Origin of the sequence: Acinetobacter sp. IK40, assembly GCF_035615075.1 — a bacterium.
Classification (GTDB): domain Bacteria; phylum Pseudomonadota; class Gammaproteobacteria; order Pseudomonadales; family Moraxellaceae; genus Acinetobacter; species Acinetobacter courvalinii.
On record NZ_JANBOE010000003.1, the window covers coordinates 115343 to 173013 of the forward strand.

47 protein-coding genes, 4 tRNA genes and 1 pseudogene (2 of these 52 running past the window's edge) are annotated in these 57671 nt (G+C 44.8%); 19 read left to right on the top strand and 33 right to left on the bottom strand.

All coding sequences use genetic code 11. The features are described from left to right. The 5 genes from MSG93_RS06895 to MSG93_RS06915 form a co-directional block, all read right to left on the bottom strand. Positions 1–1455 carry the 5' portion of a type IV pilus secretin PilQ family protein gene (locus MSG93_RS06895; RefSeq protein WP_324621330.1) on the bottom strand. 678 nt of this gene lie to the left of the window's left edge, so the window shows 1455 of its 2133 coding nt (coding positions 1–1455); the start codon lies at positions 1453–1455; its stop codon lies beyond the left edge, outside the window. Between the two features lie 61 nt (positions 1456–1516). Continuing rightward, positions 1517–2044 carry a pilus assembly protein PilP gene (locus tag MSG93_RS06900; RefSeq protein WP_005227658.1) on the bottom strand — a complete coding sequence of 176 codons (528 nt, stop codon included), beginning with the start codon at positions 2042–2044 and terminating at the stop codon, positions 1517–1519. A gap of 3 nt (positions 2045–2047) precedes the next feature. Beyond that, a complete protein-coding gene (locus MSG93_RS06905) occupies positions 2048–2767 on the bottom strand; it encodes a type 4a pilus biogenesis protein PilO (RefSeq protein ID WP_005282679.1) in 720 nt (239 codons plus the stop codon). Continuing rightward, a complete protein-coding gene (locus MSG93_RS06910; RefSeq protein WP_005282678.1) occupies positions 2764–3420 on the bottom strand; it encodes a PilN domain-containing protein in 657 nt (218 codons plus the stop codon). Before MSG93_RS06910 ends, MSG93_RS06905 begins: the two co-directional genes overlap by 4 nt. Beyond that, positions 3420–4478: a pilus assembly protein PilM gene (locus MSG93_RS06915; protein WP_005227665.1), complete on the bottom strand. Its 1059-nt coding sequence runs from the start codon at positions 4476–4478 to the stop codon at positions 3420–3422. Before MSG93_RS06915 ends, MSG93_RS06910 begins: the two co-directional genes overlap by 1 nt. A 163-nt stretch (positions 4479–4641) precedes the next feature. Here MSG93_RS06915 and ponA point away from each other — a divergent pair, with 163 nt between their 5' ends. Further along, complete coding sequence (gene ponA / locus MSG93_RS06920; RefSeq protein ID WP_324621120.1) at positions 4642–7236, top strand: penicillin-binding protein PBP1a; 2595 nt, start codon at positions 4642–4644, stop codon at positions 7234–7236. 15 nt (positions 7237–7251) lie between these two features. On the opposite strand, the gene MSG93_RS06925 is transcribed toward ponA, so the two are convergent. The 8 genes and pseudogenes from MSG93_RS06925 to MSG93_RS06960 all read right to left on the bottom strand — a co-directional run bounded on the left by MSG93_RS06925 (position 7252) and on the right by MSG93_RS06960 (position 16473). Beyond that, positions 7252–8070 carry a putative RNA methyltransferase gene (locus MSG93_RS06925; protein ID WP_324621122.1) on the bottom strand — a complete coding sequence of 273 codons (819 nt, stop codon included), beginning with the start codon at positions 8068–8070 and terminating at the stop codon, positions 7252–7254. A gap of 59 nt (positions 8071–8129) precedes the next feature. Continuing rightward, positions 8130–9248: a phospho-N-acetylmuramoyl-pentapeptide-transferase gene (gene mraY, locus MSG93_RS06930; RefSeq protein WP_005227668.1), complete on the bottom strand. Its 1119-nt coding sequence runs from the start codon at positions 9246–9248 to the stop codon at positions 8130–8132. After that, entirely contained in the window at positions 9249–10646 is a 1398-nt protein-coding gene (locus MSG93_RS06935) for a UDP-N-acetylmuramoyl-tripeptide--D-alanyl-D-alanine ligase (RefSeq protein WP_324621123.1), read from the bottom strand. A 25-nt stretch (positions 10647–10671) separates the two neighbouring features. Continuing rightward, the gene (locus MSG93_RS06940; protein WP_324621124.1) at positions 10672–12171 is read right to left on the bottom strand and encodes a UDP-N-acetylmuramoyl-L-alanyl-D-glutamate--2,6-diaminopimelate ligase; all 1500 of its coding nucleotides are present in this window, start codon (positions 12169–12171) and stop codon (positions 10672–10674) included. 3 nt (positions 12172–12174) lie between these two features. Next, positions 12175–14008 (bottom strand): annotated as a pseudogene (gene ftsI, locus MSG93_RS06945) (penicillin-binding protein PBP3). A 10-nt stretch (positions 14009–14018) separates the two neighbouring features. Then, positions 14019–14357 carry a cell division protein FtsL gene (gene ftsL / locus MSG93_RS06950; RefSeq protein ID WP_005227681.1) on the bottom strand — a complete coding sequence of 113 codons (339 nt, stop codon included), beginning with the start codon at positions 14355–14357 and terminating at the stop codon, positions 14019–14021. A 2-nt stretch (positions 14358–14359) separates the two neighbouring features. Further along, positions 14360–15280: a 16S rRNA (cytosine(1402)-N(4))-methyltransferase RsmH gene (gene rsmH / locus MSG93_RS06955; protein WP_324621126.1), complete on the bottom strand. Its 921-nt coding sequence runs from the start codon at positions 15278–15280 to the stop codon at positions 14360–14362. Positions 15281–15477: 197 nt separating this feature from the next. Beyond that, the gene (locus MSG93_RS06960) at positions 15478–16473 is read right to left on the bottom strand and encodes a sulfate ABC transporter substrate-binding protein (protein WP_324621127.1); all 996 of its coding nucleotides are present in this window, start codon (positions 16471–16473) and stop codon (positions 15478–15480) included. Between the two features lie 404 nt (positions 16474–16877). Between MSG93_RS06960 and MSG93_RS06965 the strand changes: the two genes are divergently transcribed. The 7 genes from MSG93_RS06965 (at position 16878) to MSG93_RS06995 (ending at position 21045) form a co-directional block, all read left to right on the top strand. Beyond that, on the top strand, positions 16878–17183 hold the full coding sequence (locus MSG93_RS06965; RefSeq protein WP_005227687.1) for a hypothetical protein: 306 nt from the start codon (positions 16878–16880) through the stop codon (positions 17181–17183). A gap of 104 nt (positions 17184–17287) precedes the next feature. After that, entirely contained in the window at positions 17288–18796 is a 1509-nt protein-coding gene (gene gltX, locus MSG93_RS06970; RefSeq protein WP_324621128.1) for a glutamate--tRNA ligase, read from the top strand. A 58-nt stretch (positions 18797–18854) separates the two neighbouring features. After that, positions 18855–18930: transfer RNA gene (locus MSG93_RS06975), tRNA-Ala, on the top strand. 62 nt (positions 18931–18992) lie between these two features. Beyond that, positions 18993–19068: transfer RNA gene (locus MSG93_RS06980), tRNA-Glu, on the top strand. A 111-nt stretch (positions 19069–19179) separates the two neighbouring features. After that, the gene (locus tag MSG93_RS06985; protein ID WP_005227689.1) at positions 19180–20586 is read left to right on the top strand and encodes an amino acid permease; all 1407 of its coding nucleotides are present in this window, start codon (positions 19180–19182) and stop codon (positions 20584–20586) included. A gap of 210 nt (positions 20587–20796) precedes the next feature. Continuing rightward, positions 20797–20872 (top strand) — tRNA-Glu (locus MSG93_RS06990). 97 nt (positions 20873–20969) lie between these two features. Then, positions 20970–21045 (top strand) — tRNA-Glu (locus tag MSG93_RS06995). Between the two features lie 38 nt (positions 21046–21083). Here MSG93_RS06995 and MSG93_RS07000 read toward each other — a convergent pair. Together MSG93_RS07000 and MSG93_RS07005 are read right to left on the bottom strand one after the other, a co-directional pair. After that, positions 21084–22037 (bottom strand): hypothetical protein, encoded by a 954-nt coding sequence (locus MSG93_RS07000; RefSeq protein ID WP_420714303.1) that lies wholly within the window; start codon positions 22035–22037, stop codon positions 21084–21086. 172 nt (positions 22038–22209) lie between these two features. Next, the gene (locus MSG93_RS07005) at positions 22210–23829 is read right to left on the bottom strand and encodes a hypothetical protein (RefSeq protein WP_324621129.1); all 1620 of its coding nucleotides are present in this window, start codon (positions 23827–23829) and stop codon (positions 22210–22212) included. A 230-nt stretch (positions 23830–24059) separates the two neighbouring features. On the opposite strand from MSG93_RS07005, the gene MSG93_RS07010 reads away from it, so the two are divergent. Beyond that, positions 24060–24398 (top strand): hypothetical protein, encoded by a 339-nt coding sequence (locus MSG93_RS07010; RefSeq protein ID WP_005227693.1) that lies wholly within the window; start codon positions 24060–24062, stop codon positions 24396–24398. A 347-nt stretch (positions 24399–24745) separates the two neighbouring features. Here the strand turns inward: MSG93_RS07010 and MSG93_RS07015 are convergent, their stop codons facing one another. The 7 genes from MSG93_RS07015 to MSG93_RS07045 all read right to left on the bottom strand — a co-directional run bounded on the left by MSG93_RS07015 (position 24746) and on the right by MSG93_RS07045 (position 33186). Further along, positions 24746–25690 carry a cation diffusion facilitator family transporter gene (locus MSG93_RS07015; protein ID WP_324621130.1) on the bottom strand — a complete coding sequence of 315 codons (945 nt, stop codon included), beginning with the start codon at positions 25688–25690 and terminating at the stop codon, positions 24746–24748. Between the two features lie 266 nt (positions 25691–25956). Continuing rightward, positions 25957–29106, bottom strand: coding sequence for a CusA/CzcA family heavy metal efflux RND transporter (locus tag MSG93_RS07020; RefSeq protein WP_324621131.1), 3150 nt, complete (start codon positions 29104–29106; stop codon positions 25957–25959). Then, positions 29096–30322, bottom strand: coding sequence for an efflux RND transporter periplasmic adaptor subunit (locus MSG93_RS07025; RefSeq protein WP_324621132.1), 1227 nt, complete (start codon positions 30320–30322; stop codon positions 29096–29098). Before MSG93_RS07025 ends, MSG93_RS07020 begins: the two co-directional genes overlap by 11 nt. Then, the gene (locus MSG93_RS07030; protein ID WP_324621133.1) at positions 30322–31743 is read right to left on the bottom strand and encodes a TolC family protein; all 1422 of its coding nucleotides are present in this window, start codon (positions 31741–31743) and stop codon (positions 30322–30324) included. The genes MSG93_RS07025 and MSG93_RS07030 overlap by 1 nt, the downstream gene beginning before the upstream one ends. A 53-nt stretch (positions 31744–31796) precedes the next feature. Beyond that, a complete protein-coding gene (locus MSG93_RS07035) occupies positions 31797–32195 on the bottom strand; it encodes a cation efflux protein, CzcI-like (RefSeq protein WP_324621134.1) in 399 nt (132 codons plus the stop codon). Positions 32196–32375: 180 nt separating this feature from the next. Further along, positions 32376–32549 carry a hypothetical protein gene (locus MSG93_RS07040; protein ID WP_324621136.1) on the bottom strand — a complete coding sequence of 58 codons (174 nt, stop codon included), beginning with the start codon at positions 32547–32549 and terminating at the stop codon, positions 32376–32378. A gap of 238 nt (positions 32550–32787) precedes the next feature. After that, positions 32788–33186 carry a cation efflux protein, CzcI-like gene (locus MSG93_RS07045; protein WP_324621137.1) on the bottom strand — a complete coding sequence of 133 codons (399 nt, stop codon included), beginning with the start codon at positions 33184–33186 and terminating at the stop codon, positions 32788–32790. A 147-nt stretch (positions 33187–33333) separates the two neighbouring features. Here MSG93_RS07045 and MSG93_RS07050 point away from each other — a divergent pair, with 147 nt between their 5' ends. Then, complete coding sequence (locus MSG93_RS07050; protein WP_324621138.1) at positions 33334–34026, top strand: hypothetical protein; 693 nt, start codon at positions 33334–33336, stop codon at positions 34024–34026. A gap of 143 nt (positions 34027–34169) precedes the next feature. Here the strand turns inward: MSG93_RS07050 and MSG93_RS07055 are convergent, their stop codons facing one another. Both MSG93_RS07055 and ettA read right to left on the bottom strand, forming a co-directional pair. Continuing rightward, complete coding sequence (locus tag MSG93_RS07055; protein ID WP_324621140.1) at positions 34170–34763, bottom strand: hypothetical protein; 594 nt, start codon at positions 34761–34763, stop codon at positions 34170–34172. Between the two features lie 183 nt (positions 34764–34946). Continuing rightward, on the bottom strand, positions 34947–36608 hold the full coding sequence (gene ettA, locus MSG93_RS07060) for an energy-dependent translational throttle protein EttA (protein WP_004776096.1): 1662 nt from the start codon (positions 36606–36608) through the stop codon (positions 34947–34949). Positions 36609–36907: 299 nt separating this feature from the next. Between ettA and MSG93_RS07065 the strand changes: the two genes are divergently transcribed. Together MSG93_RS07065 and MSG93_RS07070 are read left to right on the top strand one after the other, a co-directional pair. Continuing rightward, positions 36908–38185, top strand: coding sequence for an O-acetylhomoserine aminocarboxypropyltransferase/cysteine synthase family protein (locus MSG93_RS07065; RefSeq protein ID WP_324621141.1), 1278 nt, complete (start codon positions 36908–36910; stop codon positions 38183–38185). 255 nt (positions 38186–38440) lie between these two features. Next, positions 38441–39328: an SDR family NAD(P)-dependent oxidoreductase gene (locus MSG93_RS07070; protein WP_005282632.1), complete on the top strand. Its 888-nt coding sequence runs from the start codon at positions 38441–38443 to the stop codon at positions 39326–39328. A gap of 71 nt (positions 39329–39399) precedes the next feature. Here MSG93_RS07070 and MSG93_RS07075 read toward each other — a convergent pair whose 3' ends face one another. Beyond that, positions 39400–40497: an SDR family oxidoreductase gene (locus MSG93_RS07075; protein ID WP_324621142.1), complete on the bottom strand. Its 1098-nt coding sequence runs from the start codon at positions 40495–40497 to the stop codon at positions 39400–39402. A gap of 107 nt (positions 40498–40604) precedes the next feature. Between MSG93_RS07075 and MSG93_RS07080 the strand changes: the two genes are divergently transcribed. Continuing rightward, a complete protein-coding gene (locus MSG93_RS07080; protein ID WP_032868533.1) occupies positions 40605–40982 on the top strand; it encodes a MerR family DNA-binding protein in 378 nt (125 codons plus the stop codon). A gap of 3 nt (positions 40983–40985) precedes the next feature. Here the strand turns inward: MSG93_RS07080 and MSG93_RS07085 are convergent, their stop codons facing one another. Continuing rightward, the gene (locus tag MSG93_RS07085; protein WP_324621145.1) at positions 40986–41174 is read right to left on the bottom strand and encodes a hypothetical protein; all 189 of its coding nucleotides are present in this window, start codon (positions 41172–41174) and stop codon (positions 40986–40988) included. Between the two features lie 368 nt (positions 41175–41542). On the opposite strand from MSG93_RS07085, the gene MSG93_RS07090 reads away from it, so the two are divergent. Further along, entirely contained in the window at positions 41543–42835 is a 1293-nt protein-coding gene (locus MSG93_RS07090; RefSeq protein WP_005227716.1) for an MFS transporter, read from the top strand. A gap of 64 nt (positions 42836–42899) precedes the next feature. On the opposite strand, the gene MSG93_RS07095 is transcribed toward MSG93_RS07090, so the two are convergent. Beyond that, positions 42900–43640 carry an HD domain-containing protein gene (locus MSG93_RS07095; protein ID WP_324621146.1) on the bottom strand — a complete coding sequence of 247 codons (741 nt, stop codon included), beginning with the start codon at positions 43638–43640 and terminating at the stop codon, positions 42900–42902. 434 nt (positions 43641–44074) lie between these two features. Between MSG93_RS07095 and MSG93_RS07100 the strand changes: the two genes are divergently transcribed. Next, entirely contained in the window at positions 44075–45382 is a 1308-nt protein-coding gene (locus MSG93_RS07100) for a CitMHS family transporter (RefSeq protein ID WP_005227720.1), read from the top strand. A 79-nt stretch (positions 45383–45461) separates the two neighbouring features. Here MSG93_RS07100 and MSG93_RS07105 read toward each other — a convergent pair whose 3' ends face one another. Beyond that, complete coding sequence (locus MSG93_RS07105; protein ID WP_324621147.1) at positions 45462–46346, bottom strand: LysR family transcriptional regulator; 885 nt, start codon at positions 46344–46346, stop codon at positions 45462–45464. Positions 46347–46450: 104 nt separating this feature from the next. Here MSG93_RS07105 and MSG93_RS07110 point away from each other — a divergent pair, with 104 nt between their 5' ends. Next, a complete protein-coding gene (locus MSG93_RS07110; RefSeq protein WP_324621148.1) occupies positions 46451–47206 on the top strand; it encodes an SDR family oxidoreductase in 756 nt (251 codons plus the stop codon). Positions 47207–47252: 46 nt separating this feature from the next. Here the strand turns inward: MSG93_RS07110 and MSG93_RS07115 are convergent, their stop codons facing one another. The 5 genes from MSG93_RS07115 to MSG93_RS07135 all read right to left on the bottom strand — a co-directional run bounded on the left by MSG93_RS07115 (position 47253) and on the right by MSG93_RS07135 (position 53305). Beyond that, positions 47253–47570 (bottom strand): AzlD domain-containing protein, encoded by a 318-nt coding sequence (locus MSG93_RS07115; RefSeq protein WP_324621149.1) that lies wholly within the window; start codon positions 47568–47570, stop codon positions 47253–47255. Next, positions 47567–48280, bottom strand: coding sequence for an AzlC family ABC transporter permease (locus MSG93_RS07120; RefSeq protein ID WP_324621150.1), 714 nt, complete (start codon positions 48278–48280; stop codon positions 47567–47569). Before MSG93_RS07120 ends, MSG93_RS07115 begins: the two co-directional genes overlap by 4 nt. Before the next feature lie 77 nt (positions 48281–48357). Next, positions 48358–49188 carry an AraC family transcriptional regulator gene (locus tag MSG93_RS07125; protein ID WP_324621152.1) on the bottom strand — a complete coding sequence of 277 codons (831 nt, stop codon included), beginning with the start codon at positions 49186–49188 and terminating at the stop codon, positions 48358–48360. A gap of 259 nt (positions 49189–49447) precedes the next feature. Next, positions 49448–50680: a hypothetical protein gene (locus MSG93_RS07130; protein WP_324621153.1), complete on the bottom strand. Its 1233-nt coding sequence runs from the start codon at positions 50678–50680 to the stop codon at positions 49448–49450. Positions 50681–50950: 270 nt separating this feature from the next. Further along, positions 50951–53305 carry a Tex family protein gene (locus MSG93_RS07135; RefSeq protein ID WP_324621155.1) on the bottom strand — a complete coding sequence of 785 codons (2355 nt, stop codon included), beginning with the start codon at positions 53303–53305 and terminating at the stop codon, positions 50951–50953. Between the two features lie 417 nt (positions 53306–53722). Here MSG93_RS07135 and ompR point away from each other — a divergent pair, with 417 nt between their 5' ends. The 3 genes from ompR to MSG93_RS07150 all read left to right on the top strand — a co-directional run. After that, positions 53723–54487 carry a two-component system response regulator OmpR gene (gene ompR, locus MSG93_RS07140; protein ID WP_004657337.1) on the top strand — a complete coding sequence of 255 codons (765 nt, stop codon included), beginning with the start codon at positions 53723–53725 and terminating at the stop codon, positions 54485–54487. Positions 54488–54504: 17 nt separating this feature from the next. Next, a complete protein-coding gene (locus MSG93_RS07145) occupies positions 54505–55959 on the top strand; it encodes an ATP-binding protein (protein ID WP_324621160.1) in 1455 nt (484 codons plus the stop codon). Positions 55960–56260: 301 nt separating this feature from the next. Beyond that, positions 56261–57671: the 5' portion of an acetyl-CoA hydrolase/transferase family protein gene (locus MSG93_RS07150; RefSeq protein ID WP_005227735.1), read on the top strand. Its footprint extends 104 nt past the window's final position; only the first 1411 of its 1515 coding nucleotides appear in the window; its start codon is at positions 56261–56263; the stop codon falls past the right edge of the window.

The window sequence follows — 57671 nt, forward strand, 5'->3', positions numbered from 1 at the left end:
CTTATCGCTACCACCGACTAACAGATCATTATTATTGGTAATCCCCTGCGACAGGATGCCCCATTTCACCCCCATCTCTTTGGTAAAATCGGTACTGGCGCTGACAATACGTGCTTCAATCATCACCTGTTTCACCGATACATCCAGCAGATCAACCATCTTACGGATCTGGTCAATCTTTTGTGAAGTATCATTCACAATTAGGGTATTGGTCCGCGGATCAATCGAGATGGTTCCCCGTGGACTTAACAGGCCACCCGCCAAGGTGTCATTACTGATAGAATTAGAAGAATTACCGTTGTTGGTATTGGCATTTTTGCCTTGAGTAATCAGCTTTTCAATATCGGCTGCTTTTGCATAGCTTAAGGTAATATATTCGGTTTGCAGCGGCGCCAGTTTCACGCTTTGCGCCTGCGCTTTGGCTTCTTCTTCCTCTGCCTTAATCAATTCTGAAACTGGTGCAATCCAGATCACATTGCCATTACGACGTTTGTCCAGATTCTTGGTTTTCAGAACAATATCCAAAGCCTGATCCCATGGCACATCTTTAAGACGTAAGGTGATATTCCCCTGTACGGTATCTGCGGCGACCATATTGATACCGGTAAAGTCAGCCAGTAACTGCAAGACACGCCGTACTTCAATATCCTGGAAATCTAAAGAAATCTTATTGCCGGTATAGGTTTGGGTCTTGGCCTTGGTTGGTGACTTGTCTTCAGGACGCTTTAAACTGATGGTCAGTTTATTCTCTGCCTGATAGGCCATATATTCATAGCTGCCAGCAGACTGAATCGTCACCACGCCATTGCCTTTATCGTTATAGGCATCGATACTGGCAACAGGTGTTGCAAAGTCATTGGTATTTAAACGACGCGCCAAATGAGTCGGGATTTTATTGCCCATGGTCCGCACAACAATCTTACTGCCTTGCTGTTGCACATCGACCGGCGTGTTATTGCCAAGCAAATCAATTACTACCAGACCTTCACCCTGATTGCCACGCTGGAAACCAATATTGGAAATCCCTTGTTGAACCTGACGAACAGCAGCGACCGGCGTTGCCATAGCAGGTTTGGCTGAATTGATTTTCAGTACAAAAGTATTGCCTTCAACACGGGTGGTAAAGGCTCCTGCATCTTTTAAATTTACAATCACACGGGAACGCTGATCATCAGCCGCGACTTCCACAGAGCTTGCTTCATTGGTAGATACAGGAATAGAGGTCTGTTTTAAACTCTGTTGCGCCTTATCAAAATCCAGAATCAAGCGGGCAGGCTGTTCCAGCTGATAGGCTTGTGGCTGCGGCGGTAACCCGTTAAACATGACACGGATCTCGGTCCCTTGTTCAGCCAAATTCATCGGCACAATGTTGGTCATGCTGACTTGTGCCGAAGCCACCTGCATCACTGCAAGTGTAATCGCAGCCATAGAAAATTGACGGAATGCATGATTCATGGTCTTCGCTTCCCCAAATAAAGAATCTTTAAACTGTTTTTTCATTGTTATTCCTTTAATCTTATGGTGCTGGTCCGATCAGAACGAGTGTTCGTGGTCTTTCCACATAACCTTCTCGTCCATCCGGTACGATTTCCACCAAATCTATCTGCGTCGGGCTAATTTTAATGATGCGCCCCTGATTCATCCCCAAATAACTCCCCACTTGTACGCGCTCGATTTGACCATCCGGCGTTTGAATCAAAGCAATAGTGGCATTGGTTCTACCACGCATACTGCCCTTCATATTTAAGGATTCGAGGGCATAACTTTCCAGTGGTTGCGGCTGACGGTTGAAGTTCGGATATACACGTTTACCGGCCATAATCTTTAACTCGGCCGCCAAGGAGCTTGGCATAAACGGGCTTTTCAGCTGATGTGCCGAATAGTTAAATAAAGGTACAGGCGTAAATACCGGTGCAGGCTCAATCGGTAAAGGCGGCTGATTGCGAATTTCAGCCATCTTTTGGTTGACTGCATCAATACGCGAATCACATCCAACCAGCCCCAATCCAAGCAACAAGCTCAGCAGTAATTTATAATTATTCATGGCTTATTTTCCTCCTGCAGCAGGTGGATTATTTGTCGCTGCCGCAGCGGCATTGGCCTGATCATCCGCACCTACATAGCGGTAGGTTTTGGCTTTCACGGTATAATTCACCACCGGAATATCTGACTTTTTCTGGGTATCTTCTTTTGCTTCTACGGTAAAGTCATGCAAGGTAACAATACGAGGCAAAGCCGCAATACCGGTAACGAATGCACCAAAGGCATGGTAGTCACCAGTTGCATCAATACTGATCGGCTGCTCAATAAAGAACTCTTGCTTGACTTCATTTTCCAGACGGATATTTTTAAATTTCAGGCCCGAATTCACTCCGGTCAGGTTAATGTCTTCAACCAGACTTGGAATTTCTGTTTCTTTTGGCAGTTGCTCTAATTGTTGATTAAAGTTCGCTTCCATTTCTTGCAGCTGCGCTTGATATTGCTGCAAATTACGCAGCTTGGAATCTTTTTCTTTAAACTCGTTGAGTAGACTCTGCTCTTTCGCCTGTTCATTTTCAATAGATTCAAGCTGAGATTTAATCACCACAAAATAACCCAGCGCCAGCACAGCTAAAAATACAAATATCCAGCAGGTAATTTTGACGGATAAAGGCCAACTACCGTAATTGTTCATATCCAGTGTATTAAATTGCTGGAAGAACTGCTCGACCGTCATTTTCTTTTTCTTCACCGCAACGCTGTCTTGATTCAATTCATCTTGGTTCATTTCGCGGCCCCCACTGCTACTGCCCCTGATGCTGCCTGTTCTGATGCGGGTGCAGCTTCAGCCGTTGTACCAATCTCACCCAAATCGACAGTGACAATAAAACTGCCATAATTTTCCTCAACCCGAGGAATCAGCGAACTTGCTGCTTTATCTTTGTTTTTATTTTCATCCACTGCCAGGAATGAATTCATGAAAGCATTGCGATACCATGGCGAAGCTTCCAGATTACGCAACAGCTCAGCCACGGTATTCGGGCTTTCTGCTTTCCCTTCAATCGTAAATTTATCACCGGTGCGTGTGAACTTGGTTAAGTACATGGTCGGTGGTGTGACCCGGACCAGCTCATCCACCAGACGCACGGTAACCGGACGCTGTCCTTGTAAACCCTGAATCAGCTTCATACGCTCGATAATCGCGTTACGGCGTTCTTGCAAGCCATCCAGTGCTTTCAGTTGAGTATCCAGATTCTGGTTGGTACTCACAATCAGCTGATTAGCTTGTTCCTGATCACTGAGTTTATGATCAAAATACATCCAGCCTGAAAAGACCGAAGCAACCCCTAATGCAGCAACCCCAACACAAAAAGCGACAAACTGTTTCTTTCGTTGTTCTCTTAGCTCATCACGCCAAGGGAGTAAGTTAATCTTTGCCATTAATCAAAACTCCTCATTGCCAAACCGCATGCCACCATTAATGAAGAGGCATCATTTTCAATTTTTTTAATATCAATTTGGGGAGAAAAACCCATTTGTAAAAATGGATTGGCAATGGTCACCCGGTAACCGAGCTTTTGTTGTAACAGCTTGGCCAGACCAGGAATATTGGCATTCCCGCCAGCAAGCAGAATATGATCAATCTCATTGAACTGAGAAGATGAAAAAAAGAACTGCAGTGAACGTGCCGCTTGCTGAACAACGGCATCAAGGAAAGGCTCAAGCACCTCGGTATCATAATCGTCTGGCAGGGTTCTTTCTTTTTTGGCACGACCGGCTTCTTCAAAAGACAAGCCATAGCGACTTTGGACATCTTGAGTCAGTTGACGGCCGCCAAACACTTGCTCACGGGTATAGATAATTTTGCCTTTCTGCATTACAGACAACGTGGTCATGGTATGCCCGATATCCAGAATACCCACGGTATTGGCACCCATCGGCAAGGTATCGGCAAAGACACTGAAAGCACGCTCCATGGCGTAACTTTCCACTTCTGCAATTTTCGCGGTGAGGCCAGCCAGCTCCAGCACTTCGACGCGGGTGTCTACATTTTCTGTCCGTGTTGCCACGAGCAGGACGTTTACCCGGTTTGGATTGGCCAAACGATCCGGTAAAACTTCAAAATCCAGACTCACTTCATCTAATGGGAACGGAATGTATTGCTCAGCGTCCATACGGATCTGAACTTCACGTTCTTCATCCGACATGTCAGCATCCATTTCTATGATCTTGTTAATGACCATAGACGTAGGCACTGCAATTGCAACATTGGTGGTGTGAGGATTGGCAAGGTTCACCACTCTCTCTAACGCATCCCCCACCGCCTCTGGGTTCAGAATGCTTTTTTCCACTACACTGTTTTCAGGTAATGGCATCACCGCATAACTTTCAACCCAATATCTACCGTTCTTTACAGAGAGCTCCAATAACTTAACAGTTGTCGAACTAATATCGACACCCACTAACCCCTTATTTGGTTTACGATATAACCTGAGCACAGTACTTTCCTATTTATTTTTTTATCCCCAAAAATACAACATACTAATTTTGTTTTGGTCTTTAATTGATACGGATACAATAACTCATCTAACAATCCGCATGTCTAAAGGATATACTGACCACAATTAGTTTGCCATTCGCTCTTATTAAAACTTACTTATTATGAAAAAGCTATCCAGTTCTGGTATTGTTCGCCCATTTTTTTTGATCATTATTATTATCTTAGTCTCACTTCCAATGGGATTTTATGGCATGTATCTCTATCTCGCGCCATCATTGCCAGATATGAGTTCATTAAAAAAAGCGCCTTTATTAAAACCATTGCAGGTCTATACGGCTGATAATAAGTTGATTGCGGAATACGGCGGAAAACTCTCCATTCCTGTTAAGTATGAACAGATTCCTCCAACCTTCATTCATGGTTTCCTTGCAGCAGAAGACTCTTCATTTTTTGAGCATAACGGCATCAGTTTTAAAGGCTTGGGGCGAGCTTTAACTGAATCTGTTACGGGCTCGGATGTGCAGACTGGCGGCTCAACCATTACCATGCAGGTTGCGAAAAACTATTATTTAAGTCCGGACCGTACGCTTAGACGTAAACTGACGGAAGTGTTTCTGGCACGAAAAATCGAACAGAACTTGACCAAGCAGGAAATCTTGACGGCCTATGTCAATAAAATTTTCCTGGGTAAAAATGCCTATGGTATCGCTGCGGCGGCTCGTATCTATTACAACAAAAACCTGAATGAGCTGACCACCGCACAAATGGCCATGATTGCAGGCTTACCAAAAGCGCCGTCAAAATATAATCCGGTGGTGAATCCAGACCGTGCGCTCGAGCGCCGTAACTGGATTTTGGGCCGTATGCTACAACTGGGTTATCTCAACCAGAACCAATATCAGCAAGCTGTTGCCGAGCCGATCAATCTCAACATGGTAGATCGCTCTGTCAGTAACGTTTTTCCCTATGTCGGGGAAATGGTCCGTTCCGAATTAGTTGAGCATTTTGGCGAACAGGCGATTGATTCGGGCTATAAGGTTTATACCACCATTGACAGCAACCGCCAGCGCTATGCAGAACAGGCGATTCAAAACGGACTGGAAGCCTATGACCGTCGTCATGGCTGGCGCGGTCCAGAAGCACATGACAAACCGTTAAAACAGTTCATGGCCTATGCCAACACCTACCCTGCGCAAGTCACCAAAGTGAATAATAATTCCTTTGAAGCCTTGATGCAGGATGGTTCAACCGTAACCGTGAACTGGTCAGGCATGTCTTGGGTACGTCCATATCGCAATGCCAATAGCGTCGGTGGTGCGCCATCCAATGCTTCGCAGATTGTTAAAGTTAAAGATATTGTGCGTCTACGTCCAAATGAAGGCAAAACGGTATGGGCTTTGACTCAAGTACCTAAAGTACAGGGCCAGCTCATTGCCATTAATCCGAATGACGGTGCAATTGAAGCGGTTGTAGGTGGCTATAACTTCTATCAATCAAAATTTAACCGTGCCTTACAGGGTTGGAGACAACCTGGTTCGACCATTAAGCCTTTCGTGTATGCATTGGCTTTAGAACGTGGTATGACGCCATACAGCATGGTCAACGACAGTCCGATCACCATTGGTAAATGGTCACCAAGAAACGCCGATGGTCGTTATCTTGGTATGATTCCGTTACGCCGTGCACTGTATTTGTCACGAAATTCGGTTTCTGTGCGTTTATTACAAAATGTCGGCATCGAGCGTGCCCGCCAACTGTTTATGGATTTTGGTTTACAAGATGACCAGATTCCACGTAACTACACCATTGCCTTAGGTACGCCACAGGTATTACCGATCCAGATGGCAACCGGTTATGCGACCTTTGCCAATGGCGGTTACCGTATCCAGCCACACTTTATCACCCGTATTGAAGATGCGTATGGCAAAGTGATTTATGAAGCCAAGCCTGAATATGCATGTATTCCATGTATTGCCACGGCAAATAACAGTGCGAAGCAAGCAACGGCGGATGCAAGCAAAAAAGATGACGTCAAAGAAATTACCAATGAGACACTGGATGATGTCAATGCGGCATCTGATGTTGAACGGACTGCTGCCGATACTGCACAGACCAGCAAACCAAATGGTGACTACCGTCAGGCGCAACGCATCCTGAAATCAAGCTCGGCCTATGATATGGCCAACATTCTTCGTGATGTAATCCAGCACGGTACTGGACGTGCAGCGATGAAAATCGGCCGTGATGATCTGGGCGGTAAAACAGGGACCACCAATGATGCCAAAGATGCCTGGTTTGCAGGCTTTAACGGCAAGTTAGTTGCTGTGGCCTGGGTGGGCTTTGACCAGCCGCGCACTCTGGGTCGTCGTGAGTATGGTGGGGTTGCTGCGCTTCCGATCTGGACCAACTTCATGGGTCAGTCTTTAAAAGACACACCATCAGCCTGGGTACGTCTGGATAAAGACGCCAAAGATCCGATTTCGCGCGATAAGTTACAGATCCAGCAAAGCGAAGACAAAAAAGAATATCGTGCTTCGCCACCGCTGGCTCGTCCAATGTATCGCCCGGCACCACCAGCGCCAACGCGTTCAACCGAAAATGACTTTTCTGACTTGCCTGGCACCACAGCACCAAGCGTCGGTGAGGAACGTCCAATCACGCCTGCGAAGAAGCAGCCACCAGCAATGGGCTCAAACAATCCGGCACCTCAAAAAGAGCGTGACGGAATTGAGAATCTGATTAATCAGATTCAATAAGAAAAAAATAAGCCATCAAATTGATGGCTTGTTTTTTTTCTGGAACAGATAAATCTGGAAGGCTGCCGTTGCTGCGAATTGTGGCGACTGCTCCAGCAGTTTGCGTCGTTCAGGATTGGCCTTATAAGCATAGGGTGTCATGGCGATCAGGTTTTTTAAAGCCTGCTGATCCAGCGACATGACACTCTCCACCACCTGTTCCTGTTTGAGCTCAAACTGCGCCTCAAGCTGCTCCACAAACTTCTGTGGTTCATGCAGGTTCACCTGCTCAAACAAGGCAGCACGCAAATCATATAAATGACGTGGCGCAGGCGTGACTACAATCAGATATCCATCCTGTTGTAGCACCCGCATGATTTCATCTTGAGGAATTGGACTAAACAGACTGGTGCATAGATCAATGCAATGGTCCTGAACAGGCAAGGTAGCCCCCGTTCCCACCACCCAAGTCACTTTTGCATTCAGCTTGGCTGCTCGCTGTACCGCCGTCTTGGCAATATCCACCCCAATACATTGCTTGGTCTGCGCCTGCATGGCACTGGTGTAGTAGCCCTCACCACACCCAATGTCCAGTACCGCTTCAGGTTGAAGCTGTTGCAGTATCTCGACCACCGCCTGCTGTAAAGGCTGGTAAAAACCGGCTTGCAGAAACTCACGGCGCGCCAGTACCGATTCAGGTGTATCACCCGGTGACTTGCTGTGTTTATGTTGCACCACATGTAAATTGACATAGCCCTGTTTTGCGACATCATAGTGATGTCCTTGTTTACAACGCCATGAGTTCTCTACCAAATTCAATGATTGGCGACAAACAGGACACATCAATAAACTCATCTATTTTCTCCAAACATAAAAAAAGCTGGTCAATACCAGCTTCTTTCTTGAATCTTGGTTTAACGTAATTTTAAGGTCATTAAGCCTAACACGACCAGGAAAATCGTGATAATCCAGAAACGGATGACCACTTGGGTTTCTTTCCAGCCCTGTTTTTCATAATGGTGATGCAGAGGCGCCATCAAGAACACACGTTTGTTACGCATACGCAATGAACCGATCTGCAAGAATACCGAAATGGCTTCCATTACAAAGACACCGCCCATAATCGCAAAGACGATTTCCTGACGCACCATCACCGCGATGGTACCAAGCATCGCTCCGAGTGCCAACGCACCGACATCACCCATGAAGACTTGTGCCGGATGTGCATTGTACCAGAGGAAGGCCAGACCGGCACCGACCATTGCCGAACAGATCACCACCAGCTCAGAGGTATATTTGACATAAGGAATATGCAGATATTCGGCGAAACGGATATCCCCCGATAAATAAGCAAATACGCCTAGGCCAGCCGCAACCATCACGATCGGCATGATTGCCAAACCGTCTAAGCCATCGGTCAGGTTTACTGCATTCGATGCGCCGTTAATCACCAGATAAGTAAAGACAATAAATGCCAAACCTAAAGGGAATACTGACAACGGAATTGAAAGATTCTTAAAGAAAGGAATCAGCAAGTCCAGCATATTCGCGGTATGCACTGCGCTATCTTGCTGTTTTGCAATCACATATAAGGCAATACCGGCTCCTAGAGACGCCACCGAAGTCCAGAAAAACTTCTTGCGCGCAGGTAAGCCCGCATTGTCTTTATAACGGACCTTAATCCAGTCATCAGCCCAGCCCACTGCACCAAACACCACCATCACGCCAAGCACGATCCAGACGTAAGGATTGGATAAATCCGCCCACAATAAGGTACTGATCCCGATAGAGAGTAAAATCAGGATCCCGCCCATGGTTGGGGTTCCCATTTTTTTGGCATGGTTTTCTGGCGCAAAAGAGCTGACTGCCTGACCATACTTGAGTGCCTGTAATTTACGAATCATGACCGGGCCTAAGGCCAGACCAATCGTCAGGGCAGTCAGTAAGCTCAACAAAGAGCGCAATGTTAAATAACGAACAACCTGAAACGAACTGTTATAGTCCGCCAATTGTTCAAATAACCATAACAACATTTAAATTTTCTCCATCAAGTCAGCCATCAACGTTTCCATATGGGTATAACGAGACCCTTTGAACAGGAAACTCATTGACTGGGGTTGATGTGTTTGGACTAAATTAATTAAAAACGGTAAGGCTTCTGCCTGTGTTGCAAAGGCATGTAGCTTTGCTGAATGAGATGAACCTTGTTGCGCTGCTTCAGCGAATTCACCGACGACAACCAGATGCTCTAATGGTAACGATGCCAAGTCTCGGCCGAGATCATGATGCTCTTGCCAGCTACTGTCACCCAGCTCACCAATATCGCCCATCACCATGACTTTTAAGCCCTGCTGCTGCAAGAGCACCTGTGCTGCTGCACGCATCGAGGTCGGGTTGGCATTATAGGTGTCATCAATAAACAGGTGATTGTGCTGCTGAATAAAGTTCAGACGACCTTTGGCACCTTGTGCTTGCTCCAAGCCCTGCACAATATCATCCAGTGCAATACCCAGTGCTAAAGCAAAAGCGGCAGCAGCAGTGGCATTCTGTACATTGTGCGCGCCAGCAAATGGCAAATTTACCGCACGAACACCTTGCGGCGTATGCAAGTTAAACTGTGCCGATTGAGGATGAAGCTGAATCTCTGTCGCAAAAATATCACCGCCTTCACCAAAGCTCAGCGTCGGATGGGGCTGGGCATTTTCACGAATAGTAACTGCATAATCATCTTGTGCAGGAACAATGGCGGTGCCTTGCGGCAAAATATGCGCATAGATTTCCGATTTAGCGCGGCAAATCCCTTCGCGTCCACCGAACTCACCCAAATGTGCCGTACCGATATTCAAAATGCCGGCGACATGTGGCTGTACCAAATTCGAGGTGTAATCAATTTCACCTTGATGACTGGCACCCAGCTCCATCACCGCATATTGATGTTCCGGACGTAGTTCCAGCAACATCATCGGCACACCCAAATCATTATTCAGGTTGCCACGGGTAATCAGGGTCGGTGCTAAACGCGATAAAATACTGCCCAACATTTCTTTGGTGGTGGTTTTACCACTACTGCCCGTTAAGGCAATCACTTTCAACTGTTGGTTTTGCTGACGGCGATAGGCTCCAAGGTGTCCTAATGCCAAGCGTGTATCTTTTACGACGAGCTGTACAATATCAGCCTCGACAGGATGCTCTACGATGGCAATCTGACAACCTTGTGCAGCGACTTGCGCGACAAAGTCATGTGCATCAAAACGCTCGCCCTTTAATGCAAGAAATGCATCATCAGCCTCGGCATGACGTGAATCAGTCAAAATACGCTTAATGTTACCCTGCGGAATATTCTGCTGATACCACTCCCCTTGAGTAGCTTGTTGTAATTGTTCTGCTGTCCACGCTTCTAATGGAACAGTACTGGTTGTTGAGGTATGCATGGTTTTTTATTTACCTTTTTTCACACTATTGCACAGGATAAGCAGAATCTAGCGAATGCGGTTGCGCAGCAATGGCAGACTGCACTTCAACCACATCATCAAACCAATGACGCACGCCATCGATTTCCTGATAGTTTTCATGGCCTTTACCCGCAATCACCACGATATCTCCGGCTTGGGCTTGCGCTACGGCAAATTTAATTGCTTCACGGCGATCATGAATTTCATGTATGACGTGTGCACTAAAATCAATGCCCTGCTTCATATCGGCAAAAATCTGTTCAGGATTTTCAGTGCGTGGATTATCCGAGGTCAGCATGACCGGATTGGCATGATCAAGCGCGGCCTGCGTCATGAGTGGACGCTTGCCACGGTCACGATCGCCACCGCAACCAAATACCGCCCACAACTGCCCAGTGACATGACGTTTTAATGTGGTCAATACCTGAATCAAGGCATCCGGTGTGTGGGCATAATCCACCACAAATAGACGCTCGGCATCCTGAATCACCTGCATACGGCCAGGGGCACCTTTTAGTTGCGGCACAAACTGCACAATATCTGCCAGTGCGAAACCTGCATATTCGGCTGCAATCAGGCTCGCCAATAAGTTTTCAACATTAAAATGTCCCAGCAGTGGGCTGTGTACTGCATAAGCACCGGTTGGGCTGATCAGGGTAAAACTTGCCCCGCTTAAACGATACTGCAGATCAGCAATATGATAGTCGGCAGAGGTTTGCGTCAAAGAATAGGTAAGGATTTTAGGTTGCGATGGATTGGTTCGTGCTGCATCCAACATAAGCTGTGCATGTGCATCATCCAGATTAATCACAACAGCTTTTAAAGTCGTAAATTTGAACAGTAAGGCTTTTGCTTCAGCATAGGCCTCAAGCGTACCGTGGTAATCCAGATGGTCACGGCTTAAATTACTATACACCGCAATTTCAAGCTCACAACCGTTGAGGCGGCCTTGCTCCAGACCATGTGAACTGGCTTCCAGGGCGACAAAATGCGCACCCTGTTTGGCATAATCATGCAGTGCATGTTGCAATTGCAAGGCATCTAAAGTGGTATGTGTAGATGGGGTTAAGTTGGGTAAAATCCCGTTACCGGTGGTGCCCATCACCGCACAGCCTTGACCTTGCGAGCTAATCAGCTCGGCAATCAGACGAGAAATGGTGGTTTTACCATTGGTACCCGTCACCGCAATACCGCGTAATGACGCTACCGGATCGACTGCCTGCAAATATTGCTTTTGCCATTCGCCCATGTGATAGCGAACCTCAGGACACACCCACTCATTGGCAAAGCCTAAAGCCGTTTCACTAATGATCGCCAATGCCCCAGCATCTAAGGCATTCTGGGCAAACTGGCGTGTTTTTTCTGGCTGGCTATAACTGCTCAGGGCAATAAAAATCTGCCCCTTTTCAATCTTACGACTATCCAGAGAAAAACCCTGAAAAGGTTGGGTAGACCAAGCCGCATCAATACTGATCGGATGTATCTGTTGAAAACTAATCGACATAATCTACCTACGGATTGGATTTTATAGAAGTATCAAGTGGTTTATCTAAAGGTACGTTGAGGAGACGTAATGATTCCTGCATGATGCGTGCAAACACAGGGGCAGCGACCAGACCACCGTAATAACGACCTTGCGGGTTTTCAACCACCACAATGATCGCCAGACGCGGATCACTGATCGGCGCAACCCCTGCAAACAAGGCACGGTATTCACTGTTGGAGTAGCCTTTACGGTCTGCACGCAGTTTATGTGCAGTCCCTGTTTTACCCCCGACACGGTAACCCGGAATTACGGCCTGCTTGGCAGTACCGCCCGGCATGGTGACTTGCTCCAGCATGGTGAGGACCTGATCGGCAATTTTAGGTGCCAGCACTTGTGTGCCTTCAGGTGCCTTATCCAGTTTGCGTAAACTCAATGGCATTTGCACGCCATGGTTCGCCAGCATGGCATAGCCTTGTGCCACCTGTAAAATGGTCGCATTCAGACCATAACCATAGGCCATGGTTCCCAGTTGTGAAGGATTCAGCTTGTTACCGGAATAGAGCAGACCCGCACTTTCACCCGGGAATTTGACCGCAGAACGTTGCCCAAAACCAGCACGTCTAAAGAAAGAAGGAACCGTATCTTTAGGCAGCGACAAGGCAATCTTGGCTGAACCGACGTTTGACGACTTAATAATCACGCCAGACACCGTCAAGGCACCGTAGTTATGCGTATCACGGATGGTATGCCAGCCTAAACGCATCGAACCTGGTGAGGTATTGACAATAGTCGACGGTGTATATTTACCACTTTCCAAGGCTGCGGCCACGGTAAACGGCTTCATGGTCGAGCCTGGCTCGAACATGTCAATCGCACCACGGTTACGCATGGCATCTTTGTTGCTGAGACCGTTTTTGTCATTCGGGTTATAAGACGGCCAACTGGTCATCGCCAGAATTTCACCGGTTTTGACATCAACCGCAATTGCGGTGGCAGAGCGGGCATTATTGGCCACACCTGCTGCGGTCAGTTCGCGATACATAATGTATTGCAAACGCGAGTCGATACTCAGGGTAATATTTTCGCCTGATTCGACTTCTTTAATCACTTCAGAAACTTTAAGACGGTTACCTTTTTTATCCCGAATGATTTTTTGCTCACCATCCACACCCGACAACTGTTTGTTCAGCTGCATTTCCAGACCTTCGATGCCCACCCCTTCACTATTGGTCAGGCCGATAATCTGTGCATTAGGCTGAGGTTGCGGATAGTAACGCTTATAGCTCTTCTCGGCATAAACGCCCTGAAAATTACGTTTGGTAATCAGGTCAGCCTGCTGGGGTGGAATTTCTTTTTGTAGTACCAGATAACGTGAACGAGGGCGTGCCTGCATCTGTTTCTTTAAATCTGCACGATCAACACCAACCGCATCGGCCAGTTCATCCAGATTCAGGTTTTTATCGGGCAATTGGCGTTTTAATTTACGGTTATTCGGGTCTTTCTTTAACTCGGCCGTGATTTCATCAAACTGCTGTTTGGTTTCCCAGTAATCTCGTGGGTCGATCACGATTTTCATGATCGGGGTACTAATCGCCAACGGCACGCCATGACGATCACTGATCACGCCACGCATCGCTTCAAGACGTTCGGTACGCAAGATATTGGCATTGGCCTTATTTTGTAAAAAGTCCTTATTGACCACTTGCACATAGAAGGCGCGTGCGACCAAGACCACAAAGCAAAGCAGCACCGTGCCCCACAGCAAATAAAATCGCCACATGTCCAAAGCAAGTGTTGGTCTTTCTGAAATCGACTGCTGTTTTTTTCGTATTGGTTTGCTTCTTTTATCTGCCATACAGCATGCCTTATTTATCTTGCTTTGAAGTCATAGGTAAAGAAATCACTACAGTTTGCGTAGCGGGTGGCGAGAACATACGCAGCTGGGTCACGGCCCGAGAACCGATCTGTGCTGTGGCACCAAAGGTTTGCTGCTCGATCAGTAAACGGCCCCACTCTGCATTCAGATCATCGCGTTCACGCATGTAGGCGCTTAAGTCACGATAATCATGACGATATTCAAAGACCTGAAACACCACCATCATTGCACTGGTAAAGACCAATGCAACGAGTACAGCATATACAACGACTTTTTTCAGTCCCTTTTTGCTGCTTGGTAAAACGTCGTCGTCATTCTTGTTGTTCATTGTTAGCCTTTTTGCTCTAAACGCTCCGCCACACGTAGCCATGCACTACGCGAGCGAGGATTTGCTTTTACTTCTGCTTCACTCGCACGAATACGAGAAACTTTCTTTAAACGTCGAGTATCAACCTGCGCTTGAGGTATGCCCCAACCTGAATCTTCGGCCAGACTCGATTCTTTTTGAATAAATTGCTTGATCAGACGATCTTCCAAAGAGTGGAAGCTAATCACCGCCAGCTGCGCCGTTGGTTTTAACAAGGCAACCGCTTGCGGCAAGAATGTCTCGATATCATCGAGTTCTTTATTGATGGCAATCCGGATGGCCTGAAAAGTCCGTGTGGCCGGATGCTTATGCTTTTCCCATTTTGGATGTGCTGTTTTAACCACTTCTGCCAGTTGAGCTGTTGTTGTCATTTCGCCTGCCAGTTTAATGGCTTTGGCAATACGGCGGCTATAACGTTCTTCACCATATTGGTAAATAATGTTTGCAAGTTTTTCTTCTTCAATATCAAGCAGCCATTCTGCCGCAGTTGGGCCTTGCGAATTATCCATACGCATATCCAGTGGCCCGTTTTGCATAAAACTGAAACCACGTTCTGCCTGGTCGAGCTGTGGTGATGACACGCCCAAGTCAGCCATAATGCCATCAACTTCGGTAATGCCAATCTTGGCAAGCTCAGCCTGCAGATCGGCAAAGCTGGCATGAATAATTTTAAACCGCGGATCCTCTTGTTCTAATTGTGCTGCAACTTCAAGCGCTTGAGGATCTTTATCAAAGGCATAGACGCGCGCATTCTGATCAAGTTTTGACAATAAAAGCTTGGTATGCCCCCCACGACCAAAGGTCGCATCGACAAAAATACCAGTATCGCGACCTGCCAATACGCCATCAACGGTTTCATGAAGTAAGACAGAAATATGCGACATAAGAATTGAATCAACAGCTGAAAATGTAACTGCACATTATCACCTTGTTTTACGCCAGCACCAAACGACTTTTTGTAGAGAATTCTTAACTTTTCATAGATAAAACCGTTTTCTTGTCATTTTTCATGCAATAAAAAAGCAAACACCTTCGGTATTTGCTTTTCAATCTTTTATGTTGATCTGAATGAAGACCAAATTTATGGTTTTTCCGCATAAATCTGTTCAAAAACCGCACCATTTACAAAATGGGTTTTTTGCGCTTTTGCCCAGCCGCCAAACACGTCATTTATATTGAATAATTTGATCTTGGGAAATTGTTTGGCATATTTGGCTGCCACCTGAGGATTACGTGGACGGAAATAATGTTTTGCTGCCAGTTCCTGACCGAGCGGCGAATAAAGAAAGTTTAAATAGCCACGTGCCAATTGACGGTTACCATTCTTATCTACCGTTTTATCCACGATTGCCACTGAAGGCTCCGCCAGAATTGAAATTGAAGGATAGATGATGTCAAACTTATCTTTGCCTAAACCCTGCGTTGCCAATAAGGCTTCGTTCTCCCAGGACAGCAATACATCACCAATGCCACGCTCAGCAAAGGTGGTCAGGGAACCGCGTGCACCAGAGTCCAGGACTTTGACATTCTGATAAAGCTTTTTCACCAGCTCACGGGCTTTGGCATCATTTCCACCCGGCTGTTTCAAGGCATAGCCCCAAGCCGATAAGTAGATCCAGCGCGGCGCCCCACCGGTTTTTGGATTTGGCGTAATGATCTCCACCCCGTCTTTGGTCAGATCATTCCAGTCGCGAATATTTTTAGGATTACCTTTACGTACCAGAAAAACCACGGTCGACGTATAGGGTGCAGAATTATCCTTAAACTGTTTTTGCCAGTCTTTACGGATTAAACCGGCATTGGCAATTTCATCAATGTCATTTGCCAGAGCCAAAGTCACCACATCGGCTTGCAAGCCATCAATCACAGAACGTGCCTGTTTACCCGAGCCGCCATGAGACTGTTTGAAATCAACCTCCTGACCGGTTCGTTGTTTCCAGTATTGACCAAAGGCCTGATTATATTCCTGATAAAATTCCCGAGTCGGGTCATAAGACACGTTTAAAAATGTCGTCGCGGCTTGCGCCACCCCATTTAAGCCCAGCGCCAATAATGCTGCTGCAATTACTGTTTTCATTGTTTATTGATCCAGCCCACCCCATTTGTAATCACTATATTTATTTAAAAATAATTTACAATCATGCAGTTATATCAATAAATTTATTGCTTTTCAGTTTTTAAGCTAAGGTAGCAATGGATAGTCTGGATAAAAAGTAGCCAAAACAACATCTGGAAGCAAAAATGAGAAAAATTATCATTCTCCACTTTTTCTACACATTTGCTTGCTAAATTGCGCGTGTATACAAAGTAGCCAGAATGCTATAATTCTAGAGAAGGATGTGTTGAATTTTAAGATTTTTGTAAAAAGTGTGACTTAGTTCTACTTTTTTATTAAGATTTATGTTTAAATCGTATTATTAAAGCAATAGTATAGTAGTTTGGTAGTCTTATAGACTCAAATTCAAGAGGGGAATGTTAGCGATGCCAACATTAAAATTGAAGAAAACAGTATATATAAGTTTATTTTTGCTATGTTCTGTTCAAGCTGGACATGCAGCTGCAATTAAAGAAAGCAATAACATAAAAACGCTTGATAAATCTTCTTCAAGCTTGATCGTCAAAGCACTGGATCAGCAAAAACGCAATACCAGCATGCTACCGTCAACAGATGACGAGCTAAAAATGTTAAATACCATTCGCACTACACCAACCCAGACTTTTTTTGCCAGTCAACATGAGCGTTTTTCACGTTTCGTTCAAACCATATTCCAGCCGCATAGCTCATAATTTTTAAATATGTGCCCCTCACATGTTTAAATGAAGCCTAGTCCTGTTGTGACTAGGCTTTTTCGTTATAATAGTTTCAATTTTAATTTAACTTCCGATCATTTATGAAAGTCCGTACCCGTATTGCTCCTTCTCCGACAGGATTTCCGCATGTAGGCACCGCCTATATCGCGTTGTTTAATTTATGTTTTGCCAAGCAACATGGCGGTGAATTCATTTTACGTATTGAAGATACCGACCAGCTTCGCTCTACACCAGAATCTGAAAAAATGATTCTGGATTCTTTGCGCTGGCTGGGTCTGAACTGGTCTGAAGGCCCGGATGTGGGTGGTCCACATACGCCTTACCGCCAGTCAGAACGGATGGGTATTTATAAGCAATATGCGCTTGAGCTGGTTGAAAAAGGCCATGCATTTTATTGTTTCGCAACAGCAGAAGAATTAGATCAAATGCGTGCAGAACAACAGGCACGTGGTGAAACACCAAAATATGATGGTCGCGGTTTAAAACTCTCACCAGAAGAAGTACAACGTCGTCTTGCAGCAGGCGAACCTCATGTTATCCGGATGAAAGTACCGGAAGAAGGCATTTGTAAAATCAATGACTTACTCCGTGGTGAAGTTGAAATTCCATGGGCACAAGTGGACATGCAAGTCCTGCTAAAAACCGATGGTTTGCCAACCTATCACCTTGCGAACGTGGTAGATGACCATTTAATGGAAATCACCCATGTATTACGTGGTGAAGAATGGTTGCCTTCTGCACCCAAACACCAGCTGCTTTATCAATATTTCGGTTGGGACATGCCAACATTGTGCCATATGCCGTTGTTGCGTAATCCGGACAAATCCAAACTGTCTAAACGTAAAAACCCAACCTCAATCAACTACTATCGTGACATCGGCGTCTTGCCAGAAGCCTTGCTGAACTATCTGGGTCGCATGGGCTGGTCAATGCCGGATGAACGTGAAATCTTTACCTTAAAAGACATGATTGAGAATTTTGACGTGCAACGTGTTTCTCTTGGTGGTCCGATCTTTGATGTTGAAAAACTCAACTGGCTTAACGGTCAGTGGATTAAAGGCCTGACACCGGGACAACTGCTAGACCGTTTACTGGCATGGAAGAGCGACCGTCAAACCCTTGAAGATATTGCGGCTGCAATTCAACCGCGTATTAACTTACTCTCTGAGGCAGTGAACTGGGCAGGTTTCTATTTCAACCATATGCCACAAATCAGCAAAGAACAGTTCGAAAGCAAAAAACTGAGCGAAGAACAGGTTCGTCAAAGTTTACAGTTTGCCATCTGGCGTTTAGAAAGCCAGTTCAGTTGGAACAATGACACCGTCAGTCAGACCCTGATGGATCTGGCCAACCAGATGGAAGTCAAACTGCGTGACTTCATGCCGGCCTTCTTTATTGCCATTGCCGGATCAACCAGTTCAACCCCAGTGATGCAGGCTATGGTTACCCTTGGACCTGATTTGACCTTTGCCCGCTTACGTCATGCCCTGGAAATTGTGGGTGCGCCGAGCAAGAAAGAACTGAAAGTCTGGGAAAAATTGAATGAATCCCTAAAATTGCCGAAAAATGATGCAAATAGTGAGACTTAATTCAGTTTAATGATTGACGTGTGAGCGCATTCCCCCTAATATTGCGCTCACACATTCTGGGGTCATAGCTCAGTTGGTAGAGCGCTACAATGGCATTGTAGAGGTCAGCAGTTCGATCCTGCTTGGCTCCACCACCGTTTCCGAATAGGAAGCGTGAAGCACAGTTATGCTCAAATCTTTGTGTGTTGCCTCATCTGTCCCTATCGTCTAGAGGCCTAGGACATCGCCCTTTCACGGCGGTAACCGGGGTTCGAATCCCCGTAGGGACGCCATATTCTGTCTGATAATAATTATATTTTTCTTACAATCTTGCCTCAAGCAGATTGCACATTTTCGAATTTTCCATAAAATAGCCGCTTCTCTATGCTTGGACAAATTGTCGTATGCAATCTTCCAACTCAAATGCGAATACAGAACCCAAAACGCTAAAGCGTGCCATGAGCACCCGCCATTTAGTCATGCTTTCTTTAGGCGGCGCAATTGGTACCGGCCTGTTTTTAGGTTCTGGTGAAGTTATCGCGCAAACTGGACCGATTGGTGCAATTATTGCCTATATTCTCGGCGGTCTGATTGCCTATATGGTCATGCTCTGTCTAGGTGAACTTGCAGTACATATGCCTGTTGCTGGATCTTTTGGTGCATACGCTCGAAAATATATTGGTCCAGGCACAGGTTACATGATTTCCTGGGTGTACTGGCTCACCTGGACTGCGACCTTAGGGACCGAGTTCACCGCTGCTGCCCTGCTGATGCAGGAATGGTTTCCCCATATTTCCATGTGGATCTGGACCATTATCTTTGCCGTTACCATTCTGGGTCTGAATTTAACCTCAACCCGTATGTTTGCCGAATCTGAATTCTGGCTAGCGCTGGTCAAAGTGGTGACCGTAATTGCCTTTATCATTCTAGGCTTGATGGCTATTTTTGGTCTGATCCCGTTCCATGGTTATGAATCGGCACCGCTATTTCATAACCTGACCGCCCATGGCTGGTTCCCACAAGGCTTAATTCCCATCTTCACCACCATGCTGATCGTGAACTTCGCTTTCTCGGGCACCGAGTTAATCGGTGTTGCCGCAGGTGAAACCAAAGATCCTGCTGAAAATGTACCCAAAGCCATCAATGCCGCGATCTGGCGTTTATTGATTTTCTTTGTCGGTACCATCATCGTGATTAGTGCACTGCTTCCTTTCCAGGTGGCAGGTTTAGGCGGTGAAGGCGTGAGTAGCAGTCCGTTCGTGACCGTGTTTAATTACATCGGTATTCCTTATGCCGACGATATTATCCGCTTCGTGATTATCACCGCCCTGCTTTCAGCGGCCAACTCAGGCCTGTATGCGGCATCACGTATGATGTGGTCTTTGTCCGATCAGCGTCAGCTACCCAGCGTTTTCTCTCGCTTGTCAAAGAGTGGTACGCCTATCATTGCACTGGTCGTCACCATGTTTGGTGCAATTCCAGGTTTGTTATCAGAACACTTTGCACCTGAGACCATTTTCAAGAATTTACTTGGGGTGGCTGCATTCACCATGGTGATCGTGTGGATGAGTATCTGCTGGAGTCAATTTAACTTCAGACGTCAATGGTACAAGGCCGGACATACTGCAAAAGATTTAAAATTTGCTGCGCCGCTTTACCCGATCGTCCCAATCTTGGGTTTTATCTTCTGTTTGATTACAGGGTTAAGTATGGCAGCCGATCCGGAAATGCAAGCAGGTTTTATTGGTTGCTTGCTGTTTATTGCCGCATGTTATGTGAGCCATTACATTTTCTATCGTCATCGCCAATAATTTGTTCCATAAAAAATGCAGCTTAAGCTGCATTTTTTATATCTGGAGCAAAACCCTTTTTTTATATTTTTGAGCTTAACTGCTTATTTTTGATTATTTATTCCTCGATATGTTTTATTTTTAAACACTTGTTTGGTTTTTTTAATTTTTCTTGAGAAAAGTGTTTGACACCCCACCCGATTCACCCTAATATACGCCCACCTCTGAAACGTCCCTATCGTCTAGAGGCCTAGGACATCGCCCTTTCACGGCGGTAACCGGGGTTCGAATCCCCGTAGGGACGCCACTAAATTCGAGGAAAGGCAAAGATGAATCATCCTTGCTGAGAATTTAGGCTTACACGCGATATGTTTCATATTCTGTAAGTAAATCTCCTCCGATAAGTCCCTATCGTCTAGAGGCCTAGGACATCGCCCTTTCACGGCGGTAACCGGGGTTCGAATCCCCGTAGGGACGCCAAATTCTAAAAAGCCACTGTCAATGCAGTGGCTTTTTTCTTATCTGCTTTTATTTTCGTAATCCGTGCCAATCCCGACCTGGACTTCCAGACGGCCCGATTGCACGCGTAAACCACGAATCTCAAACTGATCCACCAGTTGCTGTACCAGTTCACGACTTTCCTGCAAGATATTCAAACCCGGCAAAATACTAAAATCAGTCAGGTTTAACAGTTTATCGACCATCCACGAGCGGTTATTGATGAAGTCGATAAAACCCGCTTCTTCCAGATCGATATACCATAAGCGATGCCCTTCTTTCTGGATGCCCGGCACATCACGAATCAGGTGATTAATCAGAAAAGGAATTGGTAAGGAATTGATCAGTTCAAAACTGGCATTGCCCACGCGACGCGCTGCCCAGTTGGTCAGGGTTCCACCATGACGAATCTGTAAATCCAGATGTTCATCGACCTGACGTAAGCGTAAATATTTTTCCTGTCCGATCCGACATTCCAACACATTAAATTCCAGTGAAAGCCGGTATAAAAAGCGACGGTAATGCCCATCCAGTTCAATATGAAAACGGTCATTGCCGCATTCAATTTTAATATCATCAATTTCAGAGCGATCCATGCGCTTGCGAATCTGGTTATTCAGCAGCATTTCCGGCAAATACAGGGTCAGACTACTTTTGCCCAAAGAAGCCCTTGCCATCGCCAACGCCACTTGGCGTGCCGCTTCACTGGTTTCCGAGACCATGTCCCGAACCGTATTGCGCATGCCTTCCACACCACGCTTGGTATGATGCGTTACCTGATCCAGTGCATCCAGCGCCGCATCCGCCACACCGGCAATATTGCGTGAGGTATCACTGGCAAATTCCACTGCATCTTGTGCATGTTGCAAAGTCTTATTAATGAGCCGACGTGATAATGATGGTTTCACAGCAGAGAATTCTGTATCTGCCGGCATAATATCGAACATCGCCTTTTTATCATCTTGTCGATTCAAGATGCTCTCCCTCTTCCCTTTGCTACTGGCTCACTTCTTATGAGCAACGATCTGCGTGCTGAACTTATTCGCCGTTTTTCTGTAGATTATCACGCTCTACCAGACAATTTGCGTATTTTTGTTGCACAGTTTTAATTTATTTCTGCCCCCGCTTTAGCGCTTGTCCCATGAATTAATCAGGGTCGTTGCGAGCAGGCACGACCGCTGCGGCAGAGGGTAAGCGTTGAATCTGGCTAAAACGGATACGTTTATACTGTTCCAATGCCAGCTCAATCTGCTGTACTTTCTCTTGGGCCAATGGCTGTTCAAAATTCGGTAATTCTCGCAAGGCCACCCACGCCACCTGCATCAGTTCAAAAGTGTTGCCTTTTTCCAGTTTGGGCTGCATCCAGCTTGCAATATCCTGTACCCGCTGTTGCATTTCAAACTGTAATGCAAACAGTCCGCTACTCAATGCAGTTTCTTTCAATGGCAAACATAAATCATGGACTTGTTGAAACAACTGAATCTGTTGCTCAAGATCAGGCAACAACAAGTCGGCATAGAACCATCTGGCAAAAGCAGTCATCTCAGTGACCACCTGATCACGCTGGGTATATAAGGCATCTCGCTGTGGATGCTGTTTATCCAACTGTAGCTCGCCCAAATAAGCCATTAACCCCTGTTGCAGAATGAGCTGAATATTTTCAGAACGTGTTGCATCTTTGCGTTGTGATGGGCGCTGCTGAAGCCTCTCCATCAATTGATCATATTGAGCGGGCTGCACCAATAATTCCAGAATTGCTGGACCGTGTTGCATCACTTGCCATAAGGATTGAAGTAAAGATGGATCATCGCTCAATACACCCGCATGCTGTGTTGCAAGACAGCGCTGTAAAGCATGTTGCATTGCTTCGGACTGCGCCAGACTTTCCAATACACTTTGCTCGGTCAAAAGCTGTGGTGCACTGGCGATCACCTCCTGACTAAAAGGCAGATGATGCTCCCGCCCACCCCATAAGCTATTCAGTGTTTTACCCAAAGCATTTAAACTCCGCCCAGCATCAGCCATTACCCTGGTTGCTGTCGCACGCGTATCTAGAATGGATTCTGGTAACAGCAAGCTCACCGCCTGCCGCAGGATGTTCCGATAGGCTTTTTGATCAATCGGTTTCTGATAGCGTGCCAACAGATCAATCGCATATTCGATATCACTGACCTGAGGTTGATATTCGGGCTGATGGCGCTTGAGCAAACATTCAATATAGGCATAAAAAGCCACTTCATTAAATTGAGATGATTGTGCTGCTGCCCATTCAAAATACACAATCGCCTGGGTATATTGGCCTGCACCGGCATATGCTTTGGCCAGCGCATTCGCATGCAGTGCACAGGGAGAATACTGCTGAAAATAATGAAGTAGCTCAATTTTCGGCGGCTGATCCAGACATTGCTCCAGCTGGCGTAAATAGCCATTGATTTGCTGTTGGGTCGGTTGCGGGACGACAAAGTTAAGCTGATACATCAGGCATTGCTCATACCAGCCATATTTTCGTGCATGCGTGCTATAGGCAGCAATAAACTCATCTTCTATCAGCTGAATCAATTGGGTAGCATAGAGAATATCTTCATCATTCTCATGATGAAATTGCCATTGCTTGGGCAAAGTTAATTTAAAAAGCCGCAATAAAAAATTGGCACTCAGGTCAGGGTTTTCCGAAGTTACCAGCATCAATTGATCTTGTGTGGACAGATGCTGTTTTCCCTTGTGAATGCGAGATAAACGTAACTTTAAAATTTTGGTGGGTAACATGCGTATCCTTTCGCATTATTCAGCCAACTCATCCTGCAAATTAGCATGACTGCCTCTGCTTTTGCGAATAGCTTTAGACGAGCTGTAGTCTCACATTTTCAAAGCTCATCACTGCGGCTAGTGGAGGGCTATAAACTCATAAATAAGTAAAGTTATGTATTTGAATCGCTCAGCATTTTTGCTTTTGCATAATTTTCGCTAAAATAGCCAAAACACTATAGGAAATCCTTATGCAATACCGCTGCCCTAAATGTCAAAGCGTGAAAATTATGCCTGTCAGCCAGGGTACCAACAGCCCTCGCCCTAACGTGCCAAAAAGTCTGGTGCTTTTAGTGCCTGCAATTTTTATTTTATTGTTTTTGGTGCTGATCAGTATTGGCATGTGGATTTTCGGTAATGGTGCCGGACAAAGCCTGCAAATCGCGACAGTTGTGGTTTTTGCAGTCTGTGTGATTGCAGGAGTTTTATTCTGGCGTGATCTGCCTGATTTCAAAATTTCAATGCAGGCGTTTATGCAAGCGCAAAAACATTGGAAATGCCGTGACTGCAATCATGAATGGCAGAATTAATCATTAGCCAGAATCCGTCGTTTTTTTATTTTTAATAAATTAAAAAATAAATAGTTACAACGGAGTCATGTTGAGTTCTCATCCTATTTTAGGATTAACCGTCGGTTCGACCTGAGAAGCGTTTAAAGCTTCGCAAGTATTTCGGGATGAAGAGCGCGCCTCCACAAGGGCAACCACCTTGCGCAGCTGGGCTCCTCATGCAAAACCTGTTCACTTCTTGCATTTAAATATAAATATTGCAAAAACCGTCCATTGCAAATTCTATTCAGGTTGTAGATGACTGTTCCAAGTTTCATATTTTATGCTAGGTTTAGGTCAATTATCCCTAAATGAAGATTCACATCAGCTTAATGCTGATGTGAAGGATCTTGTTCAGCTTTCTCATCATGTTGATGGGTATGCTGACAATTCATTTCTTCATCATCTTCAATTTGCAAGGTCACTTCAGCAATACCATGCTCATGCGATAACATCTCAGTCGCAGCACGGTGCAATTGATTACGATCAGCTCTCGGTGCAAACAGATGCACAGTCAAATGAATATTCTTCGAGGTAATCGCCCAGACCTTTAACTGATGGATACTCTCAACCCCATCCAATCCCAGTAGATCATTACGTAGCTTTTCAATGTCGACCTCTTCTGGAACGCCCTCCAACAAGATATTGATACTCTGCTTGAGCAGAATCCATGTTCTCGGCAATACCCAGAAACCAATCGCAACTGCAAGAATGGTGTCGACCCAATACCAATTGGTGAAATAGATCACCACTGCACCCACAATGACAGCCACTGAACCCAATGCATCACTCAGTACTTCTAAATATGCGCCTTTCATATTCAGGCTTTCAGCCGCACTGGACATTAACAATTTCATGGAAATTAAATTAATAATCAGGCCCAAGCTCGCCACAATCAGCATACCGACACTTTGAATTTCAGGCGGTTGCGTAAAGCGCTGGTAAGCTTCGTACAGAATGTACATTGCCACAAAAAACAGCATTGAGGCATTAAATAAGGCTGCCAGAATCTCAAAACGCTGATAACCAAAAGTACGTTTGTTATCTGCGGGACGTTTGGCAATTTTAATTGCCACTAAAGCAATCGCTAATGCAGCCGCATCGGTAAACATATGTGCTGCATCGGACAGTAACGCCAAACTTTGGGTGATTAAACCCGCAACCACTTCAACCACTAAGAAAGTTGAAGTCAGTATCAGCGCAATGGTGAGTTTTTTGATATTACCTTCAGTGACCGCTGCATGACTATGGTCATGCCCTTGATGTCCACTCATGTTGGACTCCTTATAATTTTAAAATTCAACTTTCTTTCTACACTATCTCAAATCATCGATGAATATGATGAGTGAAGTGCAACGAATTGTCCTAAAATCTTTCGCTATCCGATCTCTAACCTACATTTACGATCGTGGTGGCGGCATGGATGCCGCCTGTTGGTCTGCGGCATCATGGAAGTGCCGTCAGACCAACAAAGGATTTTTGTTACTTTTGATCCTTCAAAAGTAACAAAAATCCAATCCCCTCACTAGTAAATGCCTGATTATTGTTCAGAGGACTTTTCATTCATCCAGCGATAAACTACCGGCAAAATCAGCAAGGTCAGCAAGGTCGAAGAAATAATCCCGCCAATCACCACCGTCGCCAGTGGACGCTGAACTTCTGCACCAGTACCTGTAGCAATCGCCATCGGGATAAAGCCCAGCGATGCGACACAGGCCGTCATCAGTACCGGACGTAAACGCAATACCGCGCCATGCCAAGTGGCATAATGAATATCAAATTGTTCTCTCAACTCTTTGATAAAGCTCAGCATCACCAGACCATTCAATACCGCAACACCCGACAGGGCAATAAAGCCCACACCTGCCGACATGGACAAGGGAATATCGCGTAACCACAGCGCCACCAAACCACCGGACAGGGCAAATGGCACACCACTAAACACCAGCAAGCTCTCTTTAAAGTTATTAAACACTGCCATCAGCAGAATAAAGATCATCAGCAATGCCAGTGGCACCACAATCTGCATTCTGGCTTTTGCCGAGGCAAGATTTTCAAATTGCCCGCCATAACCGAGCCAATAACCGCTTGGTAATTTTTGCTGGGCCAGTTTCTGCTGCATCTCAGCCACGAATGAGCCCAGATCACGGTCACGTACGTTAGTGGTGACCACCACACGGCGCTTGCCATTTTCACGGCTGACCTGTGCCAGACCTAAGATATTCTCTACTTTTGCTACATCTTGCAGCTTGATCAGACCACCATTCGGCAATTGAATCGGCAGCATGGCCAATTGCTGTGGTGTACGCATGACATCATCCAAACGCACCACAAAATCAAATCGACGGTCACCCTGTAAAATCTGCCCAACACTTTGACCACCAATACTGGCCGCCACCAGATCCTGAATGGATTTGACCGATAAGCCATATTGCGCAGCCAATGCATGGTCGATGTCGACATTGAGTAATGGTAAGCCATCAGTCTGTTCGACTTTGACTTCGCTGGCCCCCGGAATGGTTCTCAGGGTTTGAGCAACTTTCTCAGCCTCCTGGTTCAGCACCTGCATATCATCACCAAAGATCTTGACCCCAATATCACTCCGCACACCTGAGATCAGCTCATTGAAACGGAGTTCAATCGGTTGAGAAAATTCACTATTGTTGCCGGGGATCTTCTCTACATACGCCAACATTTTAGTTCGAAGCTCGTCGATAGTTTCCGATTTATCCGGCCATTGATCACGAGGCTTTAACAGTACCACTGCATCGGAAATATTCGGTGGCATGACATCGGTTGCCACTTCAGCAGTCCCGGTACGGGCAAAGATCGCCTTGATTTCAGGAAATTCTGCCATAAGCTGTTTTTCAACACTTTCCTGAATCTTGAGTGATTCCTCAATCCCGGTACTTGGCGCACGCATTAACTGCAACGCAAAATCGCCTTCACTGAGCTGAGGTGCAAATTCACTCCCTACACGTGTACCAATCGCAGCCGTTAATATTAAAATCGTCACAGCACCTGCCAGTACGACATATCGGAAGGCATACGCTCGATCAAGGATTGCCTCATAATTGCGTTTCAGCGCCGACATCCAGCGACTTTCCTTCTCCTTCACCTCACCTGTGACAAATAATGCCACCGCCGCCGGAACAAAAGTCACCGATAAAATGATGGCTCCAATCAATGCAAGCACCACGGTCATTGCCATAGGATGGAACATTTTCGCTTCCACGCCCGCCAGTGCAAAGATCGGCAAGTACACCACCATGATGATGATTTGCCCAAAAATCAGCGGACGTCTCGCCTGTTTTGCTGCCAAGAATACTTCGGTGAAGCGTTCTGAACGGGTCAACAATCGGCCTTTATGGTGTTGAGCCTCTGCCAACCGTCGGATACAGTTCTCCACAATCACCACCGCACCATCCACGATAATCCCGAAATCCAGTGCGCCCAGACTCATCAAGTTGGCACTGATTTTCTGCTCTGCCATTCCTGTCAGGGTAAACAACATCGATAGCGGAATAATACAGGCAGTAATCAATGCAGCTCGGAAGTTGCCGAGGAACACAAACAGGATCACAATCACCAGAATTGCGCCTTCAATCAGGTTTTTGGCCACCGTCTTAATGGCTTTATCCACCAGATCACTCCGGTTATACACCGTTTCAACCACCACGCCTTCTGGCAATGAGCGCTTGATTTCCTGCATCTTGCTATCTAAGGCCTGAGCGATAGATTTACTGTTCTCGCCCATCATCATCATGGCGATACCCAATACGGTTTCTTCACCATTATAGGTCGCACCACCGGTTCTGAGGTCATGACCAATCGACACTGTTGCCACATCGGCCACCCGGATCGGTAAACCGTTTTTGGTACTGACCGTAATATTTTCGATATCCTGTACGGTCTTGAGCATTCCCGGAATACGAACCGTCAGTTGCTGCCCATTTTCTTCAATAAAACCTGCACCACGGTTTTCGTTGTTTTCAGATAATACCGTTTGCAAGTCAGTTAACGGAATTTGCAGTTGTTGTAAACGTTTCAGATCTGGAGCAACTACATAGGTCTTGTTATACCCTCCAATACTGTTGATTTCGGCGACACCGGGCACACGTTGCAATTGAGGGCGAACAATCCAGTCCTGAATTTCACGCAGGTCCATGGCTTGATACGGCGTGCCATCTGCCTTTTTAGCATTCGGTTCCGCCTTGATCACCCATTGATAGATCTCGCCCAAACCTGTGGAAATCGGTGACATTTGCGGATCAATATCATCAGGCAAAGCACTCTTGGCTTCCTGTAAACGCTGGTTGATCAGCTGACGTGCCCAATAGATATCGGTACCATCTTTAAAAATAACCGTAACCTGTGACAGGCCATAACGGGAAATTGAACGGGTTTGCTCCAGATTCGGAATACCCGACATCGCATTTTCAATTGGATAGGTAATCCGTTGCTCAACTTCAGGGGCCGTGAATCCCCCTGCCTGACTGTTAATTTGCACCTGAACATTGGTAATGTCGGGGACGGCATCAATCGAAAGCTTCTGATAGCTATAAATCCCGACCCCAATCCAGGCCACCACAAATAGCATCACCCAAATCGCATTACGAATGGAAAATTGAATAATACGGTCAAACAGGCCTTCCGCAGGGGGAAGCCCTACATTCTCCTTAGTGTCCATGTTCAGCCTCTCCCTTCTCCATCTCCGATTTCAGAAGGAAACTGCCCTGACTGACATACTGCTGTTTTTCAGTCAGACCAGACCGGATTTCCACCCACTGTCCATCACTGGAGTAATTGCCCAGCTGGACTGGTGCAGGGGTGAAATGCAATTGATCTTTTTCTTGCTTGGCTACAAAAACCGTGGCTTTGCCTTCAATCTGCTGAATCGCCGCTTTGGCAACGCGTAGCACAGGTTTCTTGTCTGTGCCTTCTAACAGCACATTGACCATCAAGTTAGGTCGTAGTTCTTTAGCCGGTGTCAGGACTTTGGCACGTACTTGCAAACGACCGGTTTGAGTATCGGCCGCTGTGGTTAAGGTCTGAATTTGCGCCTTAAAGGTGTTGCTGGTTTGCAGCGACTTAAACTCGATCTGCTGATTCGGCTGGACATTGATGTTATTGACACTTGGTAAGATAAATTCAATCCAGAGCTGATCCAGCTGATCAATCACGAACAATTGTTTATCCGGGGTAATCTGCTCGCCCACCACGATATCTTTCAGACTCACGATTCCGCTTAACGGTGCGGTCAATACATAACGACCTTGACTTCCTGTAGATGCACCTAAAGCAGATAAACGGCTGCGTGCGGCTTGCACCTGAATCTGGGCCTGACGATATGCATTATAAGCACGCTGATAATCCTGACGTGCAGACACGCCCTGTTCCCAGAGTTGCTTTTCGCGCTGATAATCTTGCTGCGCCAGGGTCAAGGCTTCCTGTGCAATACTTAAATTGGCTTGTTGATCGACCAGATCCGGAATAAACAGGGTAGCAAGTACCTGCCCCTTCTTCACCTGCTCTCCCAATGCTGCATTGACACTTTCCACCCGTCCGGCAAAAGTTGCAGACACATGCGCTTGTTGATCGGTATTCGGTACCAGCTTGGCAGGATAGGCATATTGCTGCGATACTTCTCCCACACCTACCTGAGCCAGTTTCACGCCGTATTCCGCCATCTGTTTTGGCGTCAGGTTTAAACTGCCTTCCTCAGTTTCACTGCCATGTCCAGCTTCATCTTCAGCATGTCCTTCTTCACCATGGCTATCAGCCGTAGCAGTATCACGACTAGTTTTGTTTTTCCCTGTAAAAAAGAGCAATGCACTCAATATCAGACCAGCCACCACAACAAGGATGACCCAAAACCACTGTTTCTTAGATTGATTCGTCGACATTATTCTGCTCCTACAACAGTGGGAAGGTTATTGGTCTCTTTCCACAGGGTCTGATTGATCTGGTTTAAGGCATCACTTGAACTCACCATACTCGGCTCAATTCCCAGAGCTAAGCTCTCTGCCTCAATCTGTTTTTGCCATGCACTTTTAAGCAACTGGACCTTGTTTAAGCGTTGCTCTTGCAATTGCATGGTGGCTTGCTGCACATCGGTAATGGCATATTTACCGACCTTAAAACCAAGCAGCATTTTCTCTTGCACGGTTTCAGACAATGGAATCTGGCGCTGATTGACTAAATCGAACTGTTGTTTCAATCCTGCCAACTCTGCGCTTAAAGTCTGGATTGCATTTAGGTTTTGCTGCTTATAGAACTGTTGCTGCTTAACCAGCAAATCTTGTTTGGCATTGGCAATACGTAATGAATACTGCTGACGATTAAAAATATTTAACGGAATCTCGATACCTACCCGCAACTTGTTGTCAGTCGAGTTGGTGTCTGCTGTTTTACTTTGCACCATGCCTAAATTAACGGTCGGATTCGGGCGGTTCGACACTTTTAAATAGTCGATACTGGCCTTTTGCCGTGCAATATCGAGCTGGATCGCGCGCTCGAATAAATTGTTCTGCATATAGCTTTGCAAGTCCTGTTGCTGAGGCCAGACATTGCTTGCCTGCGCAGAGAAACGGTTGTCCGTACTGCCCCATAAATTGGCCAGTTGGCGTTTTGCCGTCGCCAGCGCCAATTCGGTTTGCTGGAATAAACGCTGATTTTCAATATGTGCCATCAGGGTGCGGTCTAGATCGACCTGCGCAATACTGCCTGCCTTGAGTCGTAAACGTGTCGCATCCAAGGTCGCCTGACTGGTTTTTAATTGTGCCTGAACCACGTCATGCTCTAGCTCAAGAACCACCACTTGCGACCACAGATATTTCACCGCGAGTTCAAGCTGGGCATCGTATAAGGCTTGATTAAGACCGACCTGAGTCGCCTGTACATCAGCCAGTTTGACCGCAGCACGGCGTTCACCAAACACATCGAGTTTTTGTGAAAGACCAAATTCCAGTTCTTTATCTTTACCTGAGCGGAACTCGGTTTGCTGAATCGAAACACTTGGATTTGTCCATAAACCGGCCTGTTTCACATTGGCCTCGGCAATGCTTTGCTGGGTTTGCCAAACACCGATACCGGCCTGATGCTGTTTCACATCTTGCAGGATTTGTTCAAAATTTAGCTGCCGTTGCAGCGCTTGGGTCGAAGCATGATTTGCATCTAGCAAGGACGCTGCTGCTACAGCTTGACTAAAAAGCACAGCCGTTAGCGCAATTGCCAAGGCCGACCATTTCAATGACGATGGATGCGTATGATGATTTGATGCATTGTTCTGAAATGCATGGATACGCTGATTTAAATTTAAAGACATATAAAGCCCCGCAAATAATAAGGTTGCGGTGGGCTATTTTTCGGCTACCCCACCTATAGCGGGGTCAATACAGGGGGCGGATTTAATCTAGAGAGATGGGGGGATTGGTAGGAGTTGGACCAGTAATATTTATGTTCTGCCTGATGCATCCCTAAAACCGGTTGATCCAGTTGTTGCTGGGCTTCGGTCACCACTACATGAAAACAGGAAGGCAAATGATCATGATGATCCTGCAGACTTAAGGGCATGGGTAAATCAGAAGCGTCCTGGTCAACCGCAATGGCAGGCTGGGCAGAAACTTGGGACTTTTCTGGAACATGATGTCCAAAATGATTGAGTGAACTATACTCGCCAGACTTTTCATGCGCACAAAAAGCCGCCGCCACATTCCAGAAACTCTGAAACATGAACAAACTCAGCAAGACGGTAATGAAAATCGCGGAACGATGCAAAGTTTACTCTTTAGACAAAAATTGCTCGGATGAACTATAGCAAGTAAAGCAGATGTAATAAAATTACATGTCTGGATTTAGCTACAAAATCCCAGCTTAAGATCAAAGCAGACTACGATAAAGGTTTAAAACAGGAAACGGCCCTGCTCATTCAGCCGTCTCCCTTCGGGTTAAAATAGCTTATTTACACTTTTGCTGATGCTTGTGCTCAAGCGTCTGTTCAAGCTTGGCCTTGGCCTGCTGCTGAGAATTAAGATTCTTTTCCAGAAAAATCAAACCACCATCGGCATTGGCCCAACTTGCTGAAACGAATAAAACCAAAAAACATAGCACTGTATTTAATTTAAAAGACATAACATTCACCTGATTTAAATCTGTTGATTCATGTTCCATTTCCGTCAATGAGAAATGGAGGGAGGGTGAATTCATCTTCAATAAACGCCTGATTCCAAACCACTATTCTAAGAACTCTGAAGATCTCAAGAAGCTACGATTTATCGAGGCAAGTTCAAATTTGCCAAGCGTTTGATTAAGGATAAATAACCCATTGAAATAGATATATTTCCAGTGAGTTATTTTTAGGCTACCTCACTTATAGCGAGGTCAATATCGGAGGCGGGTTTAATCCGGATAAATGCGGGGACTGGTAAGCGTTAGACCAGTCATAGTGGTGTTCGATTTCATGGATCCGTACAACAGGGGCATGCCACTGCTGCTGTGTTTGCATCACCATCACGTAGGAACAGGACGGTAAATGATCATGATGATCTTGCAAGTTTAAAGAGGCGGCGACATCCTTATCCGCTTCAACAGCAGAAGCTGAATGCGTTGCGGAAACATGACGCTTTTCAGGGGCATGGTGCCCAAAATGCTTGAGCTCACTGTATTGGCCCGAATTTTCATGCGCGCAGAAAGCCGCTGCCACATTCCAGAAACCTTGGAACATGAACAAGCTTAACAGCAGGGTCATAAAAATCAGCGGACGTTGCAACAGCACACCCTTACAGTAAATTGCATAAAGCCACTATAGCAAGCGATGCCGATGTAATAAAATTACAAAACAATTTTGGGTCAATTTATGACTGATTTAAAAAAGTTTTTTCTTTAGAAAAATGAATTTCAGATTTGAGTTCCTGCCATGCATAAACTATGTTCCGCCCTCATCGCAATCGCCTGTCTAAATTTGAGTGGCTGTGCCACGACATTGCTGTCGCAGGCACTTCCGAACGAAACCACAAGAACCGAAACAGTGACTTTAGCAAAAGATCAAATCATTGCCTTAGGGCAAGCTGTTCAGAATCAGCAGGCGCAAGGTATTATATTTGTAGGTAAGGATTTCAGTTATTTAATGACCGACGGGAGTGCAGAGCTATCCAAACTGCTACATGCAATTCCAGCAGATCAACGCAGTCTGACCAGCCCTTCGCCATTGGTACTGACCATGGATGATCCAAGTCATTTTCAGGGTGTGTTACAGATTCGCTATAACACGCGAATGGTCGATTTGAATGACACACAAAAGGACCTATTAAAATCCCTGGGCTTTAGACAGAATTTCAATACCATTTATAACCAGCAAACCGCGCCTTATCCGTATATTAATATTTTCTTTAAAGGCCAGCTCTATCAGGTACCGGAAGCACGCAAGATCCAGAAAACCTTAGCGCAGCCTTATCCAATTATCCTGCAACAGGAAAAAAAAATTACCAAAAAGCATCCTGTTAAAAAAGCCACCCGCATGGTGCTTTATCCCTTTGCCATGACTTTCGATGTGATTACAGTGGTTCCATCATTGATGTGGGCCGATTTACGGGGTGAATTTAATAATTAAACGTCGAGCATTGGCTTTTTTTATATGCTTTGCTGATCCACTCAACTTTTAATGAACATAAAAAAACCAGCCCTCAGGCTGGTTTTTATCTAAAAATTGTCTAATAAATTCTTCCAACAGACTTATTTATTTAAGCCAGATTTTTATTGCTGTTTTTGTAGATCATAAGAAAAACGTATTACAACATCATCAACAACTTTATTGAATGCTTCATTGATCGACATTGGTTGTACGTTTTCAACAGGTGCTTTCTTATTTCCAACTGTTGTTAAAATCATGTGCGGATAACGTTGAGACGTTTCTTTACCTTGAGCATCAATATAATTAAATTTAAATTCATATTTATCAGCAATCGCATTACCAACAGCACCAAAAGTCAGTCCTGTTAAAACCCCCTTACCAGCGGCCTCACCTAAATCAGCCACATTATTCGCGGTTAACTGTAATTTTGCTTGCTTCTCGCCGTTCAACTGAGCCGTTGGAGAAAACATGCCGGTTGCTCTTAAACTACGCTCAACCGCTGATTGTAGTTCTTTACCCGCTTTAGGGATGACGACACCATTTCTCTGAAATTCGGTTGTTAAAACCACGGGAATAGGTTGAGCGGGTCTTTTAATATCTGAATAGGTCACAGACTTATAAGCAGGATCAACATAAGATTTTACTGAAAGACATCCAGTAAGTTGCGTAGCAACAGCTACCCCTAAAGCAATTGTATAAAGTTTAATTTTTTTCATAATTTTCCAGAAAGGTAAATTTACCTTTTAATAAAAGGAGACATAATATTAATCTTAATACATTAAAAACATAAGTATAAATTCAAACACTTTATAAAAATTTTAACTTCTATTTCTTAATATTTTTTGAGATTTTATTCATAAAAAACCAGCCCGGAGGCTGGTTTTTTGATTTACCCGAAATTAACCTGTAATTTTTTTGTATTTGGTGCGTTTTTGAGATGCATCATCACCTAAACGTGACTGACGGTAAGCTTCGTATTCTGCATAGTTACCTGTGTAGAATTCTGGCTGTTCGTTCTCAAACGACAAGATGTGCGTTGCAATACGGTCAAGGAACCAACGGTCATGCGATACCACCATAACCGTACCTGGGAATACCAGAATGGCATCCTCAAGTGCACGTAAAGTTTCGATATCCAAGTCGTTCGATGGCTCATCCAGCAAGATCACGTTTGCACCCATCTGCAAGATCTTGGCAAGTTGTAAGCGGTTACGCTCACCACCCGACAATTCACCTACACGTTTTTGCTGATCCTGACCTTTAAAGTTAAAGCGACCGATATAAGCACGTGATGCAATTTCGTAATCACCGATTTTCAGGATATCTAAACCGCCAGAAACTTCTTCCCAAACGGTTTTGTTGTTATCCAAGGTGTCACGAATCTGACCTACGTAAGCCACTTTAACCGACTCACCTAAAGTCACAGTACCGGTATCCGGTTGCTGTTCGCCCGTCATCATACGGAATAAAGTGGTTTTACCCGCACCGTTTGGACCAACGATACCCACGATCGCTGTAGGCGGAACAGTGAACGTCAGGTTTTCATAGAGTAAGCGACCATCGAATGATTTACTGATCCCTTCCACTTCCACAACCTTGTTACCCAGACGTGGGCCAGGTGGAATGTAGATTTCAGAGGTTTCATTACGTTGCTGGAATTCTTTAGAGTTAAGCTCTTCAAAACGTTCCATACGCGCTTTGTTTTTCTTTTGCTGGCCTTTGGCATTTGAACGAACCCATTCAAGTTCTTTTTTCAATGCTTTAGCAAAAGATTCTTCTTGTTTCTGTTCCTGCTCTAGACGGGCATTCTTTTGTTCCAACCAAGAAGAATAGTTACCTTGGTAAGGAATACCATGTCCACGGTCAAGTTCAAGAATCCACTCAGCCACGTTATCCAAGAAATAACGGTCATGCGTAATCGCAACGATGGTGCCAGGGAAGTCTTTCAAGAAACGTTCTAACCAAGATACTGATTCAGCATCCAAATGGTTGGTCGGTTCGTCGAGAAGCAACATGTCTGGCTTAGAAAGCAATAAACGGCACAATGCAACGCGACGACGCTCACCACCTGAAAGCAAGGATACATCAGCATCCCATGCTGGAAGGTTCAATGCATCCGCAGCAATTTCAAGCTGGTTATTCAGGTTATGCGCATCCCATGCATGGATGATGGATTCCAATTTTTCTTGCTCTTTCGCAAGTGCATCAAAATCTGCATCCGGTTCAGCATATTCAGCAAAAACCTGATCAAGACGTTCTAAAGCGTCAAGTGCTTCACGTACACCATCTTCAACGTTACCACGAACGTCTTTGGTCGGATCAAGTGGTGGCTCTTGTTCTAAGTAACCGATTTTGATTCCTGGTTGTGCACGAGCTTCACCTGAGAAATCTTTATCTACGCCAGCCATAATACGGAGAAGGGTTGACTTACCTGCACCGTTCAAACCAAGCACACCAATCTTTGCGCCTGGGAAAAATGATAAAGAGATGTCTTTTAAGATTTCGCGCTTCGGCGGAACCATTTTAGACACTCGGTTCATCGTATAAATATATTGGGCCACGCAGGACTCCTCAATTGAAAAACCAGTACATCGCAAATAAGCGAAAAAATATCTGGCATATTATACGCTGAAACCCCCTTGACTTGAAGTTAAGTTGACATTTGTTTGGCTTCAACAAAGGATTTTCTTTTTCAAGACATTACAGGCTTGAATGATTTACAGCAGATAAAAAATTGATCTGCTTCGGATTAACCCTGCTATATCACTAAAAACACTATACAGCGCAAAATTTATGCACCCTCCTGGATAAAATATCGGCTAGACTCGATGATTATTTAACTCACGTAGATGAAGTCATCATGACCTATAAAGATGAAACTTTAGCCATTCATGCGGGATATTCACCAGAAGCTACCACTAAGGCTGTGGCCGTGCCGATCTATCAAACTACCTCTTATGCCTTTGATAATACACAACATGGTGCAGACCTATTTGACTTAAAAGTTCAGGGTAATATCTATACCCGGATTATGAACCCGACCACTGCCGTGCTTGAACAACGTATTGCAGCACTGGAGGGCGGGATTGGGGCGTTGGCGCTGGCCTCAGGCATGGCTGCGATTACCTACGCAATTCAGACCATTGCCGAAGCAGGCGACAATATCGCCTCGGTCTCCACCTTATATGGCGGAACTTATAATTTATTTGCCCACACCTTGCCGAAGCAAGGCATTGAAGTGCGTTTCTTTGACTATCAGAATCCGGAAGCGCTGCGTCAAATTATTGATGACAAAACCAAACTGGTGTTTGTGGAATCGATCGGTAATCCGCTCGGCAATATCATCGACCTTGAAACCATTGCCAAGATTGCGCATGAGTATGGTGTACCCGTCATTGTAGATAATACGGTAGCAACACCTGCACTGCTTAAACCTTTTGAATTTGGTGCAGATATTGTGATTCATTCCCTGACCAAATATATCGGCGGTCATGGCAATAGCATCGGTGGTGTGATTGTCGATAGCGGTAAATTTCCTTGGGGCAAATATCCTGAGCGCTTCAAAGCACTCAATACGCCAGACCCAAGCTATCATGGTGTCAATTATGTCGAAGTATTGGGAGAAGCCGCTTATATTGCCCGTGCGCGGGTGGTACCGTTACGCAATACCGGCGCAGCCATTAGTCCGCTCAGCGTATTCCTGATCCTGCAAGGACTGGAAACTTTAAACCTGAGAATGGAACGACATACAGAAAATGCCATCAAGATTGCTGAATATTTAAAACAGCATCCCAAAGTAAAATGGGTCAATTATGCGGGTCTGAAAGATCATCCACAGCACCATTTGGCGCAAAAGTATGTGAAAGGTAAACCTTCTGCCATCCTGTCCTTTGGTGTGCAAGATGGCTTAAAAGGCGGTACTCGCTTTATTGATGCCTTGCAACTGTTTACCCGTCTGGTCAACATTGGCGACGCCAAAAGTCTGGCCTGCCATCCTGCGACCACAACTCACCGCCAACTCAATGCAGAAGAGCTAAAATCAGCGGGTGTCAGTGAAGATTTAGTGCGTTTGTCGATTGGTATCGAACATGTGGATGACCTGATTGCCGATCTCGAACAAGCCCTCGCCCAAGTTTAATTTTAATGAAATCAATGAGCCCCGGAAATGGGGCTTATTTTTTGTGCAAAACCAAAAAAATATGCTCGATTTTTCAACTAATACAACACCTTGTTTTAGAGCTTTTACTCTAAAAAAGATATTATTTTTCAAACATTTACACTAGACAAACAAAAAAGATCGGTTAATATTAGACCAAAATAAATTGCAGTGTTAAGCGGTATAGGACAGCATTGCACACAACAGCATGATTCGTGATGAATGTAGGATACTTACATGAATGCAAAACTCAAAAAACTTTTTCAGCAAAAAGTCGACGGTAAAACAATCATTGTCACTGGTGCATCAAGTGGTATTGGTTTAACGGTTTCAAAATACCTGGCGCAAGCTGGGGCCCATGTCTTATTGCTCGCTCGCACCAAGGAGAAGTTAGATGAGGTCAAAGCAGAGATCGAGGCTGAAGGTGGAAAGGCGTCTGTGTTTCCATGTGATCTCAACGAGATGGAATCCATTGATGCGGTTTCAAAAGAAATTCTCGCTGCAGTGGATCACATTGACATTCTTGTAAATAATGCCGGTCGTTCCATCCGTCGTGCGGTACATGAATCGGTTGACCGTTTTCATGACTTCGAGCGCACCATGCAGCTCAACTATTTCGGTGCAGTACGTCTGGTTCTGAATATCCTGCCGCACATGATGCAGCGCAAAGATGGCCAGATCATCAATATCAGCTCGATCGGGGTACTTGCCAATGCGACCCGCTTCTCGGCTTATGTTGCATCAAAAGCTGCGCTGGATGCATTCAGCCGCTGCTTATCCGCAGAAGTACATGCACATAAAATTGCGATTACCTCTATTTATATGCCTTTGGTCCGTACGCCAATGATTGCGCCAACCAAAATCTATAAATATGTCCCAACGCTTTCACCGGAAGAAGCTGCCGATCTGATTGCTTATGCCATCGTGAAACGTCCGAAGAAAATCGCCACCAATCTTGGTCGCCTGGCTTCGATTACCTATGCAATCGCACCAGACATCAACAATATCCTGATGTCGATTGGCTATAACCTGTTCCCAAGCTCTACCGCATCTGTGGGCAAACAGGAAAAACTCAATCTGGTGCAACGTGCCTATGCCCGCCTGTTCCCAGGTGAACACTGGTAAGCCTCTAGCCGGTTCATTAAGAAAACAGCCCGTCCTTTGACGGGCTGTTTTTATTTCGAATAAAGCTCACTTTAACGGGCCTGACTGACCCAGTCCGTGGTTTTACGAATTGCCCCTTCCAGATCACCCGTTGCAATCTGCCAGCGCTGTTTAAACTGCTGTAACACTGCTTGTTCTAAAGGTTCGGTTCTAAGAAAGTCTAACATTTCCCGAGACATTTCCAGCTTCTTCGCCAGCCATTGCCACTTTAAAATCAGTTTCAACAATCCGATCGGAACATGCCGTGTAGGCGCCTTGACCTGCAACTGCGCTGCAATCATGCCCGTCAATTGCGGTAGGGCCAGATCATGCTCGCTGACTACCAGCATCGACTGATTTACTAACGCCTGATCCATCGAAGCCTTGACCATGATCTGACATAAATCATCGACCCGGATCAAAGGCAGATAATGTTGTGCAGTTGCCGGCAGTGCACTCATTTTCTTGCGTTTTAGCAGATCAATCATTTGCGCAATCGGCTGGTTCAACGGAATCTCACCAGAGACATCATCACCCAACACCGTTGCTGGATGGATAATGGTCCAGTCCACCGACAAGCGTTGTGCGGCGCGAATCCAGGCAAAATGGGCCTCTATCTTTGAGGCCTCATAGGCACCTAAGCGCTGATATACCACGAGCCAGTCAGTCTGGTCGGGCTGTTCAAGATAGACGCCTGCCTGGCGTAAGTGACCAAGCAGCGTCAGCATATATCCTGACATATGCACAGCGCGTTTTAAATCACAATGCTGATGTACACAGGCCAGTAAATTCAGTGCGCCATCAACATTGACTGCCCGTGCCTGTTGCATCTCCAGATTCCAGGCAAACAAGGCACTACTATTATATAAAGTATTGACGGATTTTAATTTCTCCCAATCTTGCGGCTGAATACCAAGATTTACCTGAGTCACATCCCCTTGAATAAAAGTCAGTTGCTGCAAAGAAACATTTTTTTGTTGCAGCCATTGAGTCAGTGCCTGTTGTTGCTCCAGCGGATTACGGATCAGGGCAAAAACTGAATGTCCCTGTTGCAAAAGTTGCAGAATCAGGTAGCGGCCAATAAAACCTGTCGCGCCAGCAACCAGTGCAACTTGACGATATTGTTGATTTTTTAAATGATTATGGTCCATTTTTTATGCCTATTTGATTGACTGTAGGCACAGGTTAAAGGATGGAGTACACTCAATGGTCAAGGGATTAATACCGCTTTTTTTTATAACAATAAAGGATACGCAAGATGTTGATTGGACAGTTGGCAAAACAGGCAAATCTAAGCCGAGACACCATTCGCTTTTATGAAAAGATGCAGCTGATCCAGTCCATGACCTGTAATAATGGCTATAAAGATTATCCGGAACAGACGCTGCAACAGCTACAACTGATTCGTTCTGCCAAAAATCTGGGCTATACCCTGAATGAAATCAAGCAAATTTTAAATATGACGGCGCAAGAAGAAATTCCTGCGGCACAGGTCCAGACCCTTCTTCAAGAAAAGCTCAACTTGATTGATGAAAAAATTGCCCAGCTTTATCAGATCAGAAGCATGTTGACTCAATTTACGCAGGGAGAGCCCTGCCCATTCCGAGCAGACTGCGTTATTCCAGTGCTGGACTAAGTGTTATTTCAAAATAGCTTGCTGCTCTAGCACGGCATAAGCCAAAAGCAAAAAATCAGGACGGGTGAAAATACGATTAAAAACAACACGGATTGACTGTGTGTATAAACTAAAACTTATCCACAGCTTCGATGATTTAATCACCAGTTCGAACGATTCGGCCTGTTTATAGCTTAATGAATGGATATTCATGTCTTAATGCATCGACCAAGATTTAATCTCCACACAGCCATGCAATCATCTAAAAGAAATGTTCAAGATAGATTGCACCAAAATGGCTCTATTACAGACCATTTACATAAACTGAACCAGGCGAATGCAAATATTGTCTCTTATAAATACTTAATTCTCTGCTTTTAAAAAGATTAAAACCTATACATTGACCATTCTGACAATGTATATCTGTCAATGAGTTAGCTCAGAATGATAGTTATTCTCTCTAGATAAAAATATATTCATAAAAAACATACAAAATAGTGTCATTTTCATGCTTCTTTAGCGGTATATAACATTCTGTAAAGATTCAGTTACAGAATCTTGCTTGGTGAAAAGGAACGTATATGAGTCAGGTATATAGCAAGGAAGAAAGAAGAAGTCGTATCAAGGGTATCGTCGGTGCGGCATCAGGGAACTTGGTTGAATGGTTTGATTTCTATATCTATGCCGTCTTTGCTGCTTATTTTACGCATGCATTAACTGCACCGGATATGGATCCAACCACTAAAGCGATTTATGTATGGGGTGTATTTGCGGCCAGCTTCTTTATGCGACCAATCGGCAGCTGGTTATTCGGACGGATCGCTGACCGTCACGGTCGTAAACAGTCCATGGTGATTTCAATTTGTCTGATGGCACTGAGTTCATTCCTGTTTGCAGCCTTACCGACCTATGATCAAGTCGGTATGTGGGCCCCTTTCCTGCTACTGATGGTTCGTTTATTACAAGGCCTTTCGGTCGGTGGTGAATATGGTGCTGTCGCCACCTATATGAGTGAGCTGGGCTTAAAAGGACAACGCGGTTTCTTTGCTTCGTTTCAATATGTCACCTTATCCGGTGGTCAGCTACTCGCCAGCTTACTCGGGGTCATCCTGCTTGGCTTTATGACCGAACAGCAATTGAATGATGGCGGCTGGCGTATTCCATTCGTGATTGGGGGTATTGCTGCAATCTTGTCTTTACTGGCACGAAGCCGTTTAGAAGAAACCTTATCGCATGAAGATGCGGAACGTGAGGAATCCGGCAGTCTGGTTGCCTTACTGAAACAGCACTGGAAAACCTTCTTGCTGGTAGTCGGCTATACGTCTGCAGGTTCACTGACCTTCTATGTGGTTACGGTGTATTCTAAAACCTATCTCACCAACATCGGGATGGATGGCAAAACTGTCGGTTTCATTATGACCACAGCTTTGTTTGTGTTTATGTTGGCGCAACCGTTGTTTGGGATGCTTTCAGACCGCATTGGCCGTCGTGCATCCATGCTGGCTTTCAGTTTACTTAGCGCGATCTTTATCTATCCGGTGATGGTCACCGGTATGCGTAGCTTTGCTGACTCGCCTGTCATTATCACCTTATTACTGATTTTCCTGATGATGCTGCTGAGCTTCTACACCTCAATCAGTGGTTTGGTCAAAGCAGAAATGTTCCCTCCACATGTGCGTGCCTTAGGTGTCGGTTTCTCTTATGCCGTCGGTAATGCCTTGTTTGGTGGTTCAGCACCATCGGTGGCGTTGCTATTTAAAGATGCAGGTATTGAAAACATCTTCTTTATTTATGTGATTATCATGCTGATGATCTGTTTCTTCTGTAGCTGGGCCTTACCGAAAAAGCCTGAATATCTGGAACATGACCACTAACTACATTCAAGCTTAACAAGCAAAACCACTTTTGTTCAGGCAAAAGTGGTTTTTTATTTTGGACTTATTTTAAATAAGGATTTGCATTCACCAACTGCTTAAATCCACTCTGGACCAGCATGGCGGTGCGGGAACGGGGACGCTGTTCAGCTTCCCGCCGGGTAAATTCAATCATGATCCGGTTAAAATCGAGGCGCGGATAGTGTTGCTGTAATTGCTGTCTAAACTGTTTGGAAAATTCAAAACCACGGCTACCAATGACGTCGCAGCTGGCAGCCTGTTGTAATAAATGCGCCTCAATCCCTTCCTTAAGGGCGACATAGGGGTTCATATGCAGACTGATCACATCAAACAGCTGATCAGCACGCCCGATTGGCCAGCCTTGTTGAATTGACCAGTCTTTCGCAGCATAGGCTCCTTGTCCGGCAAAGCAACGGCAATGTGCATGATGCTGATAATGTTGTGTAGTCATTCCCAAATCGTGTAACAGGCATGAAACGGCTAATAGCTCAGCATCACATTGCAGTGGTTGCATTTTGGCAAAGGCAATGGCGTAACACCATGTACGCAGACAGTGATTCTGTAAGGCCTCAGCACTACAAGACTGCATCTGGGCCAAGGCCTGTTGCACATCTGAGCTATCGGGCAATACCAGATCTTCGATACTCAGTTGCTGCATTCTGTTGCGCTGCTTATGGTGGGCTAGAGCATAGCTTTTAATGGTTTGCTGAATGACTGGCAGTAAACTGTGACTCAGCAAGACCATACGATCTTTTAATCCTAAATCACCAGAAGTCCGGTTCAACTAGTGCTGTCGACCAATCTGCATTGTATTTTTCCAAAATTAGAGTAATTACTCTAATTTTTAAAGCAACGCATTGAATCTGTCAAAGTCTTTTCACTTCCTCGACCTGAGCTGGTTTAAACAAGATGGCCATGAAGCCTGAATCAACTTTGGCTTTTTCTCCCCCCCTCTTCCGATATTTTTCGCTGCTGAACAAGCGCAAAAAATGATAAAAACTCCACTACTTTTCAGCCAGTTTTTCAATTTACTTTACAACCATTTTTAGCGAAAATTAAATAATTTGCTCATTTATCCAGCATTTCGTTTAGTTTTTCTGCTGAAGTTTAAGCGTAATTTAAGTTTTTATGCATAATGGACGGCGCTTTGTTTTTTATTTTTTGGTGTACTTTTAACACTTTTTTATGGCAAGAGGTTACGACTTAAGGGAGTAAATAATGCTTACGCTGATAGGTATTCTAATTATTGTAACGATTGTCGCGTTACTCATGTCGGGTAAAACCAGTCCAATTGTTGCAATGTCGATTGTTCCGCTTATTGGGGCACTCATTGCTGGCTTTTCAATTAGCGAGATTTCCGGCTTCTTTGAAGCAGGTTTATTAAAAGTCAGCAAAGTGGCCACCATGTTTTTATTTGCCATCTTGTTTTTCAGTATTTTAAAAGAGTTACATGTTTTTGATCCCATGATCCGCAACATGGTGCGTCTGACCCGCGGTAATGTGGTGATTGTTGCGGTGATGACCACCTTGATTGCTGCGATTGTACATCTGGACGGTTCCGGGGCGGCCACTTTTCTGATTATTATTCCTGCCTTACTGCCGCTCTATCGCAAACTGGGGATGAGTCCTTATCTGATGCTGCTCCTGATGGCCGGCAGTATGGGTATTATGAATATGGTGCCATGGGGTGGCCCTTTAGGTCGTGCATCTGCCGTGACCGGCATTGAAGCCGCCGCACTCTGGCAGAGCCTGATCCCGGTACAGGTGATTGGTATTCTGGGCATGATGGGCTTTGCCGTATTGATGGGCTTACGTGAAAAGAAACGTATCCTTGCAGCACAAGCCTTAGGTACCACACCTTTTGAACAGGACTGCATGGCAGCCGATATGGCGGAAGATGTACAAGAACAAGTCAAACCTAAAAAGTTCTGGTTTAACATCGGTCTGGTTGTTCTTGCGGTCATCTGTCTGGCATTTGGTCTGTTCTCTGCACCTTACGTCTTTATGATTGCCTTATCACTGGTATTATTGGTGAACTTCCCTAAACCAAGAGAACAAATGGCGGTGATCAGCCGACATGCACCTCAAGCCTTAAGCATGGTGGCCATTATTTTTGCTGCTGGCGCCTTTTTGGGAATTCTCTCCGAATCAGGCATGTTGAAGTCAATCGCACTGGATCTGATTCATATTTTACCAACGACTTGGGTCGGTAGCCTGCATATTCTGGTCGGTATCCTAGGTGTTCCAATGGATCTGTTTACCAGTACCGATGCTTACTATTTTGCCCTCTTGCCCATTGTTCAGGAAGTGACAGCAACCGCTGGTGTGACTGCCGATTCGGTGGTATATGCCATGGCGATTGGCAATAATGCCGGTACCTTCGTTAGCCCATTCTCACCAGCAACATGGCTAGCCATGGGTCTGGCCGGGACGGATATGGGACGCCATCTACGTTATTCATTTGGCTGGATCTGGCTATTTAGTTTCTTCACCTTAGGTGTTGGTTTCTTGCTCGGTCTTTATTAATCTTTGCCAAAATAAAAAGAGCATACTCAGGTATGCTTTTTTTATGTCTTATAAATTTTTATCGTGAGCAGAACAATGCCTAGAGCTGCTGCTTTAATAATTCCTCTAACCAATCAATAAAATCCTGAAAATATTGAGGACGATACTGGCGATCCGTCAATAAAATATTGACCGGTAATTGCAAGTCCGGAACCTCTACAAATAAACGCTGTAACACACCTTGCCGTACATAGGGTGCAGCATCAAATTCAGGAATCTGGATAATACCAATCCCAGCCAGACCTGCCTGAATATAGGCTTCGGTATTTTCAATCAGTAAACGGTACGGCATTCTCAGACGTTGATCCTGAAATACCAATTCACTCCATTCCCGATAATGTTTCGCCACATGGTAGTCCACTGCATAATGCTGCTGCAGTTCCTCAAAGCTTTTGGGTTCACCAAATTCGGCTAGATAAGCAGGTGCTGCCAGTGTCCAGATATGAGTTTGTGTGATGGGTCTGATCAGCAGATATTGATCCTGTACCTGTCCCACCCGCACCACACAATCCAGTTGCTGTTCAATCAGATTGGAAAAATCATCACGACCATTCACCAGTACTTTGACCTTGGGATAGCGCTGATAAAAACAACCTAAATGAGGAATCAACAGTTGAGTGGCTAAGCGTTTCGGCATGCCAATGCTAATCTTGCCTTCCGTACTCCGCACATGCGTCTTAAAGCGATTCAGCTCTTTTAATTGCGTCACCAGACGCATCGCCTCCTCATAAAACAGACTCCCCTCATGGGTTAAAGCGACTTTACGAGTAGTGCGATAAAACAGCAGTACTTCATATTCTTTTTCAAGCGCCTGTATGGCATAGGTCACGTTGGAGCGGGGCAATCCCAGTTGCAGTGCAGCTTGTGCAAAAGATTGCTTCTCTGCCACTAAACAAAAGATTTTTAAGCGCTCAATCTTATCCATTTTATTATTCAACTTTTCTGCACAATCAGTTCAATACTAACAACTATTTCAAACAAATAAATTGCATTAGCATGATTTTCATACACAACAATCAGGAGAGAGAGATGTCACAACATACGCTAGCAGGAAAAACCGTATTGATTACGGGCGGCGCTAAAAACTTGGGAGGCTTGATTTCACGCAAGTTTGCAGAACAAGGGGCAAACTTACTCATTCATTATAATAGTGCAGCAACACAGGCAGATGCAGAAGAAACCTTAAAGGCCGTACAGGCTTTCGGGGCAAAAGCGGTTTTGGTGCAAGCAGATTTATCCGATATTCAGAATATTGAACACCTGTTTCTCACTGCCAAAGAAAACTTTGGCGGGGTGGATATTGCCATCAATACCGTCGGTCGCGTGCTCAAAAAACCGTATCTGGAGACGACTGAACAGGAATTTGACGGGATGAATGAGATCAATAACAAGATTGCCTATTTCTTCATTCAGTCTGCAGGCCGTCATCTCAATCCGCACGGAAAAATCTGTAGCATTGTGACCAGTTTACTGGCTGCCTATACCGGTCTCTATTCCACCTATGAAGGTCTGAAAGCACCAGTGGAACATTACACCCGAGCCGCATCCAAAGAGTTTGGTGAACGTGGCATTTCAGTGACTGCGGTTGCGCCAGGTCCGATGGATACGCCATTTTTCTATGGTCAGGAAGCACCAGAAGCCGTGGCTTATCATCAAGCTGCTTCCGCTTTAGGTGGACTGACCAAAATTGAAGATATTGAACCGCTGGTTCGCTTTCTGGTCACAGAGGGCTGGTGGATTACAGGCCAAACCATTTTCGCCAATGGCGGTTATACCACCCGCTAATTCCAAAAATGAAACGCTTGGGCACTTTATTTAATAGCCCAAGCGTTTAATGCAACCAAAATACCAACCCGTAAAAACAGGCCAGACTCAGGATAATCGTCAACAAGGTATGCTTGACCTTGTAGGCAATCACAATGGTAATCAATGTCGCCAGAAAATAGGGGTTGAGTAAAGTACTACGGAAAGCTCCCTGCTCATCCATAAATACAATCGGCGTGGCAATCGCGGTCAATAAACACGATGCAGAATACTGCAAGGATTGCTGGAACCATTTCGGTAAGCGTAATGGAATATTCGGCTCCAGCAGAATATAGCGATTCATGAAGACCACAATGGCCAGAATAATCAGCAGAAACCAACTCATGCCGCACGCTCCCGCAGATTCTGCAAACAGGTTGCAGTTAACATACCAATCACACCCGCCAAGATGGCTGCACTTTTAATACCCAGACTCAAGAACACAACCGTCAGAATAACCGAGACCAGTACACCGACCAGCGTATTCAGGTTTTTAATAAATGGAATCACGATGGCGATAAAGGTCGCAACAATGGAAAAATCGAGATGATATTGATCCAGATTGGGCACTGAAGCTGCCAGCAATACGCCACACAGGCTGAACAACACCCAGCATAGATAGAAGCAACTGCCTGCACCCAGCAAGTAATACATATAATGCTGCTGTTTCTTAATACTGACCGCAAACAGTTCATCTGTCAGTAGAAATCCCAACATTAAGCGATGCTTCAATGGCTGTCTGGAAATATCGTCACGTAGATAGAGCGCATACAGATAATGCTGGGTGGTGATTAAAAACACTGAGATGATAATGGTTAAAGCAGGTGTCCCTGCCATGACCAGCCCCAAAGTCATCAACTGTGCTGCACCCGCAAAGACCAGCGCAGACATGCCCACCGCCTGTAAGGTGGTCAGCCCAGCCTGAATTGCCATAGAGCCCGCGAGTAAACCCCACGGTAATACCGCAAAACATAGTGGTAGTATTTTGACGACACCATTTAAAAATGCCCGCGTTACGGTCATGGGGGTATCTTCAGTTACGCTGTCACTTAACATCAAAATCACAAGGGTTGATAAAAGACCGTATGACTATGCCAAAATTTGCATCAGGAGAATTGCATAAAATTGCTGTTTTATTTGAGATAGGCAATATAACCGCCGGGCGTAATGCCAAAGGTCTGACGGAAATGACGGCTAAAATGGCTCTGATCCGAGAAACCACATTGTTGTGAGACTTCGGATAAATTCAGTCCTTGTCTTAATAATCTTTGCGATTTCTGCAACCGTGCCTGTACCAGCCATGCATGTGGTGACAACCCGACATGTTTTTTAAATTGTCTCAAGAAATGCCACTGACTCAGATTTGCCATTTCTGCTAGCTCAGCCAAGGAAAATTCCTGCTCAGGCATCGTTGCCATCAGTTCTTTAATATTAAGGATTCGCTGTTTGGCGTTGCTCAAGTCAGCCACATGCGGCTTGACCTGACTGTATTTGGATACTAGCCATGCAATCGTCGACAAGAATAAGGTCTGTTTTAACAAGCTATTATTCGGCTGTTCCAGTAAATCAAACAATAAACGGAATTGCTGGGCCAATCCTTCATCATGCAATACCGCTTCTCTAAACCAAGGTGCAGTACCGTGTACCGTCGTCAGATCGCGGGTGAGTTCATTAAATACTTCAGGTGTTGGATAGATTGCGCGATAACGCCAGCCAGTGTCTACCGCCGAAGATCCGGTATGCACTTCATCGGCATTGACCAGAATAATATCGCCCTGTGGTGCCACATGATTGCCACCGGTACGATAAAAGCGCTGTGCGCCCTCTTCGATCACGCCGATACAAAATCCTTCATGAACATGTCGTGAAAACTCCTGCTGATAGTAACTTGCTTTCAGCATTTCCAGACCACCCAGTTCTTCCAGATGGAGGTAATCAACTTGTTCACGAGGTCTACGCGACATCACGACCTCCTTTGAATTTTTTGCATCATGTCAGGTTAGCGCGATTGCATGGAATTTATAGAATAAAATTGCTGTTATCATTAATATTATTCTAAATTTATATGTGAAGAAGGTATTTATCTCTTTTCAAATAAAAATATGAAATGCACCTTAATCTGTTTAATTTTTCTCCAGCTTTAGATGCATTTCAAATCAAGTAATTTTTGTTAACTTCAAAACTCATTGGCCTCATCTAAACGAATAGTATGATGACAATAAATTAGTGGATATTGGTTCGGATTGAACCTGTAACACTTACACCGCTTAATAAAGTTCCATTAAGTTTTATATATGTCCCATCTTTAGAAATAGCTACGTTTTTGCAATTATTCAAACTACATGAATAACCATTAATATCGATACTCACTGGGCTTTGTCCCTGAATCACAATACGACCAGAGCCTGTTGTAGAGGTAATAAAATAGGTCATTTCTTTATTCGACAATTCATAAGCATACACATAATTTGTATCAATTTTGCCAATATTCTGCATATCAACTTTGGCAGAACTATCAATTAAAGTAATATCTCCTGATACCAATTTTGAACCAGTGCTAGAACTAAAGTAGATATTATCTAATTTCACATTTACGCGATCATTTGCTAATGTCTTTAGTGTCCCCACTGCCGAAGTAGAAAAACTCCCTTCAGCCGTATCATAACCACTAATTAATCCTGAAGACTTCCCAGTAAGCAAGTATAAACTTTCCCCATTTTTAAACTGGATAAAAAGCTGTTTATCTCGCATAAATGCCCTATAAATATCAAGCTTCTTACCATTAACAGTAATTTCTCCTGTGTGTGTTTTCTCAAAATCAGAAAATGCTAATGGTTTACTTGTTATACTCCCTTTAACCGTCCCATCCACCATTACCTTGTATTCTACTTTTTCACTACCTGATGAAGAAGTTGGATTCGCTTGATAATAATAATTTTCAAATTGCTGTTTATTAAATGAAATTGTTGAATCACCAGTACGATCATCATAAATAACATCAATCCCATTACACCCTAATGGAGACCACTTATCTTTTTTACAAGAAAGCGTTGAATCTGTCGTATCAAGGCGCGCATGAACGACTTTGTTAGCTAAACGATCATAATCAACTATCAGAATTTTATCCGCGTCAAACTTATATAGAAATGATATACCAACACCATCATAGCTCCTTACACTATAGCTTGGCTCAATCACACTTTTTGTTACTGCAGTAGTAGGACTTAATTGATATGTTGAGCCTGTATTTTTCTCGTTGAATATACTAAGATTTTGTTCAATTGATGTCGTATAAGTAACTGCCGAAGATGAGGTTACTGTTGGTATCTCATTTGGATTAGATACCTGAGGCGTTATGTGATCTCCCGAAGAATCTCCACTCCCACCACCACCACAACCAACAAGACTTATTATAGATATAAAAAATATACTTAATGATAACTGCTTATATACCATCACCCAATCCCACCCAATAATAAAATATTTCTATATAAGAATAGCTTGATCAATAAAACAATAATTACTTTTTCAATCACACAACAATATATGCAATATACAAATTAATTATCTCTAATTCCAAATCGATGTGACTAGTCTAACAAAATGGCCGCATTTATGACCATTATTATTCGAAATTATTACCCTCATATATTTAAATAATATGATATAGATTGAATTATATGTTATTAAAAAAGCCTCCGAAGAGGCTTTTATTTAGCTATTCAATTATTTAGAACCTTTAATCCCAGCTTGTAATAGCAAGGCACCTAAACCACCAATCTTTTGCTCTTGTGGTTTTTCAGATTTCGGCTTGTTCTGTTGCGGACGCTTAAAGTCACCTTCTTTACGTGGAGGACGTTGGCCTTGTGGCTTACGCTCTGAACGTTCAGTACGGTCTTGTGGTGCACGTTGTGGACGTGAAGCCTTCGCTGGCGCAGAACCTTCTGCACGCATACTCAAGTTGACACGATTACGTTCCACGTCAACCTGCATGACACGGACCTGTACGATTTGGCCCGGTTTCACCACTTTATGCGGATCAGAGACAAATTCATTCGCCAACTCAGAAATGTGTACTAAACCATCCTGGTGTACACCCACATCGACAAAGGCACCGAAGTTGGTCACATTGGTCACCACACCTTCAAGCTGCATGCCTTCAGTCAGTTGAGCAACCTCAGTAATGTCTTCACGGAACTTGGCTGTACGGAATTCTGGACGTGGGTCACGGCCCGGTTTTTCCAATTCAGCCAGAACATCCTGAATGGTTGGCAAACCAAATTTGTCATCAACAAACTCATCTGCCTTCACTTGGCGAATGATTTCAGTGTTGCCAATAATGTCTTTCACCGTCGTTGCTTTTGCTGCAACAATCTTTTCTACCAAGCCATAACTTTCCGGGTGAACCGCAGAAGCATCCAATGGCTCTGAACCGTTTTGAACACGTAAGAAACCTGCTGACTGTTCAAAGGTACGCTCGCCTAAACGTGGTACTTTTTTCAAGGCCTGACGGTTATCAAAGCGACCATTTTCTTTACGGTATTCCACGATTTGCTGCGCAATCGACTTATTCAAACCGGCAATATAAGCCAGAATTGCAGGAGAAGCCGTATTCACATCTACACCAACGGCATTCACACAGTCTTCAACCACAGCATCCAGTGTTTTTGCCAAACCGGTCTGGTTCACGTCATGCTGATATTGACCCACACCAATTGATTTCGGATCAATTTTAACCAGTTCAGCCAATGGATCTTGCAAACGGCGTGCAATTGACACGGCGCCACGAATCGACACATCAAGCTCAGGAAGTTCTTGTGATGCCAATTCACTTGCAGAATAAACCGATGCACCTGCTTCACTGACGGTGATACGTGTCAATTTCAAATCTGCATTGGCTGCCATCATTTCTGCAACCAAAGCTTCAGTTTCACGGCTTGCCGTACCGTTACCAATCGCAATAAGTTCCACGTGGAACTCTCGGCATAAACGCGCAAGCTCTGTCAGCGAACCTTCTTTATCTTCTTTTGGTGCAAATGGATAAATGGTGCTATGCGCCAGTACATCCCCTGCATCGCTTACCACAGCAAGTTTCACGCCCGTACGGATACCAGGATCTACACCTAACGTGGTACGGCTACCTGCAGGTGCAGAAAGCAATAAATGACGCAAGTTTTCAGCAAACACATCCATCGCTTCAGCTTCAGCAGCTAAACGCTTATCCGTTAATAATGAATGTTCGATTTGCGGACGAACTTTACCCAGCCAGAATAATTTAGCAGTTTGCTTTAAATAATCCTGACGGCTTTGTGGCTGAAGTTGCTCAAGATTATATTCTGTCTCGATACGTGCCAATGGAACATCGTCTTCACCATCTACTTTTAGACCCAGTACATTTTCCTGACGGCCACGTAACATTGCCAATAAACGGTGTGAAGGGACTTTATTGAGGTTTTCTGAAAAGTCAAAATAATCACGGAATTTCTTGCCCACTTCTTTTTTCTCATCAGAAGCGACTGCACTTTTTAATACTGCAGTTTTAGCAAAAGTTTGTTTTAATTCAGTAGTTAAGGCGATATTTTGTGCCCAGTCATCAATCAGGATGTGCTGGATCGCATCGAGCTGGCTTTCAACATCAGGATAGTCTTCATGACTATAACCAGCCAGTGCTTCTGCAGGATCAATTTGATCTGCAATAATTTTTTCAGCAATCGGACCTAAACCAGCTTCTTTGGCTTTAAATGATTTGCTGGTGCGTTTTGGACGATAAGGTGCATAAATTTCTTCTAATGCATTTTTCGTTTCAGCCGCATTGACGCGTGCCAATAAATCATCGCTTAATTTATCTTGTTCTTGTAAAGATTGAATCACCTTCTCACGACGCTCGAATAAATCACGTAAATAGGTTAAACGTGTATCGAGTTGACGTAATTGCGTATCGTCTAAGCCTTGCGTGACTTCTTTACGGTAACGTGCAATAAAAGGAACGCTAGCACCTTCATCAATTAAACGAATAGCAGCTTCTACTTGGTTTGGACGTACGGCAAGTTCATTTGCCAACTGCTGAACTAAGTCAGTCATCGTGATTGATTCCACAAGGGTTAATTCTAAAAGCACTGATTATAAAGTTCATGGCTATAAAATCCACCATTGTTTTTTTGAATATTGTGTTTTATTCCTGTATAAATTTTATTCACAGGCGATTAATTGCAGTATTGACCCGCCCTTCGAGAACAATCTCTGGACTCAATCTTTTATGCAAATCGCCGCATATTTCTCAAATCAGCTATTTTTTCTGCCTAAATATTGAAAAAATAGGTTGTTTGTCATCATTCTGCCTGTATATATTTGGTATCTATCTCTTGATTTTATTGGCAATATTTGTTGCTTTATAACATAGCCAAAACTGTGCAATGAATCGTATACTCAAAGGTCTATTGATATTTCACATTCGCATTGCATAAAGACGATGACAATAAACGATAAAGGAGCACAATCATGAGTTTAGTTGTACCTGCTGAATCGACGGAAACCGTACACCATGAGACAGACCGGGTCGAACGCATTTTAGTGGTCGATGACGATGTGCGCTTGCGTACGCTTTTACAACGCTTCCTCGAAGATAAGGGTTTCGTGGTAAAAACTGCTCATGATGCGACACAAATGGATCGTTTACTGCAACGTGAACTGTTCTCTTTGATCGTGCTCGACTTTATGCTCCCTGTCGAAGATGGTTTAAGTATTTGTCGTCGCCTACGCCAATCCAATATCGACACTCCGATTATCATGCTTACTGCACGCGGTAGCGATTCTGACCGTATTGCCGGTCTGGAAGCAGGCGCTGACGACTATCTGCCAAAACCGTTCAATCCAAATGAATTACTGGCCCGTATCCGTGCCGTGTTACGTCGCCAGGTACGTGAAGTCCCAGGTGCCCCAAGCCAGCAAGTTGAAGTGGTCAGCTTTGGCCCATGGTCACTCGACCTTTCGACACGTACCTTGACCCGTGAAGGCCAAGTCGTGACCTTAACGACAGGCGAATTTGCAGTATTGAAAGCACTGGTCCAGCATCCTCGTGAGCCTTTAACCCGCGATAAATTGATGAATCTGGCGCGTGGTCGTGAATGGGGTGCAATGGAGCGCTCAATTGATGTGCAAGTTTCTCGCTTACGTCGTTTAATTGAAGACAACCCTGCCCGTGCACGTTACATCCAGACCGTTTGGGGTGTGGGTTATGTATTTGTTCCAGATGGTGCAGAGTAAGTTCGGGAAATTAAACGTTGAAACTTGAACCCATTGATCCACAAGAGTTTACCGAGTTCGCGGCTTATTCCGAAAGGCCCCGAACCAAATGGGAACGTTTTTTAGATAAAATCAAACCTCGTTCCGCTGCCATGCGCACTACCATTCTGGTCTTGTTCATGGTGTTTTTCAGCCTGTTTATGTCCTTGTGGTTCTTCTGGCGAACCCTTTATCTTCCTGAATTACAGCAACATGCCCGCTATTTGGCGATTGAACTGGAACTGGTCAACAATCCGGATATCCGAATTTTGCATCGTGATAGCGAAGTCGATGTCGACACCTGGTTGAAAAACCGGATCGGGATTGAATACGTCACCGATCCAAAAGAGTTTCCGCGGGTTGAAGATAAATTTCTGGCTGAACTCTTTACCAACCAGATTGAAGAGAAGCTGGCCAAAGAACTCGGTGTTAAAGACGTCACGGTTTATTTTAAATTCAAGCCGATTCCGCGTATCTGGATTCAAACGCCTGAAATGAATGGTAACTGGGTCAGAGAACCACTCAAAACCTATACCAACTATAGTGTTGAGCTGATTGCTGGCTGGCTGTTTGGTGTTCCGATTGTATCGTCCATTATTATTTTAATTCTGGTGCGACAAATGAACCGGCCTTTGCGTCGGCTGCAAAATACTGCGAATAATTACAGTAAAACCGGTAAAGCCCCTTATCTCGACACCAATCATGGGCCACTGGAAATCCGTCAGGTCAATCAGGCCTTTAACCATATGGTGTATACACTGGAACAGACCGAACGTGACCGTCAAATCATGCTGGCGGGTATTTCCCATGATTTACGTACGCCGCTGACCCGTATTCGCCTGACCGCGGAAATGCTGCCTGACGAGTTCTTCCGTGAAGGCCTGATCTACGATGTCGACGATATGGATGCGATTCTGAATCAGTTCATTTCCTATATGCGAGACGGTTCTGACGAAGAGCTCACAGAGACCAATCTGAATACCCTGCTGCAAGAACTGGTGGTGCAGTTCAAACCACTGGATATCCGTTTTGAAGCACAGGAACTTCCGATTATTGCTGCACGCAGCTTGTCGCTGAAACGTCTGATTGCCAATCTGATCAATAATGCCAAACGCTATGGTGCAGAACCGATTGAATTGTCCGCCAGCCATGTTGATGATCATATCCTGATTACCGTGGCAGATCATGGTGAAGGGATTCCGCCGGATCAGGTCGAAGAACTGATGCAACCGTTTGTCCGCGGTAATTCGGCGCGTACCATTCAAGGGAGCGGCCTTGGACTGGCCATTGTGAAACGTATTGTCGATATTCATCAAGGCCAGATCAGTATTCGCAATCGTGAACAAGGGGGACTGGAAGTAGTAATTTCCTTACCCATTCCAACAGTGGAAGCTAGCGAACCAGCCAACAATGCGATTGATAAGATCAAACAGACCCTGACAGGCCATTTTTAAAGCAAAATTCCTAAATCAACCGCCTGTCACTAGTTGATTTAGACTAAAGTCGCCTATTTAATCACCACACAATCGGCGACTTTCTGCCCATTCAGTCGTACAGATACATCCGGTTTTACTTCACATATATTTATTTTTTTCTTCATAAATTCAAACAGCTAGATTACAGCTTTTAAATAGGCTGAAATACAAGTGAATAAAGCGTATGCAGCTGTATTAGACCTTAGCCTTATTTCAATCCACTTTTCATGTTTTAGCGCTAAAATCCATACCCAATGAAAAGCAAAATTGAGAATGGATGATGTCTTTAAGTCGTATTCGCCTTGCAGCTCTACACGACAAAGTGATGAGTGCAGAACAGGCTGCCAGCTTTATTAAAAATGATATGACGGTCGGAATGAGCGGTTTTACCCGTGCAGGTGAGGCAAAAGCTGTTCCTCAGGCACTGGTTGAACAAGCCAAGAAAAATCCGTTAAAAATCACGTTAATTACTGGTGCCAGCCTCGGCAATGACTTAGACAAGCAATTGACGGAAGCCGGTGTACTGGCTCGTCGTATGCCCTTCCAGGTTGACAATACCTTGCGCCGTGCGATTAACAACGGCGAAGTGATGTTTATTGACCAGCATTTGTCTGAAACCGTTGAACAGATGCGTAACCAGCAACTGAAACGTCCTGATGTTGCGGTGATTGAAGCGGTTGCGATTACTGAAGATGGTCATATCGTCCCAACCACTTCGGTCGGGAACTCGGCGAGCTTTGCGATTTTTGCAGAAAAAGTGATTGTTGAAATCAACACCTCACTCAGTGAAAACTTTGAAGGTCTGCACGATATTTATATTCCGACTTATCGCCCAACCCGTACCCCATTGCCATTAACAAAAGTGGATGACCGCATTGGTTCAACCGCGATTCCAATCGATCCAGCGAAAATCGTGGGGATTGTATTCAATGACACCGCAGATTCTCCATCAACCGTAACAGCACCAGATGCGGAAACCCAAGGCATTGCCAACCACCTGATCAAATTCTTTGAACAGGAAGTGGCTGCAGGCCGTTTAGCCAAGAACTTAGGTCCATTACAGGCAGGGATTGGTTCAATTGCTAATGCCGTTTTAACGGGTCTTAAAGATTCAAACTTTGAAGATCTGGTGATGTATTCAGAAGTACTGCAAGACTGTACCTTTGAATTGATTGATGCCGGCAAGATGAAGTTTGCTTCAGGCAGCTCCATTACCTTGTCAGCGCAATGTGGCGAACGTGTTTTTGGCAATCTTGAGAAATACAAAGATAAACTGGTGTTACGTCCACAGGAAATTTCCAACCATCCTGAAATCGTACGTCGCTTAGGCATTATCGGGATTAACACAGCACTTGAGTTCGATATTTACGGCAACGTAAACTCAACCCACGTTTGCGGTACCAAGATGATGAACGGTATCGGCGGTTCAGGCGACTTTGCCCGTAATGCGCATCTTGCCATCTTCGTAACCAAATCCATTGCCAAAGGCGGTGATATTTCGTCAATCGTACCGATGGTCAGCCATGTCGATCACAACGAACACGATGTTGATATTCTGGTGACTGAAGTGGGTCTTGCTGATTTACGCGGCTTGGCACCACGTGAACGTGCCCGTGTTATTATCGACAACTGTGTACACCCGCTTTACCAAGGCGCGTTAAACGATTACTTTGACCGTGCCTGCGAACGTG

What these genes read in the sequence shown, in the direction of transcription:
- ftsL (WP_005227681.1), bottom strand. Translation starts at nt 14,357, where the DNA reads ATGAACAACAAGAATGACGACGACGTTTTACCAAGCAGCAAAAAGGGA.
- MSG93_RS06900 (WP_005227658.1), bottom strand. Translation starts at nt 2,044, where the DNA reads ATGAATAATTATAAATTACTGCTGAGCTTGTTGCTTGGATTGGGGCTG.
- MSG93_RS07085 (WP_324621145.1), bottom strand. Translation starts at nt 41,174, where the DNA reads ATGAATATCCATTCATTAAGCTATAAACAGGCCGAATCGTTCGAACTG.
- MSG93_RS07105 (WP_324621147.1), bottom strand. Translation starts at nt 46,346, where the DNA reads ATGGATAAGATTGAGCGCTTAAAAATCTTTTGTTTAGTGGCAGAGAAG.
- MSG93_RS07125 (WP_324621152.1), bottom strand. Translation starts at nt 49,188, where the DNA reads ATGTCGCGTAGACCTCGTGAACAAGTTGATTACCTCCATCTGGAAGAA.
- MSG93_RS07100 (WP_005227720.1), top strand. Translation starts at nt 44,075, where the DNA reads ATGCTTACGCTGATAGGTATTCTAATTATTGTAACGATTGTCGCGTTA.
- MSG93_RS06925 (WP_324621122.1), bottom strand. Translation starts at nt 8,070, where the DNA reads ATGAGTTTATTGATGTGTCCTGTTTGTCGCCAATCATTGAATTTGGTA.
- MSG93_RS07025 (WP_324621132.1), bottom strand. Translation starts at nt 30,322, where the DNA reads ATGTCGACGAATCAATCTAAGAAACAGTGGTTTTGGGTCATCCTTGTT.
- MSG93_RS07020 (WP_324621131.1), bottom strand. Translation starts at nt 29,106, where the DNA reads ATGGACACTAAGGAGAATGTAGGGCTTCCCCCTGCGGAAGGCCTGTTT.
- rsmH (WP_324621126.1), bottom strand. Translation starts at nt 15,280, where the DNA reads ATGTCGCATATTTCTGTCTTACTTCATGAAACCGTTGATGGCGTATTG.
- MSG93_RS07065 (WP_324621141.1), top strand. Translation starts at nt 36,908, where the DNA reads ATGACCTATAAAGATGAAACTTTAGCCATTCATGCGGGATATTCACCA.
- MSG93_RS06935 (WP_324621123.1), bottom strand. Translation starts at nt 10,646, where the DNA reads ATGCATACCTCAACAACCAGTACTGTTCCATTAGAAGCGTGGACAGCA.
- MSG93_RS06940 (WP_324621124.1), bottom strand. Translation starts at nt 12,171, where the DNA reads ATGTCGATTAGTTTTCAACAGATACATCCGATCAGTATTGATGCGGCT.
- MSG93_RS07070 (WP_005282632.1), top strand. Translation starts at nt 38,441, where the DNA reads ATGAATGCAAAACTCAAAAAACTTTTTCAGCAAAAAGTCGACGGTAAA.
- MSG93_RS06965 (WP_005227687.1), top strand. Translation starts at nt 16,878, where the DNA reads ATGCCAACATTAAAATTGAAGAAAACAGTATATATAAGTTTATTTTTG.
- ompR (WP_004657337.1), top strand. Translation starts at nt 53,723, where the DNA reads ATGAGTTTAGTTGTACCTGCTGAATCGACGGAAACCGTACACCATGAG.
- mraY (WP_005227668.1), bottom strand. Translation starts at nt 9,248, where the DNA reads ATGTTGTTATGGTTATTTGAACAATTGGCGGACTATAACAGTTCGTTT.
- MSG93_RS06985 (WP_005227689.1), top strand. Translation starts at nt 19,180, where the DNA reads ATGCAATCTTCCAACTCAAATGCGAATACAGAACCCAAAACGCTAAAG.
- MSG93_RS07115 (WP_324621149.1), bottom strand. Translation starts at nt 47,570, where the DNA reads ATGAGTTGGTTTCTGCTGATTATTCTGGCCATTGTGGTCTTCATGAAT.
- MSG93_RS07120 (WP_324621150.1), bottom strand. Translation starts at nt 48,280, where the DNA reads ATGTTAAGTGACAGCGTAACTGAAGATACCCCCATGACCGTAACGCGG.
- MSG93_RS06960 (WP_324621127.1), bottom strand. Translation starts at nt 16,473, where the DNA reads ATGAAAACAGTAATTGCAGCAGCATTATTGGCGCTGGGCTTAAATGGG.
- MSG93_RS07010 (WP_005227693.1), top strand. Translation starts at nt 24,060, where the DNA reads ATGCAATACCGCTGCCCTAAATGTCAAAGCGTGAAAATTATGCCTGTC.
- MSG93_RS07075 (WP_324621142.1), bottom strand. Translation starts at nt 40,497, where the DNA reads ATGGACCATAATCATTTAAAAAATCAACAATATCGTCAAGTTGCACTG.
- MSG93_RS07015 (WP_324621130.1), bottom strand. Translation starts at nt 25,690, where the DNA reads ATGAGTGGACATCAAGGGCATGACCATAGTCATGCAGCGGTCACTGAA.
- ponA (WP_324621120.1), top strand. Translation starts at nt 4,642, where the DNA reads ATGAAAAAGCTATCCAGTTCTGGTATTGTTCGCCCATTTTTTTTGATC.
- gltX (WP_324621128.1), top strand. Translation starts at nt 17,288, where the DNA reads ATGAAAGTCCGTACCCGTATTGCTCCTTCTCCGACAGGATTTCCGCAT.
- MSG93_RS07050 (WP_324621138.1), top strand. Translation starts at nt 33,334, where the DNA reads ATGCATAAACTATGTTCCGCCCTCATCGCAATCGCCTGTCTAAATTTG.
- MSG93_RS07030 (WP_324621133.1), bottom strand. Translation starts at nt 31,743, where the DNA reads ATGTCTTTAAATTTAAATCAGCGTATCCATGCATTTCAGAACAATGCA.
- MSG93_RS07135 (WP_324621155.1), bottom strand. Translation starts at nt 53,305, where the DNA reads ATGACTGACTTAGTTCAGCAGTTGGCAAATGAACTTGCCGTACGTCCA.
- MSG93_RS07130 (WP_324621153.1), bottom strand. Translation starts at nt 50,680, where the DNA reads ATGGTATATAAGCAGTTATCATTAAGTATATTTTTTATATCTATAATA.
- MSG93_RS07110 (WP_324621148.1), top strand. Translation starts at nt 46,451, where the DNA reads ATGTCACAACATACGCTAGCAGGAAAAACCGTATTGATTACGGGCGGC.
- MSG93_RS07055 (WP_324621140.1), bottom strand. Translation starts at nt 34,763, where the DNA reads ATGAAAAAAATTAAACTTTATACAATTGCTTTAGGGGTAGCTGTTGCT.
- MSG93_RS07080 (WP_032868533.1), top strand. Translation starts at nt 40,605, where the DNA reads ATGTTGATTGGACAGTTGGCAAAACAGGCAAATCTAAGCCGAGACACC.
- MSG93_RS07090 (WP_005227716.1), top strand. Translation starts at nt 41,543, where the DNA reads ATGAGTCAGGTATATAGCAAGGAAGAAAGAAGAAGTCGTATCAAGGGT.
- MSG93_RS07040 (WP_324621136.1), bottom strand. Translation starts at nt 32,549, where the DNA reads ATGTCTTTTAAATTAAATACAGTGCTATGTTTTTTGGTTTTATTCGTT.
- MSG93_RS06905 (WP_005282679.1), bottom strand. Translation starts at nt 2,767, where the DNA reads ATGAACCAAGATGAATTGAATCAAGACAGCGTTGCGGTGAAGAAAAAG.
- MSG93_RS06910 (WP_005282678.1), bottom strand. Translation starts at nt 3,420, where the DNA reads ATGGCAAAGATTAACTTACTCCCTTGGCGTGATGAGCTAAGAGAACAA.
- MSG93_RS07005 (WP_324621129.1), bottom strand. Translation starts at nt 23,829, where the DNA reads ATGTTACCCACCAAAATTTTAAAGTTACGTTTATCTCGCATTCACAAG.